Source organism: Facklamia sp. HMSC062C11, from assembly GCF_001810675.1.
Classification (GTDB): domain Bacteria; phylum Bacillota; class Bacilli; order Lactobacillales; family Aerococcaceae; genus Facklamia; species Facklamia hominis.
Genome location: NZ_KV802418.1, coordinates 1 through 49490 on the forward strand (window position 1 = coordinate 1; position 49490 = coordinate 49490).

A 49490-nucleotide genomic window follows, 5' to 3' on the forward strand; every position below is an offset into this window, starting at 1 on the left:
GTACTCTCAGAGCGATGAGAGTTACATTTCGGGGCTAATTTAGTACTCTCAGCACGACGAGAGTTACAATTTGGGACCAATTTAGTACTCTCAGCACGATCAGAGTTACAATTCGGGGCTAGTTTAGTACTCTCAGCACGATCAGAGTTACAATTCGGGGCTAGTTTGGTACTCTTAGCACGACGAGAGTTACAATTCGGGGCCAATTTGGTACTCTCAGGGCGATGAGGGTTACAATTCAGCGCCAGTTTAGTACTCTCAACACAACAAGTGTTACAATTCGGAGCTATTTTAGTACTCTCAGCGCGCTCAGAGTTACAGTTCGGGGCCAGTTTAGTACTCTCAACACAACGAGTGTTACAATTTGAGGCTAATTTGGTACTCTCAGCACATCGAGAGTTACAATTCAGGGCTAGTTTAGTACTCTCAACACAACAAGAGTTACATTTCGGAGCTAATTTAGTACTCTCAACACGCCAAGGGTTACAATTAACGATCACGATTCTTGGCAAGCCATGAGGAGATTTATGGGGTGGGATTACCAACAAAGTATAGACGCCACAAAAAAAGAACCAAGCCCCTTCCAGTTGCTTAGTTCTTTTGCTTATTCCTATCCATCAGCCTCTAAAGGCCGATCTGCCTATTTAATCGCTTATTGACCTTAGAGCGAGGCTTAACTAATCCAACACTGGCAAGAATCGATAAGGCTGCCATCCCAAAAATCAAGCTAGGATCACTTTCGCCCGTTTGAGGCAACACCGCTACTTGAGGTTTAGCAGGAGCTAGCGCCCCTTTGTCCGCTGGACGGCTTTGAGCCTGTCCTTGAGAAGCTTTATTGCTTTCCTTTGGTTGGTCTTGAGCTTGTCCTGGAGAAGGTCGGCTTGTTTCCTTGGATGGTTGTTCTGGTTGAACTGACTTCTCATCACCAGCTTGTCCTTGGGATGGTGAAGATTGGCTTACCAACTTGGTTCCCACTTCGATAATCTCATCGATTGGTAGACGATCATCCGCAGTATAGTCTAAGACTTTTCGAGTTACTTTCCCATTAGCATGGGTCGTCACTTCGGTAAAGGTACGTTTCAAGCCCATTTGCCCTTTTTGAATGATCCGACGCTCGCTGAAATTGATATCGCTTAAAGCGGTATAGGGAATCTTCTTCATATACCTTGCCGAGATGTTTTGTTGGCAATATAGACGTTATAAAACCTCCGTTGTTGTTATGCAAAATAGCTTATGATCGCAATAATCCACAAATGGGCAGGATAAAAAATATAAAAGAAATATTTTGTAAATTTGTTATTTTTGCCTCGTTCCCCATTGTAAAGATACATAAATGGAAGAACTGTAATAAATAACCAGTCCGAATTATATAACATCATATCCAAAGCAATCATTGGATCCTCATAATTGAATATATCACTTATAGACAACGCTGCAAGAATTACTGCATATATAATATATATCAAATTTCGCTTTTTAGGTGATCCTCTAAACAAATATGTAATAAGCATAAATGGAATTACAATATTACCACCTTCGGCAAATATGAATCCTACAATAAATACACCAATTTCCAACAACACTTGAAGCACTCTTGTTAAGCTATTTTTTACGAACCACTTTTTGGAATCCGCATTTATATTCAGAATCAATACACCCAGTGCCAGTGTCAAAAAGATATTATTATCAATATGAATATCTTTGCTTCTTAATAATACTTCCATCAAACTGTTTCCAGCAGCCATAAATACAGCCCAGCCAAACAATCTCAGATTGTATTGAATCTGACTCCTTGTATGCAGAAAACCTTCTACAGCATTAAATGCAAACCATACCGCCACGCAACGTGTTACTGCATGGAATATACCTACCAATAAAGGTGGCACCAGTCCTGGAATATGTGGCAAATGATCTAATACCATAAGCATTGCCATAAACAGCTTAATTTGAAATTGGTTAAATTGATATCGTTTATTATTTTGAACAGACATTGATATATTCTCCTTTCTCGTTCTGTAGTCAGTATAATAAAAAGCTTCATATCACCAGTTGAATATAGACATTTAGGATCAGCTATCAGTTATTGGTTATTCTTAAATTAGTACGTTCGATTTTAGATTGTACAAATAAGTGTTGACAATCCAATGATAGTTATAATTTAATTGATCGAACAAGCTTATCGATTAATTGTTTCCATTGTTCAACTATCTAGTTGGTCTGCTGTTTTTAAAATAACTTAAACATTTTTTTCACACTTACCCTTAAGTATAATTGATCAAGGCCTTTATGTAAACTCTTCCGCTATTCCATTTTTATAAAATAGGTGGGGGATTATTCCTAAATTAGACTTAATCGTCAAACCTCTAAAAAATGGAGACTACTTAACTAGAATTGAAAATTTGAAAGAATAGCTACCTTCAAAGCCTGAATACCCATAAAAAAATTAAGCAGAACGTCCCTTATCGATGACATTCTGCTTAATCTTTTTATGATTGATTATTTGTTTTAAGGATTCATCTGGGCGTTCACTCTTTATACGCCTTTAGAGAGGCAATGATGGTATTAACCGTCGTGACTTGAATAAAGTGGTTGATTTTCTCGCGAGGGATCGCCTCTTTAGCATAAATAAGTTCAATTAAAATCCCTGCGATGGCTTCTGTAACATAGGTTGTCAGAAAATTTCTGTAATCTTCATCGATCTCGACCATTAATTCTTTTTCCGCCAGACGAATAAAGTTTCCAATTATTTCCATAAAATCCTTGAATAAAAATCTTTTTAAGTCACGCTCCCCCACAGAATTGATGATATTTGTCAGAAAATTGCGATTCTCATCAATATAATCCAGTGTAAAATTAATCGCATCATCAATATCATCAATCGTATTGTAGTCACGGACTTTCTTTATCGCCTCCTGCTCCAAAAGCCAACATAATAAATCGTAGATATAGTCAAAATGATAATAAAAGGTATTCCTATTGACTTCACTCAGCTTGGTAATTTCAGTCACTGTCACTTCTGAAAAGGACTTATGTTTTAATAGTTCTTTTAGGGTATTTGCCAGTAAAAGCTTGGTATTATAGGAATTGATCGCGTTTCTCATAGGCCCTCCTAATCTAAGTTTTCTAAAATTCTACACCACTTTTATGCATTTGTCTAATAAATAGACACTAGTTATAAGTTGCTAATTGTACCCCTATAGTTATCTTTGTAAAATATGGCCTTACTAGTCAATAACGAAAGGAGCTATATTTAAGATGAGTTATATAAAAATGAAAAACTCTTATAAGATATATAACGAAGGCAGACAAAACGAAATCGTTGCGAATCGTGATGTGAATTTTGAAATCGAAGAAGGTGAATTGGCGATCATCCTTGGAAACTCAGGAGCTGGTAAATCAACTATCCTTAATATTCTAGGCGGTATGGATACCAATAGTAAAGGGCAAGTCATCATCGATAATAAGGATATTTCCAATTACAGCAAAAAAGAATTAACCGACTACCGAAGAAATGACGTCGGATTTGTCTTTCAATTTTATAATCTGGTCCAAAATTTAACGAGCAAGGAAAATGTGGAGTTGGCATCAGACATTGTCAAAGATGCCCTAGACCCTGAGGAAGTTTTAAAAAGTGTCGGTCTTGAGAAAAGAATGAACAATTTTCCCGCAGAGCTATCAGGTGGAGAACAACAGAGGGTAGCTATAGCCCGTGCCATTGCTAAAAACCCAAAAATTTTGTTATGTGATGAACCAACCGGCGCCCTCGACTATGAAACAGGTAAGCAAGTCCTCAAAATTTTACAAAATATGAGTCGTCAAAAAAATACCACAGTCGTCATTGTCACCCACAACTCAGCCATTGCTCCCATTGCAGACCGAGTTATTAGAGTCCGTGATGCCACGGTGGAAAAGATTGAAGTCAATCCACATCCCGCAAATATCATGGATTTAGAATGGTAGGTGTGTTATGAAATCACTCAAGAAAAGTATCATCAGAAGTTTTAAATCATCAACCGGCAGATTTTTTTCAATTTTTATGCTAATGATGATCGGATCTTTTGCCCTTGTAGGGTTAAAAGTTACCGGACCGAATATGGTAACAACAGGCGAAAACTATTTTAACCAAACAAATCTAACAGATGTCACCGTCATAGGGTCTATGGGAATTGATCGTGATGATGTGAAGCAAATCGATAAAGTAAGTGGCATCAGTCAGATTGAATATGGCTACTTAAAAGATGTATCGATCGATGACAGCAACAGCTCGATTAGAATCTTATCCCAACCTAAAGAGATTTCTAAATATATCATTCAAGAAGGAACTGACTTGAAAAATCAAACAGATATCCTTCTTTCAAAAAACTTTGAAGATCGCTATAAAATTGGGGATAAGATCAGCTTTATCGAAAAAACAGGTATCGATGATAAAATGGTCCTCAAAAATCATAGCTATAAGCTAGTAGGTTTTGTCGATTCGGCAGAATATATTTCCTATGCGAATATGGGAGCTTCCCAAGCCGGTGATGGTAACTTGACCGGTTTTGCTTATGTCATGGATGACAACTTTGACTCGGATTATTTCATGATCGCAAGAATGCGTTATGAAGATACCAACAATCTCAATCCTTTTTCTGATGAATATCGGCGTAAAATCGAAGCCCACACCGATGAACTGAACGATCGATTAAAAGATCGCGGAAGTCATCGTTTGGCAACGATCAAATCGAATATCCAAGATGAAATCGATGAGGGGCAAGCTAAGATCGATGATGCTCAAAGTAAAATAAATGACAAGGAACAAAAATTAGACAGTGCCAAAGATAAGATAGCCGATGGTAAAGATCAATTAGCTGATGCGGATAAAAAATTAAAAGACGCCAAAGGATTACTTAGTTCCAGTAAAAAGACCTTAGATCAAAAATGGCAGGAACTCCAAGCTGGAAAAGCCAAATTAGATGCTGGTAAATCTTCATTAATCGCTGCAGAAAATCAATTAAACAATGCTTTTGGACTCATTAACCAAGGCGAAAAAGACCTCGCAACCGCCCAAAATACCTTAGCCAACAAAGAAAATGAGCTGGCTAATGGCAAAGACCAATTGGCTGCAGGACTGGATCAATATGAACAGAAGAAAACAGAAGTGGATAGTAAGAATGAACAGCTAACCGCCGCTGAAAATGAACTACAGCAAAAACAAGATCAAGTGACTAACTTATTAAACGGAATTTCCGAAGTAGAAAGCAATATAGCCCCACTTGAAGCAAGAATTGATCAAATATCGATCGACCTTTCGAATCCGGATATCGATGATGAAACAAAAGAGAATCTTACCAGCGAACTCGTGGCCAATCAAGCAAATCTGGACGGACTAAAACAAAAACTTAATGAACTCAATCAAACAAAAGCAGCAATGCTTACCCCAGAGGCAGAAGCACAATTAGAAACTGGCAAAAAAGAACTCGACAACAAACGCACTGAACTTAATGTCGCTTATGAAAAATTAAGTACTGCAAAAGCAGACTTGGATGAAAAACAAGCTGAAATTGCGGCTGGTGAAGAAAAAATTGAAGCTGGCAGAGCAAATCTCCAGCAAAAAGAATCAGAACTCAATCAAGCAAAAGCAGACTATCAGTCCGGCAAAGCTCAATATCAATCAAGTGTCAATCTCTACACACAAAATCTAAATACCTACTACCAAGGCCTTAATAATTGGAATGCAGCTTTTGAAAAATTAAATCGCAAAGAAGCCGAATATCAATCCAATCTTGATAAATATAAGGCAAATGTCAAAGAACTCGAAGAAAAAGAACAAGAATACCAAGATGGCTTGAATGAATTTAATGAAAAAACAACAGAGGCCAAGGATAAAATCAAAGATGGTGAAGAGAAAATAAACGATGCCAAAGAGCTAATGGATTCCATCGAAACACCTGTTTATAATATCTATAACCGACGTGAAGCTCTGGGTTCTGCTGGATATACGATCTATCGAACCATTTCAGATATAGTCGATAAGCTATCAAATATCTTTCCAGTCTTCCTCTATTTTGTAGCAGCTTTAGTCACACTTACAACAATGACAAGATTTATCGATGAGGAACGAATCAACTCCGGCACCTTAAAAGCTCTAGGTTATCAAGATAAAGATATCATTAAGAAATTTACCATCTATGGATTTATTGCTGGAATCTTAGGAACGCTATTTGGCGTAATCCTCGGTCATACGCTTCTTCCATTAATAATATTTAATGCCTATGGCAAACACTTTAGTGTGCCTAAGATACAGCTAGACTTCTACCCCAAGCTTGTCGTGATCTCTCTCATTCTTTCTCTGATAAGTTCCGTGATTCCGGCATTCATTGTTGCTAAAAAACAATTAGCGGATAAGCCAACCAACCTACTTCTACCCAAGCCACCTGCAAAGGGTTCAAAAATTTTACTTGAGAAAATCACACCCATTTGGAGTAGGATGGGCTTTATCCAAAAAGTAACGGCTAGAAATATTTTTAGATACAAAAAAAGAATGTTCATGACAATCTTTGGAGTAGCGGGTGCAGCCACCTTGTTATTTGCAGGTTTTAGCGTTCAAAGATCCATTGAAGGAATTGAAACTACCCAATTCGGTGAACTCATCAATTATGATCTAATCGTCGCTTTTAACAATCAACAAAGCGATGATGATAAGAAACAAATCGACGACCTGCTAAATAGTCAACAAGTAACCAACCACACAGGATTACATTATGATAAAGTCACAAAAGTTGCCGGAGATTTCAATGATAAACAAGAAATTAATCTCCTGGTTAGTAATGATGTTGATAAAGTCAATGAATTTATTATCCTAAGAGATCGTAAATCCGGAAAAACCATTAAGCTTCCTGAGGATGGCGTGGTCATTAGTGAACGGCTAGCAGATATTACCGGAACAAAAGTTGGCGATGAGTTAACCATTCAAGATAAACATGAACATGATAAAACTGTAAAAGTTGCTGCCATTACAGAAATGTATGCAGGACACTTTATGTTTATGACCGATAAAAACTACGAAAAAGCCTTTGGCGAAAACTATGAGGCAAACGCCGAGATTGTTACACTGGCAGACAGTAGCCTTGATAACGCCAATAAGGTTGCTAAGCAATTCATGAACATCGACGGCGTAAAGGGCGTTGTTTCAAACACACTCATTGAAAATCAAACCAATATTGTGGTAACCGCTCTAAACAAAATTATGTTACTTATTATCGTTGTAGCAACCTTGTTAGCCATGGTAATTCTCTATAATCTAACCAATATCAACGTACAAGAAAGAATCAGAGAGCTTTCAACCATCAAGGTTCTAGGTTTCCACGATAAGGAAGTTACCATGTATATCTACAGAGAAACCATTTTTCTTACACTTCTCGGAATTTTTGCCGGCTATATACTAGGGGATGCCTTATTTATATATATCCTAAAAATTGTCCCCCCTGCAGAAATCATGTTTAATCCCGCCCTAAGCTGGATCTCTTTTGCAATTCCATTAGGAATCATTGGAATAATCACCCTCATTTTAGGAAGATTGGTATTCCATAAACTAAAACACGTGGACATGTTAGAAGCACTGAAGTCGGTCGAATAATCAAAAGATACATACACATAAAACAACCCCCTCAATGATAATCAGTAAAATAAAGTCCCCAAACAAAAAGGTTGATGACGCTTCGGCGTTCATCAACCTTTTTATATTAACAGAAGTGATCAAAATCATTTATCTTAAGGGGATTAAGACTTTATTGAATAATGGTTGCTGCTCCATCTTCTAAGAGCTCGAATTACCCGAATCGAGAGCATCCTCAATATCGACATGAATAACAGTAGCGACCGCATGCAGCTTCAAATCGCCATCACGCTCTATCATTTATTACACTTTATCTTTTCTTAAAAGGCCACATTCAATGGGCTAATATATAACAAAAACCCGCCCTAGTTGCTGACTGCGAATAGGGCGGGTTTGATTAACTTTTTAGAACAAGAGTTGGGCTAGGGGGATACCTACTAAGACAATAATGAGGATCTCTCCTAGGACGAATAGGCTGGTATATCGATAGACATCCTTAGCTGTCACAAAATCCTTCTGGGCAAAAATTGCTGCCGCTTGACGCAATTTAGTACTCTCCGCACAACGAGTGTTACAATCCAGGGCCATTTTTGTACTCTCAACACGACGAGAGTTACATTTTGGAGCGATTTTAATACTCTCAGCACGATGAGAGTTACAATTCGGGGCCAGTTTAGTACTCTCAGCTCATCGAGAGTTACAATTCGGGCCTAATTTAGTACTCTCAACACAACGAGAGTTACATTTCGAGGCTAGTTTAGTACTCTCAACCCATCGAGAGTTACATTTCGGGGCCAATTTGGTACTCTCAACGCAACGAGAGTTACATTTTGGAGCGATTTTAGTACTCTCAGTACGATGAGAGTTACAGTTCGAGCCCATTTTAGTACTCTCAGGGCAATAAGAGTTACATTTCGGGACCAATTTAGTACTCTCAGAGCAATAAGTGTTACAATCTCAGCCCTTTTTAGTACTCCCAGCACGACGAGAGTTACAATTCAACGCCTTTTTAGTACTCTCAGCACATCGAGAGTTACAATTTGGGCCTAATTTGGTACTCTCAGGGCGATGAGAGTTACAATTTGGGGCCAGTTTTGTACTCTCAAGACCCACAGAGTTACAGTTCGGGACCATTTTGGTACTCTCAGCACATCAAGAGTTACATTTCAGAGCCATTTTAGTACTCTTAGCCCAACGAGAGTAACAATTTGACGCAATTCTAATACCCTCAGCACGCCAAGGGTTACCATTAGCGATCAGCTCAATCAGAATCATGCGCCTAGCTTATCTAACGACTTCATCCAACGATATTTCGTTTTGAAAGCGTATCCAAAGGAAACCCCTCTTTCACCCCTCAACTTCATCCAAAAATTCAAAAAATTATTTATTTGAAAACTCAATAGATCAAATTAGACTATACAAAATCTTATCTAAATAGCTTTTAGATCATAATTATTAAAAATCATCCCGGCCACCCTTCTGGCACTTTCATTCTAATTAAACACACTAATCCAAGCCAGTCAAGCCTTTTAGACTCTTTTATCGAAAATCAAAAAAGAATGGCGTTTTTTCATCTATCAGTAATCATATATTTACAAGGCTATCGATAATCGCTTATACTAAGCCTTGGGTCAAGGAAGCGGTATCAGTCCCTGGCCTAATACAATAAGAAAGAAGGTCATTCCATGACTAAGAATAAATCATATATCAATCACCGATTGGATGAAGCCATTCGGCGAGCAGGCTTAAATTACAAGCAATTTGCCAAGTTGATCAAGGTCTCACCCAATTGTATCTATAATGTACTCTATGGCTACAACTCTCCTTCTTATAACTTCATCTACAAGACTTGCCTTGCCCTCCAACTTAGTCCCAGAGACCTCTTTCGCACGTTCTTCTATGATGACGAGGCTCAATGTCATCAACCTTATCTGAATGACGATCTAATGAACTTTCTCGAGGAGATGTCTGATGACGACAATTCCATCGATTCCAAGGATCCCTAAGTGAAAGGAGGCCAAGCCATGACCATTAAACGCATTGTCGATGTCAGCTTCTGGGAAGATCCTCAAGTCATTGATCACTTCTCCATCGAAGACCGCTACTTTTATCTCTATCTGCTCACCAATCCCAACACCAGCCAATTAGGGATCTACACCCTCCCCATCAAGACCATCTCCGACAAAACCGGCTTCAGCCGAGAAGTGGTCCTCACCCTCCTTGACCGCTTCCAGGAAAAACTCCAGGTCATCCGCTATTCCAAGAAGACCCAGGAGATCGCCGTCTTGAATTCCTTACGAACCTCCATCATCAAAGGAGGCGTAGCCGTTGAACGCTTACTCAAGAAGGAAGTCGCCCAAGTTAAGGACCTAACCCTCATCCAGGCCACTCTGACTCATAACACCCGCTACTTCCGCCTTTCCAATCGGTCTTTCGACCAAAAAATCTACACTCTCTTACAAGAAGAAATTCAGCTACGTCAAAAACTTTTGGAGAATCCCCAGAAGATTGACCGCCAATTCGATAATGATAATGAGAATGAGAATGAAAAGGAGAATGAATCCCTATTCGCTAATGAGAATGACAATGATAATGAAAATCAAAATAAAAATGATAATGGAAATGTCAATGTGAATGATAATCAGAATGAGGATGCCCCGGAAACAAGCGTTTGGCCCCCTCAACTAAGTCCGCTCTGTCCAGATAGCACGGATATCCTAGCAGCCAAGCCTGCCATCGAGCTTGATGATCTGGGGCTAGATCCTAATCTTCCTCCAGCCATCTATCAATCCGAACGAGCCATCCTACGCCAACGCCTAGAAGATCCTTACCTCTTTCGGGAGGGGGTCATCAATAATCCAGACTTGACCTTAGATCTAGACATCATCCAACCCTTTTTAGACTTCTGCCAGGAAAAGGGCCTCTCCTTTAGCCGGACAGAACTGGTCGCTTATAACCAGTGGCTCCTAAAGCTGCCCTTTGATATGGTCCGCGAAGCAGTTCTACGATCCATGGACAAGCAGGAAGTCTTTTATTACTCCATGAAGATCCTCTGGAATTGGCAGCGACTCAAGTTCAAGAGCCTCTTCCATGTCTTTGAAAATCAAAGCCGCGACTACTTACCGGATAGTACTTACTAAGAAAGGAGCCTCCCATGTTAGATGATCACCATGCTCGTTTAATCCTTGATCAATTCGAAGCCGTCATCCACCAAGTTCTGCGTTCCTACCAGGTCGATCCAAGATCGGCAGACTACCCCGATTATGTTCAGGAATTACGCATCAAATTGTTAGAACTGGCTAAGAACTTCGATGGCCAACCCTTGAAGCTAGCCGATGACCGCTACCGCTTTGTCTATTTTGCCAAGCAAGGACTCAAATGGCATCTCTTAAATCTCTTTAAGAAGTCACCCCAAGAAGTGAGCTTTATGGCCGACCCAGTCCTCATTCCCGACACCAGCTGCCCCTTTAGCGAAAGGGCCGAAGCTCGTATCAGTCTGGACCACTACCACCAACAAGCCCGGTCGCATCTCAATGACCGTGAATATTGGATCTACCGAGCCTTGATCGATGATCAGCTCAGCCACCAGGAGATCCAAGACCAACTGGGCATCAAGCGGTCAACCTACTACAAGTACCGCCAAGCCATCCAACGAAAGTTAGCCAACTTTTACCCCCAACTCAAACAATGCGTGGACACTTTTTAGGAAATAATTGTTTATAGGGTGTAGCTACAAAAAACAAGCATCCCAAGGAGGAATTACCATGCCACAAAAAACATTCAAGTCCGGTCGTTTGAGCTTGAAGAGCCTAGACCCTGAAAGCAAGAAGATAAGTTCTGTCTCACTAAACGGTCTGACCGAAGCCGCCACTGTTGACCAAGTCCAAGGCGTCAAAGCCGCCATTGACAATCTGTTAGATATCCCTAGCCAAACCGTTGAAGGTGTCTACACCTATCAATTCAACTAATCATCTAAGGAGGTAACTTATGGAAACTAAAAAAGTATTCGAATTGAAATTCTTAGACCCTACTGGGAAAGAACGTAAAATTACCCTCTCCCGCCCAGCAGAAGGGCTTGACGCCCAGACAGCTAAGGCTGCCATGGATGCCATCGTCCAAGCTGACATCTTCCAATCCGCCGAAGGTGTAGACCTCTATGCTCAAGCCGTCTCAGCCCGCTACGTGGTTCGCTCTGTCGAAGAAGTCTACGACGCCCAAGCTGACCCTGTATCTGCCTAAGACTCCCCCTAGAGGCTGTGACTTTCGAGTTACAGCCTTTTTTTAATACCATTTATCAAATGCACTAGTGTGCGTGAGTGTTCGATAAAGGTGAGCTGGCGCAGTCTGTTAAACGTGCTTCGATGAGCATCTCCTTATGTCTAAGCAAAAATCGCTCTGCACGACTGACGTCGTTCGAGTGATTTCTTACTTAGCCTACAGGAGATAAACGCTCATCGTCGCACTCTCTTTAAAACGTGCTCACAAAAGCTGAACCTTGAATCTAAGCAAAAACCCTCAACATTTTCGAAGAAAATGCTCGGGTTTTTGCTTAGCTCTTCGGTTCAAAGCGCTTTTGTTCACACTCTCATTAAAACGTGCTCACAGTCGCACCCCCTTGTGTCTAAGCAAAAATCGATCGGAGTGACTATCGTCACTCCGATCGATTTCTTACTTAGCCTACAGGGGATAAACGCTCATCGTCGCACTCTGTTAAAACGTGCTCCAAAAGTCAGAGCCTAGAATCTAAGCTAAAACCCTCAACATTTTCTGCGAAAATGCTCGGGTTTTTGCTTAGCTCCACGGCTCTAAACGACTTTTGTCGCACTCTTATTCGAAAGGAGTTTTTTATGTTTTTGATTGAATTGGGTGGTTATGCGGGGGCTTTGTTGGCTCTTGTTGGCTTGTCTCAGAAGATCTATCAATTGATCCACAAGGTTCAGGAGGTATTGGATCAGATTCATCAGCTTCAAGAAGACCTGGCCGGCTATCAAGAAAGCCTCGTTCCCTTGCAAAAACAAGTCACCCAACAAACCAACCGTCTCAACACCCTAGAAGCCATTCTCTATGCCCCATTCCCCTTAGAAAGGAGTTCCCAACCATGCCCTTAAGCAACCGAACTTATGACCTAGGCAAGTGGCTAGTCCTCGTCTTCTTGCCAGCCCTGGCCGTTCTGGTAAAAGGACTAGGACAGATCTATCCGCTGCCTCATATTGACCAAGTGGTCATGACCCTCAATCTGGTCGCCGCCTTCTTAGGCACCCTACTTCAGATCTCCAGCCAGCACTACGATCCTAAAGATCCTCAGCACCCCATTCCCATCGAAGGAGACCGCCTATGCCCCAATTATTAGAAAAAGTCGCACCCCTCTTTCAAAAATACCCTTCGCCCATCTCGGTAGCCACGCGGATGGCCCAATTCGTGGTCGAATCTGGGGCCGGCCAATCCCCTCTCTATCAAAAATCCTTCAATGGTTTTGGGATTAAGGCCTCACCACCCTGGCAAGGTCCCAAGGTCCAACACAGCTCCCTAGAAGCTGATGGCAAGGCTCAAGCAAGTTATTTTCGCAAATACGACTCGCTGGAGACGTCCATTAAAGACCACGCCAACTTCTTCACGTCAACCCCTTACCGGCGGGATGTCGCCTACAAGAAGGCCATTGAGGCTGACACTTACCAAGAAGAAGCTCAGGCTCTGACTGGTATCTATGCCGGTGATCCGCATTATGGGGACAAGTTGATCCAAATCATTGAACTCTATCAACTCACCCAATATGACTTGGCTCAAGCCCCTGCCCCTTGGCAACCCCAAATAATTGACCGCCGTGACCAAGCCCTGGGTGGTCAAGCCTATGACCGCCCTCGCAGTGCCATTAAGACCATTGTCTGGCATTATACGGCCGTTCCTAGAAAGTACCAGCGCAAGATCTGGGACCACGAGCAATATTGGAAGAATCAAAAGAGCTGGGACCGGGGTGGCTATCACTATTACATCGACAGCCAAGGTGTCCTCTACCGCAACTACAATCTGGAGCGGATCACCTGGGGCGTCGCCGACCACAATGGCGATACCGTCCACATCTCACTGGAAGCCAATTCCAAGACCGATTATTCACCGGAACAGATCAAGACCCGGGACTGGATCACTCGCCAACTCATGGCGGAATTAGCGATTCCCGCCAGCCAAGTTAAAGGCCACTGGGAGGTCAATAACAACACCGCCTGCCCCGGTTATAACCAGGAAGAATTAGAAGCCTTTAGAGCCGATCTGACCCAACCGTCAAAACTCATTCCCTCCGTCAAGAAAGCCTCCAACAAAGAAACCCCCGAAAAAGCCAGCCCCAAGCAAGACCCCACTTGCGACAATTATCTGGTCTTCCAAGGCAGACGCTATCAGCTCTTGCCTGTCGAATAGTCACCCAGTAAATAGAAATCCCAGCCCGCAGATGGGCTGGGATTTTTTAGGTAAAAAGGGATCCGGCTATCATGATTGTTGGTAGTTTGATTTGTTTGATGGGATCAGGAGACTAAAGAATCCAAGACTATCAAAGCTCGAATCCCGCTATCAAAAGCCCGTTTTTATCCAATCCTAGCCCCTTTAAGATAGTTCGAGTTGATTGGGTTCATCCTTCAAGCTAAGGCTCTTAAATCCGGTTTTTAGCGCCATTTCACCGAGTTGCTCGAGTGCCTTACGCCCATCGTTAAGCGTAAAAAAACGAACACCTTAAATTTTTAGACCGCCCACTTGATCTTCAAAGACAAGGTCTCCCTCGTGATCATTAATATATAACAAAAGATCCTCTTTCCATTGCTCTTTCTCTAAAAGATTCATTCCCTTAGGTTCAATAAACACCTGCAAAAATGACTCTGAATTACCCAACAATAGAATAAAATCGGGTTGAAAGGCTTCAAAATGTACTTCGCGCGGTCTTGGATCAAACTGATATAGCTTCAGTTTTTCATTTTTTGCGGACTCACGGTGCATATTCTCATCCATCCGAATCCAATAAACATCCTGATAAGCTTGCTTTAATTCTGGCAACCGTTCACGAAGACGATCTACCAACTGTGCCTCCGTCTGATTAATAATCGCTGAATCATAAACAAAGAAATCATCCTGACTAAAGGTAATTTATGACTCATTAATTCTAGCAAGTTTGTCTAATGCAATGTTCTTATCCTCTTTTGTCCCTCCTTCAATTATTTCTCTTTTAATGCCTTCAGAAGAACTCCAATATCAAATGTTAACTCTAACTCTAACTCTTTCTCTTGTTCAAGTATTTTATTACAAGTACTCACTTACGCCCTTAATTATAAGTACACATGGAATGATGTTTGTGCTACTTAATTTTTATGTTCTCTTCTATATTTTGTAGGCGTATTATTTGTCTGTTTATTAAAGTGTTTAAAAAAAACTTCTGGAGAATTATACCCAACCTTGTAACTAATTTCCTTAACACTATCATTGGTATCGATTAATAACTTTTTCCCCTCATTAATTCTAATCATTGATAAATAATTCATAATAGTCTCGCCTGTATGCTTTTTAAACAGTCTTGACAAATTACTAGGCTGCATGTAAAAGTGTTCTGCTAATTTTGAAACCGAAAAATCTCTTTCATTATATTTATGCTTCATAAGGTATATGATCTCGTTAACAATTGAATTCCCAGAATCCTCGGAACTGAACAATCTCTGTATCATTTCTGTTAACTTTCTTCTATCAATAGGCTTTAATAGAATATCCTTTGCACCAAGTCTTAATGCTTCCTGAGCATAAGAGAATTTGTCATATGCTGTAACTACAACGTAAGTATTATCAGGATAGCTTCTCATAACATCGAGCCCTGAAGCAAAAGGCATTCTAATATCTATAAAGATCAATTCTACTTTGTTGTTTTTTAAATACTCTATCGCTGATTTCCCATCTGAGATATAATTCGTAATTTTAATGGGTAAGTTTTCAATTTTAATAATCTTATCAATTATTTCAAAGACAGATCTTTCGTCATCAATTACTATGGCATTAATCATCTTTTACTCCTTTTGGAAATACAATACTTACACCTGTTATATCATTGTCAGAAAAAACATTCATGGTAAAGTGATTAGAAAAGTTAATTTTAAACTTTTGGTACACTAAAGAGAGTCCTTTATCATCTAAGTTAGTAAGGCCTTCATTGATCAATTTTAGGGAGCTCATATCTATTGATTTCCCATTATTCACTACTTGTAAATTAATGTTGTCTTTGTTATATTCTTTGATCGCTATCAATATTTTTTTCTTGCCATTATAATTGATGAACCCATGGGAAAAGGCGTTCTCTATAATTGGTTGAATACAATTTATAGGAATCCTTTCGTTAAGAAGCTTGTTATCAACCTGATACTGTACTTCTAAATTGTTCTCATATCGGTATTTTTGCAATTGTATATATGTTTTTAGATATTCAAGCTCTTGATAAATAGGAATTAAATCGTTTGAATTATCTGACGTGTACCTTACCATATCAGAAAATAAAATGATAATATCATAAAGCATCAAATTTTTCTGACTAAGTGCTAAATTCGCAATATAATTCAAGGTATTAAACATAAAATGATAGTTTACTTTCATACTGGAACTTTTTTCTTTTTCCAGATCTAATTGATGTTCAATTTGTTTGATTTCTATTTTATTTTCTTGTAATTCATCCATTTTTTCCATAAGTTCTTTATTAATCGAATATCTCGAAATTAAAGAAGAGATGCTTTCCGATAAGCTAATAAAGTAATTTTGAATACTTTTTTTAGTTGATTCTGGTATATTATCATAATCAATATCCAAATGGTTGAAGATAATATAACCACAGTTTTTATCAACCACTGATATAGGAAATACTATATAGCTTGGTTTTTTTATTGTTTTTTGACTAACTAAATCATCTTCATCTAAACATATTTCTGAATAATCAAACTCATAATAGTCACTATAGTTGCTATAAACGATCGAATTATTATTGTCCACAACATAAAAGTTTAATGACAACTCTTTGTCAAAATTTATTAAAATATGATCAGTCGCATATTTTAAAAGACTAAAATCATCTGATTTCTTTAAGAAAGACGGTTCCATTTCCTTCTTTTCGATAATCCTAGGAACAGATATAACTAAGTCAACCAGCTCTTCATCACTCTCATTTAAAGTAGCATGTTGAGAGTTAAATGGAAAATGTAAATAATCGCCTGCTTTTAATCGGAAAGATTCCCCGTTACGTTCATAAACTCCCCCACCTTTTAGAACAAAAAGGAATTGCTCATTTTCATAATGCACATGTGGTTTTTGATACGTATGTGGAAAAATTTTTGAAATTCCTATATTAATATTATAATTTAATTCCTCAATCCATCTAACTTCTCCCCAATAAAACTCTTGTATGTTGTCCATAATAACTCCTAAAAAGTCTTCCCGAAAAATAACGGGAAGACTATGTTTTCTTAATTAGTTCCAAATATTTTTATCCGCTTTAATATTAAGGCTCTCAGGATCAAATGTCGGAGATAAAACTCCTTCTGATTTCTTAGAACAATAATCATTTACAATTTTAACACCCTGACTACCAACGAATATCAACGCTATAACATTGGTCCAAGCCATTAAACCATTACCAATATCAGCCAAAGCCCAAATAGTATCTGATACTACCAGTGTACCACCGAATACAGATACTAAAAACATAATCTTAAGTATCAAAAATGCAATTTTATTGTCACCTACTATATAAGAAAGGCTACTTTCAGCATATAGATAAAAAGCAGTTAATGCAACAAAAGCGAAAATTAAGACTGCTAGGGCTACGAAAATATTCCCAAAATTAGGGATAGGGATTGTTGATTGGATAGCATTAGCGACAAATGGGTTTCCATATGCTACTCCTTTAAGTCCTTCATATACTATATCACCACTAGCATTAACAACATTATAACTATCAGTTATTAATATCATTAAAGTTGTTGTTGTACAGACAAATAAAGTTCCAATATAAACACTTAACCCTCCCAAAAGTCCTTGTTGAGCTGGATGGGTTACTTGAGAGGTTGCTGAAGTAATTGCAGAGGTCCCAATACCAATTTCATTAGCGTGGACACCACGACGAATCCCCCATTGTAGCGCACTACCCAGCATAGCCCCAAAAATAGCATCTCTTCCAAAGGCAGATTTGAATATTAATGCCAATACAGCAGGAAGCTTAGTGATATTAAATGCTATGATGATGATTGACATTAATACGAATAGTAAACCGGCAATAGGCGATAATTTTTGACTCGTCCTCCCCATACGTTTTAAACCACCAAATATCACAATGCCTAGTATTATAGTGAAAATTATAGCTAGGACTAATGTAGGTATGTTAAATGCCTCATTTAATCCTTGAACAATGTAAAAAGATTGAACTCCGGACATTAAGAAAGTTAGCGAAATTGTTGTAATTAAAGAATATGTAATTGCGAAAAACTTCCCTAAGTTTTTATTTTTAAAACCTTCTGCCATATAATTAGCTGGCCCACTCTTATATTCATTGTTAATTACTTTTTTATACGTTTGTCCTAAAGTACCTTCTAAAATTGCAATACTCGATCCAAATATTGCTAAAATCCAAAGCCAAAATATTGCACCCGGTCCTCCAAAGTATATCCCAGTTGCCATTCCGGCTATATTACCTACACCAACTGTCCGTGCTGCAGTAAAAATAAAAGTTTGGAAGGGAGATAACCCTTGTTCAGACTCTCCACGTTCCTTCAATAGCCTAAACATTTCTTTTAATTGTGTAAACTGCGGGAACCTCATAACAATCGAATAGTAGATACTCACCCCTAAAATTAAGAATATAAGTGGCATATCCCATAAAGTTCCAGCAATTTTATTTAGAATATCAGCCATAATTATTTATTCCTTTCTCATATCTTCTAAGTACTCAATCGAAGCTTCAAAAAGCTCTTTTTGGTATTCAACATTATCGTAAGTATGTCCAGCCCCTTCCACATAATATAACTTAGAATTTTTTGCATAATGATTATAAAACCATCCATTTATCGGTAGTACATCAGCATCTTCCGATCCATGAACTATTCGAACAGGTATATCAATTTCTTTAATTATATCCAGCGGTCGAATATTAATTATATTTTCAAAAAATTCTTTACCTACCTCATCACCATCAATTGAAGTATCATGACCTTCCAACCCCTGTTTAAATCTTTCAACACCTAAGATATGGTAAAAATTCCATAAAGGATTTGAAACCGGAGACCATAAAATAAGCCCGTCACAATCTATCTTATTACTTAGTAAGGTAGAGGTTGTCCCTCCCATACTATAGCCATGGAGAAATAACTTTTCCCATGATATTTCTGATTTTAGAACCTGCAAAACAGCAAGGTAGTCCTGAACTTGCCCCTCGATGGTCATATAATGATAGTCCCCTTCACTATCTCCTGACCCCACACAGTCCGTTCTACACACTGTGTAACCTAGATCAACGAGTTTTTGTTGAAACTTTGGTAGCATCCTATGAGGAGTTATTTTGTGCCCTACAAACCCATGACAGAAGAAAACCAAAGAATGATTATCTACTTCTTGATTTGGCGTTTGGACTACTGTAAGGAGCTTCTTGCCACGGCTATCAACGATATATGATTTTAACAATATAAACCCTCCTATCTATTTTACATTTAAATATTTAAAATCTTCCTCAGAATATAATGGAAATTCTGAAGCTAGCTTATTAACCCTTTCCTTTAAATTATTTAGAATATCTGAGTTATTTATATTCTCAGCTGCTAAATTAATTATCTCCGCAATTTCTTTCATTTGCTCCTCTTTCATTCCTCTTTGAGTTGTTGCGGTAGTACCAATTCTTATACCACTAGTTTCGTTTGGTCCAAGAGGATCACCAGGGATTTGATTTTTATTCACCGTTAAGCCAATTTTATTTAGCGTTTCATCTAGATCATGACCTGTGATATTTTTTTCTCTTAAGTCTACTAATAGTAAGTGAGTATCGGTTCCTCCAGAAACTAATCTAAAGCCAAAGTTCTCAAGTTCATTACCTAAACATTTTGCATTAAGCAATACCTGCTCCATGGTTTTCTTGAATTCCTCTGACGCACAATGTCTGAATAACCAACACTTAGCAGCCATTGTTGTCAAATGCATAGATCCGAGACATCCAGGAAATACACCTTTATCCAATTTCTTGGCGAATTCCTTTTTACACATTACTAATCCAGCCCTCGGACCGGCAATCGTTTTTGTAGTTGATGCTGTTACAAAATCTGCATAGGGGACCGGAGAAGGAATAACTTTTGCTGCTATCAGACCAATTATATGAGCAGCGTCAACCATAAGATAAGCATTGTTTGCTTTAGCAATATCAGAAATACGCTTATAATCAATTAACCTTGGATAAGCTGACCCACCGGCAATGATTAATTTGGGTTTATATTCATGTGCCATTTCTTCCAAAATATCATAATCAATTTGTTCTGTATCCATACTGATTGGGTAATGTACAAAATTGTAAAAATTATGAATAAAGTTAGCTTTAGAACCGTGCGAGAGATGCCCACCCTGATCTAGTTTCATGGATAGGATAGTATCGTCTTTTTCTAAAACCGTTGAATACACACAATAATTAGCAGTCGAGCCTGAGTATGGCTGAATATTAATGTGCTCACAGCCAAAAAGTTGCTTTGCACGATTAATCGCTTCTATTTCAAGCTTGTCTGCATTTTCGCTACCTTGTTGATACCGCTTACCAGGATAGCCTTCTAGAGTTTTATTTGTGAATATTGAACCTGACAGCTCCATAATTTCAATTGGAACAGTACTTTCTGATGCGATCATTTCAATGTTCTTTTCTTGTCTATGTAGTTCGGCTTCTACAATTGAGTATAACTCAGGATCAGAAATTTTAGTTTTTTCTAGCATGGTTTACCTCCTATATTTTGACTTTAACAGATTTTCTAACTACTTTAATTCTATTTTAATATGAAACTGCATTCAATAGTTAGAAATATCCATTTTATGATTAAAATTATCATATTTCTATAGGATTTAATTACTTTCATAGGTAAAATAGGATCATCGATCGATATGTAAAATATTGAGCTTCTAAAATAAATAGGACTGATGGAACAATAACTTTCCATCAATCCTATTAATCTAAACGCTCAAAATTATTGAATTCAAATTAAGTTAAAACTAAAAACACACTCAATTACCTAATGAATATCACACACTAAATTTGATGGATAGTTTAACGTAATCTTTTTGTCCATGTGTCCACCTCAAGTAATTAGTTATTATTTAAGAAGTCCAACGAAAACTGAAACATCGTTGCTAACCCATATTTTAATCCTTCCGGATCCACTTCAAACCGTGAATTGTGATGTTCAGCGCCTGTTCCTAATTCAGAATTTCTAATTCCAACAAGAGTAAATACACAAGGTGCAATTTTACTATATCTAGAAAATGTTTCTGATGCATACCACCGCTGGTTCGTCACTAAGCTTTCTGGGTAATTTTTTATCAATGCATTTTGCGCTATCTCAGCTAAAGAGCAATCATTTTTTACTGAATATCTATCTGCGATTAATTCTTTAAAGATGATATCACAATTATAGGCGGCCCCAATCGAATTACAAATCGTTTGAATTATATTTATAGCCAATTCTCCTTGTTCATAATCAAAATATCTTAGTGTACCACCAAATTCACAAATATTAGGAATGACATTTAATGTATTTCCAGCTTGTAACTTGGTAAGTGCAAAAGTAACAGTTTTTTCAACATCTATTCTCGACATAAGCATTTGATAAATAGTACTAATAATACTATTTGTACATACAATAGGACTGTTCGCATAATCTGGACGAGATCCATGACCACCTTGCCCAACGACTTGGACATCAAACATTCCACAAGCAGCCATGACATAATCCTTGTTAATAATAACTTTACCTGTATCTAATCCATTATAGACATGGTTCCCATAGATGGCATCAATGGAATAATCTTTCAAAGTAGATACTATATTATCGATACCTGCTCCACATTCCTCACCATCTTCAAAAATTGCAATTAATTCACCTGAAAAAAACTCCTTATATTTGATGATTAACTTTAGGCAAATTAATAAAATGCTCATATGAGCATCATGCCCACATGCATGCATGATTCCTTGATTTTTAGAAATACACTTTTTTAATCCCTTAAGATTGTTAGCATCCTCAATGATTGGCAATGCATCAATATCCGTTCTTATAGCCAGTGTTTTCCCAGGAGTTTCAAATTTATAATTTGCAATGAACCCTGTTTCACTAACAGGTTTAATATTAAATCCTAAATTTAAAACATATTCCTTTAAGAATTTTGATGTTTCGTATTCCCTACATGATAACTCAGGGTTTTTATGAAAACATAATTGTAAGTCTTGAAGTTCTTCAATAAATGATTTATCAACAACTTCCCTAAATAACATTGATTGTTCTTTCTTCATAAACTTTTTTTATCTCCTCAACTTTTGGAATAGAGGCAATTGATCCTTTCATACATACAGATAATCCACTGGCTATAACAGCCAATACTAATGATTCAGTAATATTATAATTATTACTAGATAACATACTCGCTACAGTCCCAATGAATATATCTCCAGCACCAGTAGTATCAACAGCCTTTACCTTAAGCGAAGGTATAGTTCTTACTTGATCATCAAGATAGACAATACCGTTTTCTCCTAAAGAAATCAGTGGCAATGTTATTCCTTTTTCTTTCATAATCTCTAACCTTTGAGTAAATGTAGAATTTTCTTGTCCGAATCTCAACATTTCTACTTCATTAGGCTTTAGAATATCAATAAATGGGTATAATTGAACATTCTCTTCCTCAGCGTTTCTAGAAGAAGCATCGACTATAATAATCGCTTCTCTCTCATAACATTCCCTTATAAAGGGCAATAATACTTTTTTACTTACTTCTAAAGAACAAATTACTATATCTCCTTTTTTAATCGGAATAGCAGAAAAATCTTTAATCTCAGATAACAGTCTATTGACTCCCGGACAACAAATAATCTTGTTTTGTCCAAATTCGTTAGTATTAATAATAGATAATCCGCTTTTTTCTGAAGATCTAAATAAATAATCTGTATTAATATCATTTTCCTCTAAGCACTTAAGCAATTCTTTGCCGTACTCATCCGTGCTTACCATAGAAATTAACGAAACATTAGCCCCTAACCGCTTAGTCGTAATTGCTTGATTCAGGGCCTTTCCACCACATGAAAAGAAAAAATCCTGATTAGTATAAAGAGTTTCCCCTAATACAGGAAACCCTTCTGTCGTTATTGTTAAATTCATATTGGAAAACCCAAAAGTATATACATTACCTGTGAATTTTAAATTTTTTAATAATTTATGTCTCATCGAATATTACAAACCTTATTCATAAATTTCTCAATCCTTTGTGGATCTAACTCATTTTCTATTTTTCCATCTTTCTTAAAGTAACTACCTACAATAAAACCATCCGCTACAGTAATTAGTTCGGAAATGTTCTCTTGATTCACACCGCTACCAAGAAAAACGGGCAAGTCAATCTTACTACTTGCTTCTTTAACTTTCTCACAAGATGGCGCTTCTCCAGTTTGGAAGCCAGTAATAATAATTGAGTCAGCCCCTTGTTCTTGAGCATCATAGGCTAAATCTTTAATATGACGATCATTTACAATAAAATGACTGCCATGCTTCACATTAACATCACAATAAAAGTCCACACAATCATTTGCTTGTAAATAACTTCTATATCGGGCCAATTCTCCGGCAACACCTTCAGTTAACCCAGTATATGAAATATACGCCGAAATATATTCAAAGACTCTGATCCACCTAGCTCCTGTAGCTTGAGCAATCGCTAATGCAGGCAAAGCTCCATTCATATGCACATTAACCCCGTATGGAATATCCAAAACTTTCGATACTTCATTGACTACAACTGACATTGCAGCAACTGTTTCAAATCCAATTTTATTACTTTTAATAAAAGGTCGATCCCATTGGTTTTCAATTTGAATACCATCTACTCCGCATTCCTGATAAATTTTTGCCTCTTTCACAGCTTTAGAAATCGTCTTATCTAGTGAATAATCTATCGAATCATATTTGGGACTTCCTGGTAAGGGTAAAAGATGAATCATCCCAATTACCGGCTTATCAACTTTAAAGTAATTAAACATAATCCTTCTCCTTCAAGCCCAAGAATGTTCTAATTCGATCATTATCTGTTTTTTCTAATTCGTCAAAAGTTCCAATAAATTCGATTTTTCCATTGTTTAGAAATACAACTTCATCGGAAATGTCCTTAGCAAATTTCATATTATGAGTAACAATCAGATTAGTAAATTTATCCTTAGTTACATCAAATATCAATTTTAGAATTTCTGATTCAATTTCTGGATCCAGAGCACTTGTCGGCTCATCAAACAACATAATCTCAGGCTCCATGGCTAATGCTCTTGCTATCGCAACTCTTTGTTGTTGTCCCCCTGAAAGAGCATGAGGATAATAATCTTTTCGATTTAATAATCCTACACTTTCTAATAATTCGTTTGCCCGAGCCCTCGCTTCTTCTACTGGAATTCCTTTAACATGTACAGGTGCTAACATGATATTCTCTTCGGCAGTTTTATTAGGGAATAAATTGAAACCTTGAAAAACCATCCCGGTCCGTAACTTAAACTCTCTTTCTAAACTTTTATTATGGTTTTTGGAAAAGTCAAGTCTGATATTATCATATTCAAAAACTCCTGAATCAGGTTTAGATAACATGTTAATACAGCGTAACAATGTCGATTTTCCTGAACCAGATGAACCGATTAGAACTGTTGTTTTTTTACTCTTCACCTCAAGATTAAGCCCATCAATAACTGTGTTGTTCCCAAATGTCTTAACTATTCCTTCAAGTCTTAACATTATGCCACCTCCACTTTATTGGTTGTGCGTTTAACTTCAGGAAGAGTCAATTTGTTTTCTAACTTCCCTTGAACATACGTTAAAATAGTACAGAATATTAAATAAACAAATGCAACTTCTATATATAATAGTAACGGCTCGTAGGTACGTGCCACCGCTCTTTGTGTTACTAACATCATTTCGGTAACAGTAATGGTGGACGCAAGCGAACTGTCTTTAACCAAGGCTATGAAATTATTAGCTAATGTAGGTGTTGCTATTTTAGCAGCTTGTGGTACTACAATCTTCATAAAAGTTTGAAAATATGTTAGTCCCAATGCTTCAGCAGCCTCCCATTGCCCTTTCGGAACAGCAAGAATGCTTGCTCTAATAGTCTCTGAATAATATGCACCCACACTTAAGACATACGTTATTACCGCAGCTGGTATTGCAGGAAGCGTTATACCTACTTTTGGTAAACCGAAAAATACAATAAATAATTGAACCATCAACGGTGTTCCCCTGATAATCCAAATATATATTGAAGCAATTTGCGTTAAAATCGGTATACGATTTATCCGAATGATTGCTACAAAAGTAGCTAAGATCATACCTAAAATAAAAACGACAATTGAAAAAGGTATAGTAACTTTTAGTCCAGTTTCAAGAATGGGCAGAAATGATTCTGCCCATATTTCAAATGCTTTATTCATAATATCTACTTCTCAATCATTTATTCTGATAAAGGTTTAGTTAAATCTTCATTCAGATATTTTTTTGAAATTTCAGCTAACTTGCCACTTTCTCTTAGTGAGTCTAAAGCTTTATTAACTTTTTCTTGTAATTCAGTATTATCCTTTTTCATAGGGATAATAATTTTATCTGGTTCATCTAAAGTATCAACTACTTTTACAGGTGTATCAGGTTTTTGAGTCATAAAATCTGCAAAAGCAACGTTACCATTAACTACAACATCTGTTCTTCCAGATAATAATAATTCAATATCTTTGTTGAATGTTTCAGAAGGTGTAATTTCAATTCCAAATTTTTCCGCAACCTTTGCATAATTACTAGAAACATTTAGAGATGTTTTTAACCCTTTTGTATCCTCAAATGATTTAACATCTTCATTATCCTTCTTTACAATTAACACTGGATAACTATACATATATGGGTTTGATAGAGCAAACTTTTCATCTCTCTCTTCATTAAATGCTACTTGGTTTATAACCATGTCAACTTTCCCATTATCAATTGATGCTAGAAGCCCTTCCCAGGTTACTTCCATAAATTCAACTTCCATTCCTAATTCTTCAGCGATAGCACGACCAACTTCTACATCAAATCCAACCAGCTCATCATTGTCATCATGATATGTAAATGGTTTATATGTTCCTTCTGTTCCTATAATTAACTTGTTTCCTTCGGCAAATACAGAGTTTGCAGGTACAAAAACACTAGCGACCAAAGCAGCAGTGACAATAAGTTTTTTGATGAAATTCATACAATCTCCTCTTTCATTTATTATTGACCAAATTATCCCATTTAAAAATATTAAAAGCAATTTAATTTTATATATATTATATAAATCTATACTGGCCGGCCATTTATTACCTAACCCAATAAATATATCGCCAGAAATTATATAAAACACTTCTAATATCAGTATTAATATTAAGAAACTAATAAATTATACGCATCTATTAAATTTACTAATAGATATAGCCCTAGTATCTTTTTATGCTAGAATGACATTGATATACAATCAACTTCCACTGGTTTATTATAGTAATAATATAGAGTTTGAAATGGTGATAATGATGATAACTATTAGACATCTAGAAAAATATTATGACTCGAACCATGTTCTAAAAGATATTAACCTATCGATCCCTAGCGGGAGTATATTTGGAATACTTGGTAAAAGTGGTAGTGGAAAATCAACCCTATTGCGATGTATTAATGGTTTAGAAAAAATTAATAGTGGTTCAATAATTATTGACGACTCAGAAATTTCAACAATGTCTCCTAGTCTGCTAAGATTAACTCGGAAAAACATTGGCATGATCTTTCAGAATTTCTCGCTGATCGACCGAATTTCTGTCGCAGAAAATATTGCGTTACCAATGAAAGTTTGGGGATATGATAAATCAACCATCAATAAAAAAATTGATGATCTACTTGATCTGGTAAACTTAAAGGATAAAAAGCATGTAAGAGCAAGAGACCTTTCTGGAGGACAAATGCAAAGAGTAGCTATTGCTCGTGCTCTATCAACTGATCCAGATATAATTTTAAGTGACGAATCAACGTCTTCACTCGATCCCAACAGCACTGATTCAATTATTTCCTTATTAAAAGGTATTAATGAACGTTATAAAAAAACAATCATTGTTGTGACTCATGAAATGGAAGTTGTCAAATCTCTATGCGATTATGTAGCCGTTATCGAAAAAAGTGAAATAAAAGATGTTGGTTCCTCCGAAGAAATATTTTTTAATCAACCACAAAGTTTAAAAAACTTAATTGGAAAAACTAAATCCTATAGCAGCCGTCCTTCAAAAACAATTTTTCATGTAAAATATCTTGCACACGTGCACTCAAGCCAATTGATTACCCAACTGTTTCGAGAATTGACAATAAATATAGATTTAATTGATTATTATTCAGATAATTTAAAAAATACCCAAATCAATCACTTTATAATTTCAGTATCTAAAAACGATGAACTTACCTTAAAACAGTATTTAATCAGTAAGTCAGTCCGGTTTGAACTATTAAATGACTGAGGTGAATCTAGATGGATCAGATTATACCCCTCTGGAGCAAACTTATTGGCCCTGCTACTTTAGAAACAATCACGATCGTTAGCTTTACTGCTCTCATCGGTTGTACAATTGGTTTTCTTTTAGCTATGCTCTTAATTCTATGGGGTCCAAATGGCTTAACTTATAACAAAAAACTTTATAATTTATTCAATACAATTTTGAATCTTATTCGCTCAATGCCCCTATTGATTTTAATTATCGCTCTAATCCCCGTAACACGAGCAGTAATCGGGAGCATTATTGGAATGAAAGCTACCATATTCACTCTATCGATTGCTTGTTCAGCATTTACGGCAAAAATGTTTGAAGGAAACTTCCTAAGCGTCAATAAACAAGTCATCGAGGCAGCTAGATCATACGGGGCTACAGATCTTCAGATATTTTTTAAAGTGATTGTCAGACAATGTTTACCTCAATTAATTCATTCTGTGACATTGACGGTAATTACTTATATTGCTGGGTCAACAATCGCTTCTTCGATAGGAGGTGGAGGATTAGGAGCTGTTGCAATTACTTATGGTTACCAGAGTTTTAACCAATTTATCTTATACTATGCAGTCGTTGTCTTGATTATATTGGTGAATATTGTTCAATTCATCGGAGACTTAATCTATAAAAAAGTCAAATAAGAAATTTAAGAAAGGTGTTTATTATGAAAAGAAAAAATAGTTTTTATATTGTCTTAATGCTTTTTATAGGGATTATTACATTGTCAGTTTTTAACTATAGTAATCGTGACCTAGCACTTAATAGTTCATCCCAAATTAAACGTTCCGCAAAAAAGGCAGAAGAGAAAGAAAAAATTGTTCTAGGTGTCCATGGACTTAATCAGGATATTTTTACTTTCTTAACAGACCAAGTTAACAAAAAAGGAGATATAGAAGTTGAACTGAAAGTTTTTGATGGCAACAGTCTTCCAGCAGAAGGATTACAAGCGGGTGATTTAGATGTCATTATTGGTAATCATAAGCCATGGATTGAAACTTTCAATAAAGAAAATAACGCAGACTTTGTAATGCTAGATGACCAATTTGCCTACGCTTCTCAATTTGGTATTTATTCAACAAAACATGAAAAAATAGAAGATCTCCCAGATGGCGCTCAAATTTTAATTCCTAATGACCCAACCAATATGCAACGCGGTCTACAATTCTTAGAAAAATTAGGATTCCTAACTCTTAATGAACCTAGTGGGGAATTCATCTCACTTCTTGACATTAAAGATAATCCTAAAAACTTTAAATTTACAGAAGTTGAAGTAAGTATGATTGCTGGGGCATATAAAGATGCTGACGCAGCACTAGGAAATACTTCAGTTATGCAAAAAGCAGGAATTGACCCTCAAAGTTACATAGAAGAAGATGGGAAATCTGGTGACTTCCCTATTGGATTAGTTGTTCATGAAAAAGATAAAGATTCAGAATGGGTTAAAATTCTTCTAGAAGAATTAAATTCAGACGAATTTAAAGATAAATTCAATGAAATCTATCAAGGTTCCCAAGTTATTCTAGAAAAATAGAAATCAAACCTAGCCCATTTTGGGCTAGGTTTTTTAGAAGGAGTTTTTATTATATGTCAATTAACATTTATTCAGATACTAAACAAATAGTACAATTCATTGATAATCCATTAGTTCAGCTCATAGACACTCGACAAGATAGCTTTTTTAATGGCTATGCTGATGATTTGGAAGTTAAGGGCCATATTATTGGAGCTGTTCAATTTCCGATAGAATGGCTAAATAATATTAATGAAAAAAAACTTGAGTCTTTTATTATTAATAAAGGAATTCCTAAAAATAAAGAAATCATTCTTTACGATGCTAATCCTGATCGATCTATCAAGTTTTATCACATATTAAAAGAAAAACTAAATTTTCCATTTGTTAGCATTTTTAATAATTTGGGTCAACTCTATAAAGAACGGTCGGATCTATTCTTTCAGTTCCCAAACTTCCAATACTTTGTTTCTCCTCATTGGTTGAAAAAATTGATGAGTGGTGAAAATGTAGATCAAAACAATAATAATGGCTACCAAATATTCGAAGTCAATAGTTCATTAATTGATACTATGCCTGATGAAGAATTCAATGCTTATGACTTATATTGTCAAAAACACATACCAACTGCCGTCTATTTAAATTTAAACTATCTAGAAGATCAGAACACCTTAAATATTAGTAATCATGACAAGGTATTGAGTTATCTCTCTCAAATAGGTCTAGATAATCGTAAAACACAAATTCTATACTCTCGAAACCCCTCTGCTGCTGCTAGGGCTGCTTTCATTCTTAAATGGGCTGGAATTGAAGATGTTCGTCTATTAAACGGAAGTATAGGTACTTGGGAAAAGCTTGGTTTTCCACTGGAACAAAAAACAAATAGCTCAAATAAAACCAACATCCAAGTCTCCAAGGATTACCCAAACAAACACATGAGAATTGAAGACGGTCGTGATATCTACAATCTTCAACTAGAACATAAAATTAAATTAGTTAGCGTACGCTCTTGGGAGGAGCATGTAGGAATCAAAGGAGGATATGAAAATCTACCCAGTATCGCCAATGAAATGACCGTGGGAGAGCCTTATAATGCAATATGGGGATTCGCGGGATCTAAGATCAAGAAAATGGAAGATTATTATGATCCAGATGGAAGTTATCGCAATCCTAATGAAATTGCATACCTATGGCGGACACAAGGCATAACTCCTGAAGATAGAATAGCCTTCTATTGCGGAACTGGGTGGAGAGCCTGTCTACCATATTTTTATTCACTAATCTTAGGCTGGGATAATACCTGTCTTTATGATGGATCATGGATTGATTGGCAAAAGAAAAATCTACCTCGTTTAGATAAAAAGCAAGTAGAAAATCAAGTTAGACCGGATAATCTGAACGATTATTTGTAACAAACAAATAGAAATGTATATAAAAAACAAGGTTGATAGAGAAACTCCGTCAACCCTGTTTCTTATTAAAGTTTTTCATACGAAATCATTTATGAAAATGCTTTAAAAACTGTCTTGTTCGATCTTCTCTTGCATTTGTAAATATTTTATCCGGTGATCCACTTTCAACAACCAGACCTTTTTCCATAAAGTAAACTTTATCAGATATTTCTTTGGCGAACTCCATCTCATGCGTTACTAAAATAATTGTAGCTAATTTATCTGCAACAATTTCTCTAATGACGTCCAATACTTCAGAAACTTTCTCAGGGTCTAAAGCAGATGTCGGTTCATCAAAAAGCAAGATACTTGGATTACCTCCTTTCTTTAGTTACTTTATAAAACTTATACTTATCACATCTTCCCCCATTCTAACCTGCACAAAAAAGAACCTAGCAATCTAAAATTGTTAGGTTCTAAAAATATGTGGTTCCTTATTGAACATAAGACTTATTAATAATGATACTTAAAAGATAAGACTTCAATGACTTGGTTAGTCACACGATAAACTAAACGATCTTGTCGAGTGAGACGTCTAGACCAATAGCCCGACAGATCAAATTTTAATGCTTCTGGTTTCCCTAAGCCTTGATAGGGATTTTCTTTGATGGCCCCTAATAATTGATAAAGTTTTTCATAGATTTTTGGATTATGTTCCTTCCAATGTTCACGGTCAATGACAGCTCGTCGACTCCAATGAATCTTCATTAGATATCCTCAACTTCATAGTCGCCATGTTCAAGTTCGTCCATTGCTTGGTAGAGGTTCTCACGATTAGCCCGGCTAGATAATAGATGATAGGTTTCCATCATTTGGTCAAAATCAGACTTAGCCATCACGACCACATCATTGCCATTTTGGGAAGTAACGGTATATTCGACGGATTCTTCATTAATACGGTCCATATATTTCTTCATATTTTGTCTAAAATCACTGTAGTTTGTTATTTCCATGATTTTCACCTCTCAATCATTGTACAATATATTGTACAAATGATCAATTAAAGTTTATAGCTGGCAAAAGATCCCCATAATTGGCGCGCCTGTTAAATATGACATCAAAATCCATTAAATAAAGGCTCTAAAATAAATAGTGTTGATGGAAAATTTTTTATCTTCCATCAACACTATTATTCAAAAAACAGAAATAAAAAGAGAACTAAACAGGATTTAGCTGCTAGATTCCTTCGAAAATTGAGTCATCAACGCTAATTCCTATGTATTGTCAAGTCATAATATTATAAAATTATTGAATTGAAATTAAGTTGAAACTAAAAACTATACTGTTCTCTAATAAAAAACATTACTCTCTTTCATTCTTCACAACTAACTCACCATTAATGTAAGTGGAAAGAATGGGATTAAGCTTAGTCAAATGGTTAACTACTGGACAATCACTAAAGAAGCGAACCATCTCATTAATATGTTCTGAAGGAAAAGTCTCAGGAATATCGATTCTTATTTGATATTCTGGATTGGGGTCTCTTTGATTATCCGAAACAATGGGGACCAGTTCCATTTCTATCTCACTATAATCTAACTGATGTTCCTTACAATATTTTGCGAGATTGACTCCTTGACAAGCAATAATCGAAGAAAGAAACACCTCCCAAGGACTAATCGCAACATTGTATCCACCGCGTTCCACTGGATAATCGGTTATCAATCGATGCTCTCCAACATGAATATCACATACTAAATTTGATGGATATTTTAACGTAATCTTTTTGTCCATGTGTTTCACCTCAAGTAATTAGTCTTTTAATATTTCATTTCCAATACCGTCTTCATGCTTATGTCATTCATCCCATCTGCTACCATATATGCCTATATCTTTATAATCTATACACTCAGCTTTTATCTAATATCAATCCACCTGACAATAGACCATTTATCACTTATATAATTTAGGGAATTAAATTATTCTCAATCTAAGACCGATATTTATTTTATAAACCTATACCCTAATTCATCTTGCACTCAATATAAATGCATTTATTAAAGCATAGATGATACCAATTGTTCTAGTACATCAAGACTCGGTGTCATCACTTGGCTTGCCAATGCATCACGATGAAGTGATTCTATAATATTAGACTTATTATAAGATTGTCCCCCTCCTATACGCATTGCAATCGTGGTTGCCTCAACCGAATTTTCAGAAGCTAGAATTCGAGCTGCAAGGCACTCTTTTAATGCATTAGCGGGATCTTTTTCAAATGTATCTATCACTTTCTCAATCGACGCCTTCGAACTATAAGATAATCGATATATTCGACTTATATGTTTCTTAACAGCATCAAAATCGATCAAGCTTGATCCATCAGAATATTTCCGTGACTTAACATGTTCAAGGCTTTCTTCGAAGGCTCTCTGAGTAATCGCCGAATATACTGCTGCTAGCCCTAAATTAAAATAAATCGTCGAGTTCAGAGCTTGGGTTCCGACACGATATGTAGAATCCACTTCTACATGATCAAAAATCATTGGTACAGCCATATTTCCTCGCATACCAACGCCATCCCACTTATTCTCTTCAAAGCTAATTCCAGGCATATCCTTATCAAACATCCAATAATCCTGTGCTTCTTCAATGGTAGGAGGTGTAGTCGTTAGATAATACTTCGCATAGCCTCCTGCCGTAATCATACTTTTACGTCCCGTATAAGTCATCGAATGTTCTTTTAATTCTGTGTTCATAGTTGAAATACAGTGGCATCCTGTTTCAAACTCGCTATGGGCTCCAGTCATAAAGTAATTATTTTTAACAATTTCTTCTGATATATGTTTAGCCAGTTCAGTATTATCATTCTCGTATAATGCCACTACTGCGGCCGGATGCATTGTATAAACCAAACCTACTGAGGGACTGGCTTCAGACAAGGCATGAATCACTTCAATTACCTCTTTAAGCCCCTTACCATTTCCTCCATATTCACGAGGGATCACTAAAGAAAAATATCCTTCTTCACCTATTTTATCCAAAATTTCACTAGGAAATTTTCCTTCTTTATCAATATCAAGATTATATGGTTTAACATATTTTTCTGCGAATTCTTTCGCTTCTTTGTACATCTGATTCATCCTCCTAGTTAATAATGATCAATTAGATAGTAGCTATTCAAAATAGGTTTTCTTCCCAATGCATGGTCTCGATAATATTCATAAAAAGATAAGGGTAGAATAGACCCTTGAATATTGTATGCATGAGTATACCCTAACTGTCTCAAATGCATGACCATATAGGCAGATCTTTGCCCGATCGTACAATATAGATAAATCGGCTGATCCTTTGGTAAATCCTTAATATCTTCTAGCATATTTTCATAAGACATATGTTTAGACCCAATAATATGATGTGCTTCATACGCCGCTTTAGAACGCGTATCAAATATTACTCCCTTATGATTTTCAACAATATCTCTCACTTCATCAAACATAATAGCATTTACACGGCCTTCTATGATATTAATAGCATTTAGAGCTGCCATGTTGCTTGCCTCTTTCGGATTACCATACTCAGGCGAATAGCTCAGTTGATACTCTTTCATATCATAAACACTGTTATTATTAAATATCGCCAAGCTAACCGTATCTAAATCCTTTGAAACATCTCTATAAGCCATTACCTGAAGGCCAAGGATTTTACCAGTGTTCGTTTCAAAGATGAGTTTATAATATATCGGTCTCGCTTCTGGTCTTAAACGCAACATATCTCCGGGAATAACTAATGATTGATCATAATCAATGCCTTGTTGTTCGCATTCTTGACAGGTCAGACCAACTGCACCGTACTTCATAGCTCCACAAGTGACTATCATACTTCTTAGATACGACTTTGAAGTCTCCTCTGAATCTGCTAGTAATTGATTTGCCAATTTACGAGCCGATTGTTGTTTATAACCTTCAGATACATTAATCGTTTCACTATTAGTCAATGCAATCGTTGAATTGACACAAGAACCGATTGCATAAACACCACTAACGGTAGTTTGATATTTTGAATCGATCTTAATTCCACCGTTGATTCCAATTTTTATCCCTGAATCCTTAGCCAATTTACTATTGGCCTGCTTAGGAAGGCAGGATATTATCAAACCTTCTTCAGGGATTCGATCTTCACCTAGTTGCAAAACAACTCCCTGATCATATAATTGCTTTTGCAAAAACTGTGATAAATCATCGTCGAAGCACTCGGCCATGATTCGATCATCTTGGCTAATTAAATGTACCTCATGACCTTCTTCTACTAAAAAGTGAGATAATTCTACCGCACTTTTATTAGCGCCTAATACTGAGATAACTTGTTTCGAACTTTTTAAAGAATCTTTCAGATATTCTAAATCATCAATATCATCCATACAATATGCGCGATCATTAACTTTAGGAATCGATGACCCTGTCGCTAGTATTAATATATCATAGGAATCATCTGATACTTCTCCGGTAGTTAGATCACGGAATTTTAGACTTTTATTCGCAGGGTCCACTGAAATGACTTCATGTTCAAGTTGAATCTTGAGCTGCCTAGTCTGCTCAAAGACAGGTTTACTCAAAAGTTGAAGTGCCTCAATTGATGGGATTTCTCCCTTTAAATAAGCTAAATAAGAATCATCAGCCAGAGTTAAATAGGGTCTTTTTTCATAGATAACAATTTCAGACTGAATATTTAATCTTCTCAATCGTGCCGCACAAGTAGCTCCTGAAGATGAAGCACCTATAATAATAATTTTAGTCATGCATTCAGTTCACTCCTTATAAATTAATCAATCCATAATAACCATAGATTATGACAAGCCCACATAATACAATTAAAAATAGCGATAAAAACAAACTATCTCGTCTAGAAAATGTTAAATCTTGATAATATGTCCGAGTAGGGTATTTACCTAAGCCGCGGTTTTCCATAGAGACCGATAACCTCATTCCTTTACGAATCGAGGTTACCAAAAGAGGTATCGCATATTGGAACATATTTTGAACTTTTCCAAAAAGACCCTTTTTATTTAAACCTCGAATAGCATAGGTATACTGAATTTGAGTTAATTCTTTACGGAATAATGGGACAAAATTATATACCGCCATAAAAGCATACCCAATTTTATTTGGCATCTTTAAATATTTGATAAGAGCAATCGTTAAACGCTTAGTCGTCACATTATTGATTAGTAAAAAAGTATAGGAAGCAAAAACCATAAATCGACCGATTAAAGTTAGCAAATAAAGATAATCGATCGGCATCCCCCCTAATTTTCTAGTCAACCAAATGAAGAAAACATAGACAGAGCCCAGTGCAAAAGGATATGCTGTTTGTTTCAAAACTACTAATTTACCATTATTCGACCACATAAGTTGAATAACTAAGACACAAATAACCAATGTCCAAGATAGAAAAGGCATCTTATCCAAGGAAATTAAAACTGATACTAGCAAGAGAATCACAATGAACACTAAAGGATTTAAATCTTTTAACTTAAAGTGAGTCATTAAATACCTCCAATCTATCAAAATACTCCCTTGGACTTCCTCGAAAACCTATTTTTTTGTTCTTAAGGAGAATAATTGAGTGACAACACTTTTTCAACAGTTCATCGTCGTGGGTAATAATCAGTATCGATACGCCTCGCTTACTCACTTCCATTAATAATTTCATGAGCGATTGTAAATTCTGAGGATCTTGACCATAGGTAGGCTCATCTAAAATTAAAAAGCTCTGACCTTGGATCAGCATCACTGCTGTGGATAGCTTCCTTTTTTGACCCTGAGACAATTCGAAGGGATTAGCACTTCGATGATTCGATAACTGAAACTCATTCAAATATTCATCGACTAATTTTTTCTTGTCTGAATCATCTAAATCCTGATAATTTAAGGAAACCAATAATTCGTCCTCAACTGTTAATTTCACAAACTGATGTTCCGGATTTTGAAATACCAATCCAATTTTTTGGCCAATTTCCCTATTTGATAAGTCCTTTATATTTTGCCCATCAATAAGAATTTTTCCTTTCTCATATTTAATAAGACCGGATAATAGATTCGCCAAACTGGATTTTCCCGCACCGTTTTCACCAACAAGCGCAACAATTTCTCCTTTATGAATATTAAAGTTTATATCCTCAAAAAGTGGCTCACAATCATTATATGCGTAAGACAAATCTTTAACTTCAATGTATGATTCAGCTTTAAAAGAGTGTTCTACATTAGGCAAAGGATATAATTCGCCCATTTTTTCTAGATCGGCCTTGGTAATATTATGCGTCAGAGTCTTTTCCTCGAAGTCATAAACAGAGTCAATAATATCGGAAAACTCTAGCATATTATGCTCTACAAGAATTACGGTTTTCCCTAGCTCATGAGCAAGCTTATCGATAATACTTACAACTTGTCTTATAGCTTTAGTATCTAGATTTGCTGTTGGTTCATCCAATAAATATATCTCTGGATTTAAAGCGACAATCGAAGCTAACATTAAGCGTTGTTTTTGCCCTCCTGAAAGAGAATGAGTATTTTGTGTCAAAATGTAATTTAAATTAAATTCATTTTTTAAATAATCGACTATTTCATCAATTTCGCGCTTTGATTTATTGAAATTCTCAGGTCCAAATACCAATTCATCAAATGAAGTCTCGCTTGTTAGTTGGCTATCAGGATCTTGCATCAGATAACCTATTTTCCCAGATCGCTCAATCATAGATTCATGAATTATATTTTCGCTATTTAATAATAAATCCCCTGTCACGACTCCATGATAGGCATTAGGAATAACTCCCGCAATCACTTGTAACAAAGACGACTTTCCAGAACCACTTTTACCCCTGATGAGTAACACCTCACCAGGGGTAGCAGTCAAACTAATATTTGAAAAGACTTGTGTCTGATCTATTTTTAGTGATAAATTATTAACTTCTAACATCAATCTAACCTATAGTTGATCCTTAGCGATCTTAAATTCCTTCAATACCCCGGTTTTTAATAGGGCTTTTCCGAGCAATATAGTAACAAATCCACCAATAATCGCTGCTGATAAGCAACGGATGATGGTAATAATAGGCATCATGGATCCTAATTCACCAAATCCAAACACAAAGTAATCACGAGTGGTTTTAAGTAGCATTCCAATGACTGCTCCGATTGCTAATGGCACAAAATCAAATCGCTTATATTTAAACATTGCACATCCTAGCTCAATCCCTAGTCCTTGACATAATTGAGCAACTACAATATGAATTCCGTAAGGGGATCCCAATAAAATATTCATAATACCTGTGAATAATGATCCTAACAAGGAAGCGCCTGGTTTTCTAACAATGTACATTGGGATTATCGATGATACAAAATAAATACCATAAATAACAGCTGATCCATAGGGACCTAACGCCGTTGCTAAAGGCATATAAATCGCATCAATCCCTAATGAAATAATACCCATAACTACAGCAATTACAGCAATCACAACAATTTCCATCATTGTCAACTTTTCTGAATTTTTCATATAAATCTCCTTAATCATATAAATTTTTAAACACTATAACAAACGTTCGATAAAAGAAGTTCGTCATCCATAGTATACTACATTTAATCAAAGTATACATTTTTATATACAAGAGACTTTAACAAGTCTCTTTAATCAGATTGTGTTTAAAATTATTAATAAAGATAGTCTACTTATCATTAATCGTCCATCTTAAGGTGCGTTCTTTGGCCTTTTCAAAGGCTAGCATCACGATTAAGAGGATAAGAATCATAAATATTAAGCCTGCCCAGGCGTAGTCATACATTCCGTAGTCGGTGTACTTCTTAACGAAGTAACCCATCCCTAGCTGTGTACCATACATTTCCGCAAAGACTAAGACTAGGAAGGTACCCCGGATAGAAGTCACTAAACCAGAGAAGATCGATGGCATAGCTGCTGGATAAAGAACCTTGAATAGGCGTTTAACGCCCTTGATTTCTAAGGTGTCGGCAATATCTAAATAGACCCGGTCAATGGTAATAATCCCATTAATCGTCGCAAAAAGAGTTGGCCAGATAATGTTATAGGCAATCAAGAAGATGGAGGCCATTTTGAAGTTTGGCGCTAACACTAAGGCAAAGGGTGATAACAGGATAGAAGGAACCACACTGACCGTATAGATAATTGGATATAAGACCCGACGGCAGAAAGGACTCAAGCCCATAATGGTTCCTAAGGCTAAAGCAATAATCAAAGCAATCAATAAGGATGGAATCATCAATCCGAAAGACCCCATCATATTATGCAGGAAGGTTACATTAACTTCCCCAAAGGCACTAATAATCTGGCTCACTGGAGGGAACAAGAGATTGTTAATGTTCTCGCTATTAGCTAGATAGACATATAAAAAGTAAAGTCCCAAGAATAAGAGCGCAGTAATCCAATAATTCTTAATAAATTCAATGATTTTTTTCATGTTATTGGTCCTCCTTATCAATCCGTTTGGAGATATCCAAGTTAATATAATGCAAGAGTTGGTTACGTAATTCTAAGATAGCTGGGTCTTCATATAAGGTAGCACGGTCTTCACCCTTGAGATAAGGTACCGATACATCATATAGAATGCTGGATGGTTTTTGACCCAAGACAAGAGTACGGCTTCCCAAGAGAATGGCTTCGTCCACATCGTGAGTAACAAAGAATACCGTCTTTTCTTGTTCGAATTCCTTCATCAAGTCCAGCAGCAAATCTTGCAGCTTAGCCCGTGTAATAGCGTCCAAAGCCCCAAAAGGTTCATCCATCAATAAGACTGGCGAATCGATCCCTAAAGCCCGAGCAATTGAACAGCGTTGTTGCATCCCACCGGATAATTCTTTAGGTAATTTTTGAGCAACATCCTCGCTTAATCCCACTTGGTTCAGAAGATGTAAAGTACGTTCTTTTACTTCTGCCTTACTTAAATTAGGGAACTTTTGCTTCAAGGCTAATTCAATATTTTCACCAGCCTTCATCCAAGGAAAGAGCCCATAATTCTGGAAGACAAAAGCCCGATCTAGACTGGCGGACTTAATATCTTGGCCATTCATTTGAACCTTCCCCTTGGTGGGAGATTGGAGTCCAGCTAACAGCTTCAGCAAGGTACTCTTACCACAGCCAGAAGGTCCTAGAATCGTAATGATTTCTCCTTTTTCCGCTGTAAAATTAATATCTTTTAGAATAATCTCATCGCTGCCCTTGTAAGAGAAGATAAGATGCTCAACGTTAATAAAACTCATAAGTCACCTCTCTATAATTTATGTTAACAAGCTAAAGAGATTGAATAAATCTATTCAATCTCTTTTAGCTCCTTTTTTGATTTTATCTACTCATTAATAGAAATTATTTATTATTTTCTTCGAAGTATTTCATTTGATCTTCGTACCAAGCTTTTTGATCTTCTGGCACTTCATCAATTAATTCGGTTAACGCTTGAAGATAGACATCATTATCGATATGGTCTTCAATCGTTACATCTTTAGCACGAGCGTCCAAGATGCCTAATTTACCTAACCAATCCCAAGCGCGTAGCACTGGTTTTTTAAGAGGGTCTGGGTGGATGATGTAGTGGTCACTCTTGATATAGGCTTCCACATATTCTTTGTTAGCACCCAATTTATCCATCGTCATCTTAACGACTTCGTCTTTATTTTCGTAATAGTACTTAGTCGCTTTTAATAGGGCTTTGTGTAAGTTTTTGAATTCTTCCTTGTGATCATTGAAGAAATCGCTACGTGTTACCATTCGGCAGCAAGAGTAGTTAGGTAATACGTCATCTAAGTAAGCCATAACTTCAACTTCGTTGGATTGAGCGATGGCATAGTTTTGGTTAGTACCAATAACCCCATAATCTGCTTCGCCGGTAGCTACCGCCATTACCTTGTCTTTGTCATCATCATATTCTAACCAAGTAATTTCATTGGTTGGATCATAGCCCTTATCTAAGAGTGGACCTGAGATATAGTAACCGGTTGGGCTTCCCGCTACCTTCTTACCAAGTAAGTCTTCAACCCCGTTCCATTTAGTCCCTTTAGGGGCGATGATTGGCATCGCTCCGGCAACCATGTGACCTCCAAAGATCATCAGGTCGTTACCTGCAGAGATATTTTGTAGAGGAGCATTAGTTCCTTCATTCGAAACAATATCACATTGGTCATTATTTAAAGCCGAGAAGGTATCGGAAGGACCTTCTAGCGGAATTTCTTCAATATCTAGTCCATATTCATCAAAATAACCTTGGTTTTTAGCAATGGTTACCATAGCGTTCCCACTTAAACCTTGTGCCCAGCGAATTTTAAATTTTTCTTCGGCATGGACTTGATTTGGCATAATGGCTGCCACAACATTTAATAAAATAACCGCCAAAAAGAATTTACAAGCGTTTTTCAATCTTTTTCCTCCTTAATTTCAAGAAAAGCAACAATCGGCTCAAGTACCTTAACTGCACCTAGGTTTGCAGCCTTGATAACTTGTTCACAAACAAGTTAAGTATACTATGAATAAACTCTCGATTCAAGATAATAAAAATATATTATCTATGAAAGTTACTAATAGACGTTGTTGATTTATTAGTCTAATAAATAACCCTTAATCGATTCCCTTTAAGTAAGGCAGATCAACGAGCTGACGGCCTAACCACACACGTAAGACGTCATAACCCGGTGCCATGACCTGAGCTCCTAGGGAATCACGCATCAACCGTTCCATCGGATTCTTACCACGGACATAACCAATACCACCTACCAAACGCATCCCTTGACTTCCATTCTTCACTGCTGCAGAAGTTGTCATGATGCGGGCAGCATTGACATTCATAAAACCATCTTCGGCTCCAGATTGAACATTATAAGCTGCCGCAAACAAGGTCTCTCTAGCAGCATAAGCTCGGGCATATAATTCTGCCAAGTTGGTCTCAACGGTTTCGATCTCACCCAAAGACCGACCGTTAGAATAAGTTCGTTCTTTCACATATTTAGCCGCTTCTCTTGCAATCGCCATGGCAATCCCTGCCGAAGAAGAAGCTAAGCCCACCAAGAAGATCAAACGGTCACCATCGCCATTGCCTTCAATGCGATAGAAGTGATCCAATTTGGCATCTTTTAGAATCATTGGATCCGAAACATTGCCTCGAAGGCCAACGCCATCATAATTAGACTCAAAGGATAAACCTTCTGTGTCACCGGGTACAAGCCATAGGTTGGTTGAACCGTCCTTGACATTCCGACTGATCGTTAGATAATAGTCTGCCTCCCGAGCAGTCGTCACAAAGCTCTTACGACCATTCAAAATGGAATAGCCTTCATGCGTTTCTTCTTCCATTTCTGGTAGATAGAAGTGTGTTCCATTAGCCGTTTCAGAGTAAGCCAGGGCAAGAATCGCTTCCCCCGAGGCTACCTTTGGAAGAATGGCTTTCTTTAATTCTTCACCCGCATAGAGACTTAGGCAATAAGCCCCTACATTCGACATCATATAGCATAAGGACGCTGAAGCATCCCATTCTGCAAGGGCGGTACATACTTCCGCATGTGCGCCGACATCTTGACCCCAACCCCCATATTCCTCTGGGATTACCAAGCCAAAATATCCTGCTTCTCGCAAGGCTTGAATAGCTTGTCTTGGAAAGACTCCCTCAATATCGGCTTCTTTAGCATATGGAGCTAAGTGCTTTTCGCCAAAGGCTTTGGCATCATCATAATACTTAGACAATCGATTTCCTCCTTTGTTCTAATCCGCTGGCCAAGGGATTCGAGCCCCTAAGCTAACAGCTTAATCCTAACCACTTGACCTTGAGGGGTCAACCACTAGACGATTGATCGAATTCTTATTTATTAGAAGTCTTAAATTTCTAATATTCAAATCAATCTTATTGAACAGGCAAACAGTATTCACCTATCTATCCAATTATTGATCCGTCTATATTAGTATTTCATACTCCAAACCTCCCCCATTCATTAAAAAATATCATAAATATTTACAAAATTTCCTTTGCCTTCATTTTGACCATTGTCTATCATGAAGGTAGATTTTATAAGGAGGTTCGTATTTTGAACAAATTAACAATCGCAATGGATGCTTCCACAGCCTATGTCGAGATTTTTGATGCTTACTTGGAATATTTCAAGCAAAATGGTCTAGAGATTGAAGTCCTTCATCTATCTCCCGCTAATACCGCCTTGAATTATTTCTTGGATGGCAAGGTGGATCTCTTCTGGGGAGGCCCTTTGAACTATGCCATCGTCAACCATCATTTTGACGGTAAGCAATTAAGTCCCTTGGCCGAAGATACCGATATCGACTGTCACTCCGTCTTCATCACTCGAGCAGACAGCCCGATCCAATCCATCGAAGACCTTAAGGGCAAGACGATCTCAACCGGTCCTAAGTATTCGGCTGAATCGCGTTTGATTCCTGTCCAATACTTGCGCGAACAAGGTCTAGAAGTCGGCAAGGACTATCAAGAAGTCAACTTCCCTACCCAAAATGACGGTATCAAAGCCATGTATGAAGGTAAGATCGATTGTGCCATCTCCTTCTACCGCAACTTCTTAAAGGAATTAGGCTTTGGCGTGTATATGGACTGGGAACTCAAAGTGATCGGCAAGACTCCTTATTGGGATCACTGTATCTTCCTAGGACAGCCAGATCTAGAACAAGAAAAGGGCGAAGACTATCACAAATTGATCGACCTCATGCTGAAAATGGATAAGGACGATCCACTTGTCGCCAAAGAAATGCGCATGGAAGGGGTCAACAAATGGGTTAAAGGCCGTCCTGATCGCTATCAACTCCTTTTAGATGGGGCTGACTATCTAGACATCTACCAAGCCTACGACCAAGAAGTCCTTAAAAGATAAGCCTCACTGAGTAGCAATCACTGCTAAAAAAGATAGGGTTGATGAAAGCCAAAAGACTTTCATCAACCCTATCAGTTTTTAATCAAGGCTAGACTTGGATGTCTAGCCTTTTTTCTTCTCAATTCTATTTCTTCGCCGCTTCAAAGGCTTGTTTCAAGTCTTCCTTCAAGTCTTCGGCGCCTTCAATACCAATCGCCACCCGCAACAGATTCGCTTTGATTCCGATTTGGTCCAGTAATTCTGGCTCATAGTCCTCATGGGTCATATTGGCAGGAAGACAGATCAAGGATTCCACCCCACCCAAGGAGACTGCTAAGTCGAAGACTTGTAAGGCCTTGAAGAAGGCATTCAGGTCATAGCCTTCATTCAGTTCGAAGGATATCAAGGAACCAAAGCCCTTGGCTTGCTTAGTTTGAATCGCATAAGCCTTTGATTCTGGATCCAGGCCCGTATAGTAGACCCGGTCACAAGCGGGATGGTTTTTTAAGAATTCTACCACTTCTTTGGTGTTGGCTTCTTGACGATCAATCCGCAGAGGCATGGTTTTGATTCCGCGACTCAATAAGAAGCAGTCAAAAGGTGCCAAAGGCGATCCATAGAGCTTACGTTGCTTTTTGAAGTCATTGTAGCGTGCTTCATCATTTAAAGCGATCAAGCCAGCGATCAGGTCAGAGTGGCCGCCATAATATTTAGTGGCAGAATAAACCACAATATCCGCCCCTAATTTGAGAGGTTCTTGCAGGTAGGCGGTCATAAAGGTATTATCCACGATCACCGTTAGGTCTTTTGCTTTAGCTGCTTGGCTAACCGCTGCAATGTCCGTCACTTCAACCAAGGGGTTGGATGGGGTCTCGATGAAAACAGCCTTGACAGCCGGATTCACTTGATCAAAGTCATATTGATTGAAGTCGGTCACGATCTCATAGTCAATACCCTTTTGCTTTAGAAAATCCGACACATAAGTCCAGGTACCACCGTAGACATTGGAATTAATCAAGATCTTATCCCCCGCTTGTAAGAAGGATAAAGCAATAGCGGTCGCCGCCATTCCAGAAGCGGTAGCTAAGACATATTGGCAATCTTCTAAGGATGCCACTTGTTCTTCCAAGTTAGACCGGGTGGGATTACCTGAACGGGAATACATAAATTCTCCGAACTCATCCAGCCCCTTTTGATTAAAGGTTGATGACAAATAAATCGGATAGGACGGCCCCGGATAATTCGTATCTTCTAAGCGTCCCCCATGAATCGCGCGTGTTAAAAAATCTTTCATACAATCCCTCTTTCTATTCTGCTTCTTGAATATTGATATCCAATAATTCCATCGACAAGTACCGCTCTCCCGAGTCGGGAGCAATCACCACAATGCTTTGGTCTGGCTCAAAACGATCGATCACCTGGTTGACAGCTGCCACTGCCGCCGCTGAAGATGTCCCTAAAAAGACCCCTTCTTCTTGCGCCAAGCGTTTGACCCAGTCAATAGCAGTCGCTGTATCGACGGTCAACTCCTGATCGATGAGGCTTTGGTCAATAATTCCCGGCAAGATCGAAGCCCCAATTCCTGAGATCTGGTGATCACCACTAGGGTGTCCTAATAAAGCCGCCGCTTCACTGGGCTCCAGGGCAAAGACCTGGCAAGCGGGATCTTGCGCCTTCAAATAGGCCCCGGTTCCCGTCAAGGTTCCACCCGTTCCCACGCCAGCAATCAAGGCATCCGGCACCCGTCCCAAGTCCCTTACAATCTCCGGTCCGGTCGAATCATAATGGGCTTGAGGATTGGCTAGATTCCAGAATTGGGAGATAAAGTAATAGCCTTTTTCTTTGGCAACTTCTCGGTAATGTTCCACGTCCTCCGCAATCCCTCCTGGACTGGACGACAAGATCACCTGACCGCCATAAGCTGAGATCAATTGCCGCCGTTCTCGGCTAGCCTTTTCAGACATCACAATTTTTACCGGATAGCCCTTTAAAGCTCCCACCATAGCCAGACCCACTCCAGTATTACCTGAAGTGCATTCTAAGATGGTCTGTCCCGGCTTTAATTCTCCCGATGCTTCCGCTGCCTCGATCATTCCAAGCGCTACCCGGTCTTTGATCGAACCCGCAATATTATACATCTCCAACTTTAGATAGACCTTTGCTTGATCCTCCTTGAACAAGTGATTTAGCTTCAACAAGGGGGTATTTCCAATTAGGTCTAAGACCGAATCCACCCGCACACTATCCCATCCTTTCTAAGACACTAGTCCTATTCATTTTAGAATGTCTAGTCCCCCGCTTCAAATTAAGATCTTTGATAAATAAACTGCTTTTTACCGACCCTTCTCAGCCAAACAGGCTCTAATCAAGGATCAAGGCGCATCAAAAAAACTAATAATTGCCTCAAAAAGAAAACTGGCACCCGTCAAGCAGACGCCAGCAAGTCGATAGAATCCTCCAACCGAGCCCATCTAATCCCACCAAAAAAAGGACGCCTAAGCGTCCCCTTCATCTTCAATAATTTCTTTAATCGCGATATCCTTAGCTTGAGCCAGATCATAAACGGCACTGACCTGGTCATCCCCTTGAAAGCGGACAGTAATTCCACAGACCGCTTCCACTTTCTTAGGAGAGAAGGAGACGCTACAAGGCATCCCAGCCTCCTGCATAGCTTGATAGAGTGCCATCCCATCATTGACATTACTAAAGAGCACTAGATACTTCGTTTCCATTAGGCAATCATCTCCAAAAAGGCTTCGAGTCGGGTCAGTAGTTGCCCCGAAGCATCGTCCCCATAATCGACTTCCAAACCAATGCAAGGTAAGCCGTCCTTGGTCATTTCTTTTTCAATAAAGTAGTGTTCCACATCAAAAATCTGGCAGAACTTGAGGTGAATATCGATCAGACCATCCACCTTGTAGTCCTGGCGAAGACGTCTTAAGTCTTCAATCCGACCTGGATTCGGGGTAAAGCAGGCACAATGGATGCCCCCAAAATACTTGGCCGTTATGGCATCCAGCATCTCATCCAGGCTAGCCCCTTCTTCAGCAACCAGACGTTCATACAAACGCAGACTGCCACAGGTCTCTTCAGCCACAACCATCCCTCCACAAGCTTCGATAATGGAATTAATATGCCAAGCCTGCAAGCCAATCGGTGACCCCGACAACATAATCCGTGGGGTATCCTTAGTGGTTAGCGTCCGTCCTTGGGCAATCCGTTGGTCCAACTCATCGCAGAGGCGATTGACGAGGTCAATATACTGCAAAGGGGTTACATAGGCCGCACATTGTTGAACGATCAAACAGTCCTTACCCGAAATAGGAATCTCATCGCGTTTACGGTAGGACCACATCCTGTGAATAGCTTTCTTTTGTTCATTCAGGTAGTGGATGGCTTCCGCTAAGGACTCAGCGGTGATTTGGTTACCAGTGAGCTCTTCCAAGGCCTCGATCATTTTATATAACTCGGCCTTAAACTTAGCAAAATCTTCAGCCGTCTTACGGTTAGGAAGCTGCAGAACGAACATGTCTGCCTCTTCTTGCATGATCGGCCAAGCCTTGGTCTTTGCGTCGCAGGAAGTCTCCCCGATTAATAAATCGGCTGAAGCCGCATAGGGACAGGAGTGAGTTAGACGCGCCCCTAAAGAAGCCTTGACTAATGGGCAGGTATTAACCGGCACAAATTGCTCACCCATCTGGGCAAAGGTCGTACTGGCCGAACAAAGGCCAATCGGCAAGGCTCCCGCCGCATAGATCAAGTCATTCGGGATATGGGCACAATAGGTTCCGACCACCTTGCCCCCTTTAATCCGAAAGTCCATCATTCGCTGCAGTAAGGAAGCGCCGAACTCAGCCATAATGGCATCAAAGTATTTCATCATTTCAGGACGGTCTTCATCCGCCTTAAAGTATTTTCGATAGTTATCCGGTAATTCTTTAGCTAATAAGTCTGGATCTTCTAGATCGATATACATTTGGGTCCAGACATTTAATAGATCCTTTACTTGCATGATTGCTCCCCCTCATAAGTTAACTGCTTGGCCCCCTCATTGAAGGGACAACCGCAGGGTTGATAGTCGATTTTCTTTTTCTGAGACTGGTATTTCTCTTTCAAAAAGGCCAGCCCGGATTGGTCACTGATCAGATGCCTTTCCTCTTCACAACCCCAACCTACTAGCTGGACTTGGTCTGCTAGATGTTCTTGAATGCCAGCCAACTGGTTCGTCGCCACCATGGGATGACTGACTACTTGATCGGTCATCAAGTCTTGCAAAAAGGCTAGCCGTTGGTCCAAATCAAAAATAAATTGAGCCTGGTAATGGGCTTGATTAATGATGGACGGCTCCAAGTCTGCTTGATTTAAGGCTAGATAGGCTTGAGAAATCGCCTGGGATTGTTGGACCACGGCCTCTAGCTTAACTAGATCCAGGCTCTGCTGAGTTTTTTCCTCTAAGAGGTGGATCAGTCCGTCAAGATCACGATAGATATAGACCGGATTTAAGTTTTGGGTCAAGGCCTCCAAGCGCAAGGGACAAAAGTCATCCACCATATAGGCCTTGGCAAAGTGCATATAGGGGCACTTGTTCAAGCGGTAGTACTCCAAAGTTGCGTCCAGCATGGTGCAATAGCCCTGCCGCTCTTCAATGACATGTGCATCCGCCGCATAGGCACGAATGGGTAAGATGTCAAAAGCATAGAAGACTTCCCAGGGCACCCGACCAAAGATTGCCACGATGGTTTGTCGACTGGCTCGATTCATGGCTTCAATAAATCCCTGACGACGGATGATCTCGAGATCTTCTAGCAAGCTCATTTGGCTTCCCTCGCAGCCCCAATAGCTCCAGCAAAGCGTCCATCAGGATCCGAGATCACTGGCGACCCCAAGCGTTCCGATAGTTTTTCTAAGATCAATGGATTCCCCGCAAAGCCGCCGGTCAAGAAATATCCCCCAAAAGTCCGTTTACGCTTGACTAAGCCGGCGACCTTGGAACAGATTGAATTGATCACCGCCGCGGCGATATCGTCTTGGTCCCGTCCTTGCCCCATCAAAGAAATCACTTCCGATTCCGCAAACACCGTACAGACCGAAGATAGAGAGATCTCCTTGGATCCCCGACTCGCCGCATCAAACATCTCCTGCAAGGTCAAGCCGAGCCGGTTAGCCATTACTTCCACAAACCTTCCGGTCCCAGCGGCACACTTATCATTCATCAGGAAGTCGTTGACTATGCCATTTTTCATGAGGATGAACTTGGTATCTTGGCCGCCAATATCAATAATATTCAAGGTCTCACCAGATAAGAAGGCCGCCCCTCGAGCATGACAGGTAATCTCCGTGACCGTCCGGTCTGCAAAGGGCACTGAGATGCGTCCGTAGCCCGTGGCAACTACAGTCGCGTCATCCAGATATCCTTCTTGATCCAACCAATGGCGAATATTCTCCGAAGTCTCCCGCATGTTCCAACCCGAGGGTATCACCCGTTGCGTGACTACCGTCGTCTTATCTGGGCTCAAGACCGCCACTTTAGAAGCGGTCGACCCGATATCAATCCCGATATTATACATGTCCTTCCTCCTTACATGAATCCCAATGCCATCCGAGCATAGCGTGACAAGCGTTCCGGATGCCAAGCTGGCGACCAGACCAGTTCAATTTTGACCGCCTCGATGGCTGGAATTTGTTTTTGGACTCGACTCAAATCGTCAAAGATCACATCTGCCAAAGGGCAGCCCGGCATGGTGAGGGTCATCTTAATCCATAAATGCCCCCGACCATCATAGAGCAAGTCATAGATCAAGCCTAGGTTATAAAGGTCCAGTCCCAGCTCAGGGTCTTCCACTTTTTGACAAGCCACTAAGACTTTTTCATAAAGGCTGGAGTCCACTTCTTGCAGTCGTTTAAAGGCCTCCTTCTGGTCAAAAGCAGGGCTATGAGTAGCGGCAGCATAAGCTTCGTTTTGGTCTTGATTAGCAAGCAACTGCTGATTCAATCGATCTTGCATGGTCTGGTGGATCCCTTGATCGGCATCCTTTAACTTCTTGAATCCCTTCATTCCCCCACCCTTTCATTGAAAACAAGTCATTTTACCATACTAAGTCTATCCTACCATAAGCCTAAGGGGCGGTTGATTTGGATATTTAATAAATGGAGGAGATTGATTAGAGTTGATGAAGTAAGTAGCAAGGGGGGCTGGCTTGCTAGCTGGTAAGCGTTACAGTCTCAGCTGTTTTTGGTACTCTCAACTCAATCAGAGTTACAATTCCAAGCCTTTTTAGTACTCTCAACTCAATCAGAGTTACAA

General features: G+C 38.4%; 52 protein-coding genes. 16 read left to right on the top strand and 36 right to left on the bottom strand.

The genetic code is table 11. The features are described 5' to 3' along the window. Positions 1–624 precede the first annotated feature (624 nt). From HMPREF2758_RS08375 to HMPREF2758_RS08385, 3 genes are all read right to left on the bottom strand, one after another. Positions 625–1161, bottom strand: coding sequence for a G5 domain-containing protein (locus tag HMPREF2758_RS08375; protein WP_070610081.1), 537 nt, complete (start codon positions 1159–1161; stop codon positions 625–627). Positions 1162–1217: 56 nt separating this feature from the next. After that, on the bottom strand, positions 1218–1991 hold the full coding sequence (locus tag HMPREF2758_RS08380; protein ID WP_006908744.1) for a TraX family protein: 774 nt from the start codon (positions 1989–1991) through the stop codon (positions 1218–1220). Between the two features lie 534 nt (positions 1992–2525). Continuing rightward, on the bottom strand, positions 2526–3101 hold the full coding sequence (locus HMPREF2758_RS08385; protein WP_070610083.1) for a TetR/AcrR family transcriptional regulator C-terminal domain-containing protein: 576 nt from the start codon (positions 3099–3101) through the stop codon (positions 2526–2528). A gap of 154 nt (positions 3102–3255) precedes the next feature. Between HMPREF2758_RS08385 and HMPREF2758_RS08390 the strand changes: the two genes are divergently transcribed. The 3 genes from HMPREF2758_RS08390 to HMPREF2758_RS09140 all read left to right on the top strand — a co-directional run bounded on the left by HMPREF2758_RS08390 (position 3256) and on the right by HMPREF2758_RS09140 (position 7921). Further along, positions 3256–3960 carry an ABC transporter ATP-binding protein gene (locus HMPREF2758_RS08390; protein ID WP_006908742.1) on the top strand — a complete coding sequence of 235 codons (705 nt, stop codon included), beginning with the start codon at positions 3256–3258 and terminating at the stop codon, positions 3958–3960. Positions 3961–3967: 7 nt separating this feature from the next. Then, positions 3968–7618, top strand: coding sequence for an FtsX-like permease family protein (locus HMPREF2758_RS08395; RefSeq protein WP_070610085.1), 3651 nt, complete (start codon positions 3968–3970; stop codon positions 7616–7618). 165 nt (positions 7619–7783) lie between these two features. After that, on the top strand, positions 7784–7921 hold the full coding sequence (locus HMPREF2758_RS09140; protein WP_148128900.1) for a helix-turn-helix domain-containing protein: 138 nt from the start codon (positions 7784–7786) through the stop codon (positions 7919–7921). A gap of 81 nt (positions 7922–8002) precedes the next feature. Here HMPREF2758_RS09140 and HMPREF2758_RS08885 read toward each other — a convergent pair whose 3' ends face one another. Next, positions 8003–8185 (bottom strand): hypothetical protein, encoded by a 183-nt coding sequence (locus tag HMPREF2758_RS08885; protein WP_006908740.1) that lies wholly within the window; start codon positions 8183–8185, stop codon positions 8003–8005. A gap of 1097 nt (positions 8186–9282) precedes the next feature. Here HMPREF2758_RS08885 and HMPREF2758_RS08400 point away from each other — a divergent pair. The 8 genes from HMPREF2758_RS08400 to HMPREF2758_RS08435 all read left to right on the top strand — a co-directional run bounded on the left by HMPREF2758_RS08400 (position 9283) and on the right by HMPREF2758_RS08435 (position 14008). Then, the gene (locus HMPREF2758_RS08400; RefSeq protein WP_070610087.1) at positions 9283–9603 is read left to right on the top strand and encodes a helix-turn-helix domain-containing protein; all 321 of its coding nucleotides are present in this window, start codon (positions 9283–9285) and stop codon (positions 9601–9603) included. 18 nt (positions 9604–9621) lie between these two features. After that, complete coding sequence (locus HMPREF2758_RS08405; protein WP_070610089.1) at positions 9622–10737, top strand: hypothetical protein; 1116 nt, start codon at positions 9622–9624, stop codon at positions 10735–10737. Positions 10738–10751: 14 nt separating this feature from the next. Beyond that, positions 10752–11303, top strand: coding sequence for a sigma-70 family RNA polymerase sigma factor (locus tag HMPREF2758_RS08410; RefSeq protein WP_070610091.1), 552 nt, complete (start codon positions 10752–10754; stop codon positions 11301–11303). 58 nt (positions 11304–11361) lie between these two features. Next, positions 11362–11565, top strand: coding sequence for a hypothetical protein (locus HMPREF2758_RS08415; RefSeq protein WP_070610093.1), 204 nt, complete (start codon positions 11362–11364; stop codon positions 11563–11565). 19 nt (positions 11566–11584) lie between these two features. Next, a complete protein-coding gene (locus HMPREF2758_RS08420; RefSeq protein ID WP_006908734.1) occupies positions 11585–11836 on the top strand; it encodes a DUF2922 domain-containing protein in 252 nt (83 codons plus the stop codon). Between the two features lie 608 nt (positions 11837–12444). After that, the gene (locus HMPREF2758_RS08425; protein ID WP_070610095.1) at positions 12445–12705 is read left to right on the top strand and encodes a hypothetical protein; all 261 of its coding nucleotides are present in this window, start codon (positions 12445–12447) and stop codon (positions 12703–12705) included. Beyond that, entirely contained in the window at positions 12696–12947 is a 252-nt protein-coding gene (locus HMPREF2758_RS08430; protein ID WP_070610098.1) for a phage holin, read from the top strand. The genes HMPREF2758_RS08425 and HMPREF2758_RS08430 overlap by 10 nt, the downstream gene beginning before the upstream one ends. Continuing rightward, on the top strand, positions 12932–14008 hold the full coding sequence (locus HMPREF2758_RS08435) for a glucosaminidase domain-containing protein (protein ID WP_070610100.1): 1077 nt from the start codon (positions 12932–12934) through the stop codon (positions 14006–14008). The genes HMPREF2758_RS08430 and HMPREF2758_RS08435 overlap by 16 nt, the downstream gene beginning before the upstream one ends. 309 nt (positions 14009–14317) lie before the next feature. Here HMPREF2758_RS08435 and HMPREF2758_RS08440 read toward each other — a convergent pair whose 3' ends face one another. From HMPREF2758_RS08440 to HMPREF2758_RS08495, 12 genes are all read right to left on the bottom strand, one after another. Next, on the bottom strand, positions 14318–14659 hold the full coding sequence (locus HMPREF2758_RS08440) for a hypothetical protein (protein ID WP_070610102.1): 342 nt from the start codon (positions 14657–14659) through the stop codon (positions 14318–14320). 278 nt (positions 14660–14937) lie between these two features. Further along, positions 14938–15627: a response regulator transcription factor gene (locus HMPREF2758_RS08445; protein ID WP_070610103.1), complete on the bottom strand. Its 690-nt coding sequence runs from the start codon at positions 15625–15627 to the stop codon at positions 14938–14940. After that, complete coding sequence (locus HMPREF2758_RS08450; RefSeq protein ID WP_070610104.1) at positions 15620–17020, bottom strand: histidine kinase; 1401 nt, start codon at positions 17018–17020, stop codon at positions 15620–15622. Before HMPREF2758_RS08450 ends, HMPREF2758_RS08445 begins: the two co-directional genes overlap by 8 nt. Positions 17021–17074: 54 nt before the next feature. After that, a complete protein-coding gene (locus HMPREF2758_RS08455) occupies positions 17075–18514 on the bottom strand; it encodes an alanine/glycine:cation symporter family protein (RefSeq protein ID WP_070610106.1) in 1440 nt (479 codons plus the stop codon). Positions 18515–18520: 6 nt separating this feature from the next. Then, a complete protein-coding gene (locus tag HMPREF2758_RS08460) occupies positions 18521–19279 on the bottom strand; it encodes an alpha/beta hydrolase (RefSeq protein ID WP_070610107.1) in 759 nt (252 codons plus the stop codon). Positions 19280–19294: 15 nt separating this feature from the next. After that, positions 19295–20563, bottom strand: a complete 1269-nt coding sequence (gene glyA, locus HMPREF2758_RS08465; protein ID WP_070610109.1) for a serine hydroxymethyltransferase — start codon at positions 20561–20563, stop codon at positions 19295–19297. Between the two features lie 367 nt (positions 20564–20930). After that, complete coding sequence (locus tag HMPREF2758_RS08470; RefSeq protein WP_070610111.1) at positions 20931–22133, bottom strand: amidohydrolase; 1203 nt, start codon at positions 22131–22133, stop codon at positions 20931–20933. Next, the gene (locus HMPREF2758_RS08475) at positions 22105–23061 is read right to left on the bottom strand and encodes a PfkB family carbohydrate kinase (protein ID WP_070610115.1); all 957 of its coding nucleotides are present in this window, start codon (positions 23059–23061) and stop codon (positions 22105–22107) included. The genes HMPREF2758_RS08470 and HMPREF2758_RS08475 overlap by 29 nt, the downstream gene beginning before the upstream one ends. Next, positions 23058–23870 carry a BtpA family protein gene (locus HMPREF2758_RS08480; protein WP_070610116.1) on the bottom strand — a complete coding sequence of 271 codons (813 nt, stop codon included), beginning with the start codon at positions 23868–23870 and terminating at the stop codon, positions 23058–23060. The genes HMPREF2758_RS08475 and HMPREF2758_RS08480 overlap by 4 nt, the downstream gene beginning before the upstream one ends. Beyond that, positions 23863–24606, bottom strand: a complete 744-nt coding sequence (locus HMPREF2758_RS08485; RefSeq protein ID WP_070610118.1) for an amino acid ABC transporter ATP-binding protein — start codon at positions 24604–24606, stop codon at positions 23863–23865. The genes HMPREF2758_RS08480 and HMPREF2758_RS08485 overlap by 8 nt, the downstream gene beginning before the upstream one ends. Continuing rightward, a complete protein-coding gene (locus HMPREF2758_RS08490; protein WP_070610122.1) occupies positions 24606–25298 on the bottom strand; it encodes an amino acid ABC transporter permease in 693 nt (230 codons plus the stop codon). The genes HMPREF2758_RS08485 and HMPREF2758_RS08490 overlap by 1 nt, the downstream gene beginning before the upstream one ends. Positions 25299–25318: 20 nt before the next feature. Continuing rightward, entirely contained in the window at positions 25319–26089 is a 771-nt protein-coding gene (locus tag HMPREF2758_RS08495) for a transporter substrate-binding domain-containing protein (RefSeq protein WP_070610124.1), read from the bottom strand. A 304-nt stretch (positions 26090–26393) separates the two neighbouring features. Here HMPREF2758_RS08495 and HMPREF2758_RS08500 point away from each other — a divergent pair, with 304 nt between their 5' ends. From HMPREF2758_RS08500 to HMPREF2758_RS08515, 4 genes are read left to right on the top strand one after another with little or no spacing between them, the layout of a single operon-like run. Continuing rightward, positions 26394–27374, top strand: coding sequence for a methionine ABC transporter ATP-binding protein (locus HMPREF2758_RS08500; protein ID WP_083304871.1), 981 nt, complete (start codon positions 26394–26396; stop codon positions 27372–27374). Positions 27375–27385: 11 nt separating this feature from the next. Beyond that, positions 27386–28042, top strand: coding sequence for a methionine ABC transporter permease (locus HMPREF2758_RS08505; protein WP_070610126.1), 657 nt, complete (start codon positions 27386–27388; stop codon positions 28040–28042). Between the two features lie 23 nt (positions 28043–28065). Further along, positions 28066–28932: a MetQ/NlpA family ABC transporter substrate-binding protein gene (locus HMPREF2758_RS08510; protein WP_070610127.1), complete on the top strand. Its 867-nt coding sequence runs from the start codon at positions 28066–28068 to the stop codon at positions 28930–28932. A gap of 53 nt (positions 28933–28985) precedes the next feature. Then, on the top strand, positions 28986–30323 hold the full coding sequence (locus tag HMPREF2758_RS08515) for a rhodanese-like domain-containing protein (RefSeq protein WP_070610129.1): 1338 nt from the start codon (positions 28986–28988) through the stop codon (positions 30321–30323). Between the two features lie 85 nt (positions 30324–30408). Here HMPREF2758_RS08515 and HMPREF2758_RS08520 read toward each other — a convergent pair whose 3' ends face one another. From HMPREF2758_RS08520 to HMPREF2758_RS08580, 13 genes are all read right to left on the bottom strand, one after another. Beyond that, on the bottom strand, positions 30409–30666 hold the full coding sequence (locus tag HMPREF2758_RS08520; RefSeq protein ID WP_148128901.1) for an ATP-binding cassette domain-containing protein: 258 nt from the start codon (positions 30664–30666) through the stop codon (positions 30409–30411). Positions 30667–30815: 149 nt separating this feature from the next. Beyond that, positions 30816–31070, bottom strand: coding sequence for a Txe/YoeB family addiction module toxin (locus tag HMPREF2758_RS08525; RefSeq protein ID WP_070610131.1), 255 nt, complete (start codon positions 31068–31070; stop codon positions 30816–30818). Beyond that, a complete protein-coding gene (locus HMPREF2758_RS08530; protein ID WP_070610133.1) occupies positions 31070–31315 on the bottom strand; it encodes a type II toxin-antitoxin system Phd/YefM family antitoxin in 246 nt (81 codons plus the stop codon). The genes HMPREF2758_RS08525 and HMPREF2758_RS08530 overlap by 1 nt, the downstream gene beginning before the upstream one ends. 349 nt (positions 31316–31664) lie before the next feature. Then, a complete protein-coding gene (locus HMPREF2758_RS08535) occupies positions 31665–32096 on the bottom strand; it encodes an OsmC family protein (protein ID WP_070610135.1) in 432 nt (143 codons plus the stop codon). 263 nt (positions 32097–32359) lie between these two features. Beyond that, positions 32360–33436, bottom strand: coding sequence for an acyl-CoA dehydrogenase family protein (locus HMPREF2758_RS08540; protein ID WP_168163141.1), 1077 nt, complete (start codon positions 33434–33436; stop codon positions 32360–32362). Between the two features lie 17 nt (positions 33437–33453). Continuing rightward, complete coding sequence (locus HMPREF2758_RS08545) at positions 33454–35100, bottom strand: FAD-dependent oxidoreductase (RefSeq protein WP_070610139.1); 1647 nt, start codon at positions 35098–35100, stop codon at positions 33454–33456. Between the two features lie 16 nt (positions 35101–35116). Then, positions 35117–35848, bottom strand: a complete 732-nt coding sequence (locus HMPREF2758_RS08550; protein WP_070610141.1) for an energy-coupling factor transporter transmembrane component T family protein — start codon at positions 35846–35848, stop codon at positions 35117–35119. Further along, positions 35835–37277, bottom strand: a complete 1443-nt coding sequence (locus HMPREF2758_RS08555) for an ABC transporter ATP-binding protein (protein ID WP_070610143.1) — start codon at positions 37275–37277, stop codon at positions 35835–35837. The genes HMPREF2758_RS08550 and HMPREF2758_RS08555 overlap by 14 nt, the downstream gene beginning before the upstream one ends. Before the next feature lie 9 nt (positions 37278–37286). Beyond that, the gene (locus tag HMPREF2758_RS08560) at positions 37287–37856 is read right to left on the bottom strand and encodes an ECF transporter S component (protein ID WP_070610145.1); all 570 of its coding nucleotides are present in this window, start codon (positions 37854–37856) and stop codon (positions 37287–37289) included. A 169-nt stretch (positions 37857–38025) separates the two neighbouring features. Next, positions 38026–38793: an ABC transporter permease gene (locus HMPREF2758_RS08565; protein ID WP_016648456.1), complete on the bottom strand. Its 768-nt coding sequence runs from the start codon at positions 38791–38793 to the stop codon at positions 38026–38028. A 1-nt stretch (position 38794) separates the two neighbouring features. Continuing rightward, a complete protein-coding gene (locus tag HMPREF2758_RS08570) occupies positions 38795–39592 on the bottom strand; it encodes an ABC transporter ATP-binding protein (protein WP_070610147.1) in 798 nt (265 codons plus the stop codon). Positions 39593–39695: 103 nt separating this feature from the next. After that, the gene (locus HMPREF2758_RS08575) at positions 39696–40742 is read right to left on the bottom strand and encodes an ABC transporter substrate-binding protein (RefSeq protein WP_070610149.1); all 1047 of its coding nucleotides are present in this window, start codon (positions 40740–40742) and stop codon (positions 39696–39698) included. A gap of 198 nt (positions 40743–40940) precedes the next feature. Further along, positions 40941–42059: an acyl-CoA dehydrogenase family protein gene (locus HMPREF2758_RS08580; RefSeq protein WP_070610150.1), complete on the bottom strand. Its 1119-nt coding sequence runs from the start codon at positions 42057–42059 to the stop codon at positions 40941–40943. A gap of 338 nt (positions 42060–42397) precedes the next feature. Here HMPREF2758_RS08580 and HMPREF2758_RS08585 point away from each other — a divergent pair, with 338 nt between their 5' ends. Next, the gene (locus HMPREF2758_RS08585) at positions 42398–43207 is read left to right on the top strand and encodes a phosphate/phosphite/phosphonate ABC transporter substrate-binding protein (RefSeq protein WP_016648460.1); all 810 of its coding nucleotides are present in this window, start codon (positions 42398–42400) and stop codon (positions 43205–43207) included. 124 nt (positions 43208–43331) lie between these two features. Here the strand turns inward: HMPREF2758_RS08585 and HMPREF2758_RS08590 are convergent, their stop codons facing one another. The 7 genes from HMPREF2758_RS08590 to HMPREF2758_RS08620 all read right to left on the bottom strand — a co-directional run bounded on the left by HMPREF2758_RS08590 (position 43332) and on the right by HMPREF2758_RS08620 (position 49241). After that, positions 43332–44480: a trans-sulfuration enzyme family protein gene (locus HMPREF2758_RS08590; RefSeq protein ID WP_070610152.1), complete on the bottom strand. Its 1149-nt coding sequence runs from the start codon at positions 44478–44480 to the stop codon at positions 43332–43334. 13 nt (positions 44481–44493) lie between these two features. Then, a complete protein-coding gene (locus tag HMPREF2758_RS08595) occupies positions 44494–45426 on the bottom strand; it encodes a PLP-dependent cysteine synthase family protein (protein WP_070610154.1) in 933 nt (310 codons plus the stop codon). 255 nt (positions 45427–45681) lie between these two features. Continuing rightward, the gene (locus HMPREF2758_RS08600) at positions 45682–45918 is read right to left on the bottom strand and encodes a putative Se/S carrier protein (RefSeq protein WP_070610156.1); all 237 of its coding nucleotides are present in this window, start codon (positions 45916–45918) and stop codon (positions 45682–45684) included. After that, positions 45918–47198 carry a double-cubane-cluster-containing anaerobic reductase gene (locus HMPREF2758_RS08605; protein WP_070610159.1) on the bottom strand — a complete coding sequence of 427 codons (1281 nt, stop codon included), beginning with the start codon at positions 47196–47198 and terminating at the stop codon, positions 45918–45920. Before HMPREF2758_RS08605 ends, HMPREF2758_RS08600 begins: the two co-directional genes overlap by 1 nt. Further along, entirely contained in the window at positions 47189–48001 is an 813-nt protein-coding gene (locus tag HMPREF2758_RS08610; RefSeq protein WP_070610161.1) for a 2-hydroxyacyl-CoA dehydratase family protein, read from the bottom strand. The genes HMPREF2758_RS08605 and HMPREF2758_RS08610 overlap by 10 nt, the downstream gene beginning before the upstream one ends. Beyond that, positions 47998–48753, bottom strand: coding sequence for an acyl-CoA dehydratase activase (locus HMPREF2758_RS08615; RefSeq protein ID WP_016648466.1), 756 nt, complete (start codon positions 48751–48753; stop codon positions 47998–48000). Before HMPREF2758_RS08615 ends, HMPREF2758_RS08610 begins: the two co-directional genes overlap by 4 nt. An 11-nt stretch (positions 48754–48764) precedes the next feature. After that, complete coding sequence (locus HMPREF2758_RS08620) at positions 48765–49241, bottom strand: metal-sulfur cluster assembly factor (RefSeq protein ID WP_070610162.1); 477 nt, start codon at positions 49239–49241, stop codon at positions 48765–48767. Between the last annotated feature and the right edge of the window lie 249 nt (positions 49242–49490).

Bases quoted from the DNA above. Each gene is read 5' to 3' on its own strand.
- HMPREF2758_RS08375 (WP_070610081.1), bottom strand. From the start codon at position 1,161: ATGAAGAAGATTCCCTATACCGCTTTAAGCGATATCAATTTCAGCGAG.
- HMPREF2758_RS08380 (WP_006908744.1), bottom strand. From the start codon at position 1,991: ATGTCTGTTCAAAATAATAAACGATATCAATTTAACCAATTTCAAATT.
- HMPREF2758_RS08385 (WP_070610083.1), bottom strand. From the start codon at position 3,101: ATGAGAAACGCGATCAATTCCTATAATACCAAGCTTTTACTGGCAAAT.
- HMPREF2758_RS08390 (WP_006908742.1), top strand. From the start codon at position 3,256: ATGAGTTATATAAAAATGAAAAACTCTTATAAGATATATAACGAAGGC.
- HMPREF2758_RS08395 (WP_070610085.1), top strand. From the start codon at position 3,968: ATGAAATCACTCAAGAAAAGTATCATCAGAAGTTTTAAATCATCAACC.
- HMPREF2758_RS08885 (WP_006908740.1), bottom strand. From the start codon at position 8,185: ATGGCCCTGGATTGTAACACTCGTTGTGCGGAGAGTACTAAATTGCGT.
- HMPREF2758_RS08400 (WP_070610087.1), top strand. From the start codon at position 9,283: ATGACTAAGAATAAATCATATATCAATCACCGATTGGATGAAGCCATT.
- HMPREF2758_RS08405 (WP_070610089.1), top strand. From the start codon at position 9,622: ATGACCATTAAACGCATTGTCGATGTCAGCTTCTGGGAAGATCCTCAA.
- HMPREF2758_RS08410 (WP_070610091.1), top strand. From the start codon at position 10,752: ATGTTAGATGATCACCATGCTCGTTTAATCCTTGATCAATTCGAAGCC.
- HMPREF2758_RS08415 (WP_070610093.1), top strand. From the start codon at position 11,362: ATGCCACAAAAAACATTCAAGTCCGGTCGTTTGAGCTTGAAGAGCCTA.
- HMPREF2758_RS08420 (WP_006908734.1), top strand. From the start codon at position 11,585: ATGGAAACTAAAAAAGTATTCGAATTGAAATTCTTAGACCCTACTGGG.
- HMPREF2758_RS08425 (WP_070610095.1), top strand. From the start codon at position 12,445: ATGTTTTTGATTGAATTGGGTGGTTATGCGGGGGCTTTGTTGGCTCTT.
- HMPREF2758_RS08430 (WP_070610098.1), top strand. From the start codon at position 12,696: ATGCCCTTAAGCAACCGAACTTATGACCTAGGCAAGTGGCTAGTCCTC.
- HMPREF2758_RS08435 (WP_070610100.1), top strand. From the start codon at position 12,932: ATGCCCCAATTATTAGAAAAAGTCGCACCCCTCTTTCAAAAATACCCT.
- HMPREF2758_RS08445 (WP_070610103.1), bottom strand. From the start codon at position 15,627: ATGATTAATGCCATAGTAATTGATGACGAAAGATCTGTCTTTGAAATA.
- HMPREF2758_RS08450 (WP_070610104.1), bottom strand. From the start codon at position 17,020: ATGGACAACATACAAGAGTTTTATTGGGGAGAAGTTAGATGGATTGAG.
- HMPREF2758_RS08455 (WP_070610106.1), bottom strand. From the start codon at position 18,514: ATGGCTGATATTCTAAATAAAATTGCTGGAACTTTATGGGATATGCCA.
- glyA (WP_070610109.1), bottom strand. From the start codon at position 20,563: ATGCTAGAAAAAACTAAAATTTCTGATCCTGAGTTATACTCAATTGTA.
- HMPREF2758_RS08470 (WP_070610111.1), bottom strand. From the start codon at position 22,133: ATGAAGAAAGAACAATCAATGTTATTTAGGGAAGTTGTTGATAAATCA.
- HMPREF2758_RS08475 (WP_070610115.1), bottom strand. From the start codon at position 23,061: ATGAGACATAAATTATTAAAAAATTTAAAATTCACAGGTAATGTATAT.
- HMPREF2758_RS08480 (WP_070610116.1), bottom strand. From the start codon at position 23,870: ATGTTTAATTACTTTAAAGTTGATAAGCCGGTAATTGGGATGATTCAT.
- HMPREF2758_RS08485 (WP_070610118.1), bottom strand. From the start codon at position 24,606: ATGTTAAGACTTGAAGGAATAGTTAAGACATTTGGGAACAACACAGTT.
- HMPREF2758_RS08490 (WP_070610122.1), bottom strand. From the start codon at position 25,298: ATGAATAAAGCATTTGAAATATGGGCAGAATCATTTCTGCCCATTCTT.
- HMPREF2758_RS08495 (WP_070610124.1), bottom strand. From the start codon at position 26,089: ATGAATTTCATCAAAAAACTTATTGTCACTGCTGCTTTGGTCGCTAGT.
- HMPREF2758_RS08500 (WP_083304871.1), top strand. From the start codon at position 26,394: ATGGTGATAATGATGATAACTATTAGACATCTAGAAAAATATTATGAC.
- HMPREF2758_RS08505 (WP_070610126.1), top strand. From the start codon at position 27,386: ATGGATCAGATTATACCCCTCTGGAGCAAACTTATTGGCCCTGCTACT.
- HMPREF2758_RS08510 (WP_070610127.1), top strand. From the start codon at position 28,066: ATGAAAAGAAAAAATAGTTTTTATATTGTCTTAATGCTTTTTATAGGG.
- HMPREF2758_RS08515 (WP_070610129.1), top strand. From the start codon at position 28,986: ATGTCAATTAACATTTATTCAGATACTAAACAAATAGTACAATTCATT.
- HMPREF2758_RS08525 (WP_070610131.1), bottom strand. From the start codon at position 31,070: ATGAAGATTCATTGGAGTCGACGAGCTGTCATTGACCGTGAACATTGG.
- HMPREF2758_RS08530 (WP_070610133.1), bottom strand. From the start codon at position 31,315: ATGGAAATAACAAACTACAGTGATTTTAGACAAAATATGAAGAAATAT.
- HMPREF2758_RS08535 (WP_070610135.1), bottom strand. From the start codon at position 32,096: ATGGACAAAAAGATTACGTTAAAATATCCATCAAATTTAGTATGTGAT.
- HMPREF2758_RS08540 (WP_168163141.1), bottom strand. From the start codon at position 33,436: ATGTACAAAGAAGCGAAAGAATTCGCAGAAAAATATGTTAAACCATAT.
- HMPREF2758_RS08545 (WP_070610139.1), bottom strand. From the start codon at position 35,100: ATGACTAAAATTATTATTATAGGTGCTTCATCTTCAGGAGCTACTTGT.
- HMPREF2758_RS08550 (WP_070610141.1), bottom strand. From the start codon at position 35,848: ATGACTCACTTTAAGTTAAAAGATTTAAATCCTTTAGTGTTCATTGTG.
- HMPREF2758_RS08555 (WP_070610143.1), bottom strand. From the start codon at position 37,277: ATGTTAGAAGTTAATAATTTATCACTAAAAATAGATCAGACACAAGTC.
- HMPREF2758_RS08560 (WP_070610145.1), bottom strand. From the start codon at position 37,856: ATGAAAAATTCAGAAAAGTTGACAATGATGGAAATTGTTGTGATTGCT.
- HMPREF2758_RS08565 (WP_016648456.1), bottom strand. From the start codon at position 38,793: ATGAAAAAAATCATTGAATTTATTAAGAATTATTGGATTACTGCGCTC.
- HMPREF2758_RS08570 (WP_070610147.1), bottom strand. From the start codon at position 39,592: ATGAGTTTTATTAACGTTGAGCATCTTATCTTCTCTTACAAGGGCAGC.
- HMPREF2758_RS08590 (WP_070610152.1), bottom strand. From the start codon at position 44,480: ATGAAAGATTTTTTAACACGCGCGATTCATGGGGGACGCTTAGAAGAT.
- HMPREF2758_RS08600 (WP_070610156.1), bottom strand. From the start codon at position 45,918: ATGGAAACGAAGTATCTAGTGCTCTTTAGTAATGTCAATGATGGGATG.
- HMPREF2758_RS08605 (WP_070610159.1), bottom strand. From the start codon at position 47,198: ATGCAAGTAAAGGATCTATTAAATGTCTGGACCCAAATGTATATCGAT.
- HMPREF2758_RS08610 (WP_070610161.1), bottom strand. From the start codon at position 48,001: ATGAGCTTGCTAGAAGATCTCGAGATCATCCGTCGTCAGGGATTTATT.
- HMPREF2758_RS08615 (WP_016648466.1), bottom strand. From the start codon at position 48,753: ATGTATAATATCGGGATTGATATCGGGTCGACCGCTTCTAAAGTGGCG.
- HMPREF2758_RS08620 (WP_070610162.1), bottom strand. From the start codon at position 49,241: ATGAAGGGATTCAAGAAGTTAAAGGATGCCGATCAAGGGATCCACCAG.